General features: G+C 60.9%; 54 protein-coding genes, 2 tRNA genes and 1 riboswitch (2 of these 57 running past the window's edge). Of the genes, 25 read left to right on the forward strand and 31 right to left on the reverse strand.

Annotated features, from left to right (window positions below; genetic code table 11):
* The 3 genes from zapE to DKB71_RS28255 form a co-directional block, all read right to left on the reverse strand.
* Positions 1 to 363 carry the 5' portion of a cell division protein ZapE gene (gene zapE, locus DKB71_RS28245; RefSeq protein WP_274074198.1) on the reverse strand. The gene continues 732 nt to the left of window position 1, outside the view, so the window shows 363 of its 1,095 coding nt (coding positions 1-363); the start codon lies at positions 361 to 363; its stop codon lies off the left edge, out of view.
* Positions 364 to 453: 90 nt separating this feature from the next.
* The gene (locus DKB71_RS28250; RefSeq protein ID WP_323606961.1) at positions 454 to 1,809 is read right to left on the reverse strand and encodes a tryptophan--tRNA ligase; all 1,356 of its coding nucleotides are present in this window, start codon (positions 1,807 to 1,809) and stop codon (positions 454 to 456) included.
* 24 nt (positions 1,810 to 1,833) lie between these two features.
* Positions 1,834 to 2,463, reverse strand: coding sequence for an alpha/beta hydrolase (locus DKB71_RS28255; RefSeq protein WP_274074375.1), 630 nt, complete (start codon positions 2,461 to 2,463; stop codon positions 1,834 to 1,836).
* Between the two features lie 144 nt (positions 2,464 to 2,607).
* Here DKB71_RS28255 and DKB71_RS28260 point away from each other — a divergent pair, with 144 nt between their 5' ends.
* Entirely contained in the window at positions 2,608 to 3,042 is a 435-nt protein-coding gene (locus DKB71_RS28260; protein WP_008060245.1) for a YhcB family protein, read from the forward strand.
* A gap of 164 nt (positions 3,043 to 3,206) precedes the next feature.
* Here the strand turns inward: DKB71_RS28260 and DKB71_RS28265 are convergent, their stop codons facing one another.
* The 7 genes from DKB71_RS28265 to DKB71_RS28295 form a co-directional block, all read right to left on the reverse strand.
* Complete coding sequence (locus tag DKB71_RS28265; protein WP_323627060.1) at positions 3,207 to 3,941, reverse strand: OmpA family protein; 735 nt, start codon at positions 3,939 to 3,941, stop codon at positions 3,207 to 3,209.
* A gap of 103 nt (positions 3,942 to 4,044) precedes the next feature.
* Positions 4,045 to 4,689 (reverse strand): MBL fold metallo-hydrolase, encoded by a 645-nt coding sequence (locus DKB71_RS28270; protein WP_046818992.1) that lies wholly within the window; start codon positions 4,687 to 4,689, stop codon positions 4,045 to 4,047.
* Between the two features lie 76 nt (positions 4,690 to 4,765).
* Positions 4,766 to 7,504 (reverse strand): LuxR C-terminal-related transcriptional regulator, encoded by a 2,739-nt coding sequence (locus DKB71_RS28275; protein ID WP_408598816.1) that lies wholly within the window; start codon positions 7,502 to 7,504, stop codon positions 4,766 to 4,768.
* 292 nt (positions 7,505 to 7,796) lie between these two features.
* The gene (locus tag DKB71_RS28280; protein ID WP_274074192.1) at positions 7,797 to 9,161 is read right to left on the reverse strand and encodes a DUF1329 domain-containing protein; all 1,365 of its coding nucleotides are present in this window, start codon (positions 9,159 to 9,161) and stop codon (positions 7,797 to 7,799) included.
* Between the two features lie 30 nt (positions 9,162 to 9,191).
* Complete coding sequence (locus tag DKB71_RS28285; RefSeq protein ID WP_408598819.1) at positions 9,192 to 11,111, reverse strand: DUF1302 domain-containing protein; 1,920 nt, start codon at positions 11,109 to 11,111, stop codon at positions 9,192 to 9,194.
* 337 nt (positions 11,112 to 11,448) lie between these two features.
* Positions 11,449 to 13,131 carry a fatty acid--CoA ligase gene (locus DKB71_RS28290; RefSeq protein WP_323606970.1) on the reverse strand — a complete coding sequence of 561 codons (1,683 nt, stop codon included), beginning with the start codon at positions 13,129 to 13,131 and terminating at the stop codon, positions 11,449 to 11,451.
* A 152-nt stretch (positions 13,132 to 13,283) separates the two neighbouring features.
* Positions 13,284 to 13,913: a LysE family translocator gene (locus DKB71_RS28295; RefSeq protein ID WP_274074189.1), complete on the reverse strand. Its 630-nt coding sequence runs from the start codon at positions 13,911 to 13,913 to the stop codon at positions 13,284 to 13,286.
* A 91-nt stretch (positions 13,914 to 14,004) separates the two neighbouring features.
* Here DKB71_RS28295 and DKB71_RS28300 point away from each other — a divergent pair, with 91 nt between their 5' ends.
* The 3 genes from DKB71_RS28300 (at position 14,005) to DKB71_RS28310 (ending at position 16,840) form a co-directional block, all read left to right on the forward strand.
* Positions 14,005 to 14,970 carry a 2-hydroxyacid dehydrogenase gene (locus DKB71_RS28300; RefSeq protein WP_323627067.1) on the forward strand — a complete coding sequence of 322 codons (966 nt, stop codon included), beginning with the start codon at positions 14,005 to 14,007 and terminating at the stop codon, positions 14,968 to 14,970.
* A gap of 33 nt (positions 14,971 to 15,003) precedes the next feature.
* Positions 15,004 to 16,002: a class I SAM-dependent methyltransferase gene (locus DKB71_RS28305; protein WP_323606975.1), complete on the forward strand. Its 999-nt coding sequence runs from the start codon at positions 15,004 to 15,006 to the stop codon at positions 16,000 to 16,002.
* A gap of 40 nt (positions 16,003 to 16,042) precedes the next feature.
* Positions 16,043 to 16,165: riboswitch (yybP-ykoY riboswitch) on the forward strand.
* A 90-nt stretch (positions 16,166 to 16,255) separates the two neighbouring features.
* Positions 16,256 to 16,840, forward strand: a complete 585-nt coding sequence (locus DKB71_RS28310) for a TMEM165/GDT1 family protein (RefSeq protein WP_008016665.1) — start codon at positions 16,256 to 16,258, stop codon at positions 16,838 to 16,840.
* 123 nt (positions 16,841 to 16,963) lie between these two features.
* Here DKB71_RS28310 and DKB71_RS28315 read toward each other — a convergent pair whose 3' ends face one another.
* From DKB71_RS28315 to DKB71_RS28330, 4 genes are all read right to left on the reverse strand, one after another.
* A complete protein-coding gene (locus DKB71_RS28315) occupies positions 16,964 to 17,782 on the reverse strand; it encodes a M48 family metallopeptidase (RefSeq protein ID WP_323627069.1) in 819 nt (272 codons plus the stop codon).
* A 113-nt stretch (positions 17,783 to 17,895) separates the two neighbouring features.
* The gene (locus DKB71_RS28320) at positions 17,896 to 18,519 is read right to left on the reverse strand and encodes an SOS response-associated peptidase (protein ID WP_046818982.1); all 624 of its coding nucleotides are present in this window, start codon (positions 18,517 to 18,519) and stop codon (positions 17,896 to 17,898) included.
* A 35-nt stretch (positions 18,520 to 18,554) separates the two neighbouring features.
* A complete protein-coding gene (locus DKB71_RS28325; protein ID WP_274074185.1) occupies positions 18,555 to 18,815 on the reverse strand; it encodes a putative signal transducing protein in 261 nt (86 codons plus the stop codon).
* A gap of 9 nt (positions 18,816 to 18,824) precedes the next feature.
* Positions 18,825 to 19,007, reverse strand: a complete 183-nt coding sequence (locus tag DKB71_RS28330) for a CPXCG motif-containing cysteine-rich protein (protein WP_274074184.1) — start codon at positions 19,005 to 19,007, stop codon at positions 18,825 to 18,827.
* Between the two features lie 140 nt (positions 19,008 to 19,147).
* Here DKB71_RS28330 and DKB71_RS28335 point away from each other — a divergent pair, with 140 nt between their 5' ends.
* Complete coding sequence (locus DKB71_RS28335; RefSeq protein ID WP_408598824.1) at positions 19,148 to 20,314, forward strand: 1-acyl-sn-glycerol-3-phosphate acyltransferase; 1,167 nt, start codon at positions 19,148 to 19,150, stop codon at positions 20,312 to 20,314.
* Between the two features lie 85 nt (positions 20,315 to 20,399).
* On the opposite strand, the gene DKB71_RS28340 is transcribed toward DKB71_RS28335, so the two are convergent.
* Both DKB71_RS28340 and DKB71_RS28345 read right to left on the reverse strand, forming a co-directional pair.
* Positions 20,400 to 20,678, reverse strand: a complete 279-nt coding sequence (locus DKB71_RS28340) for a hypothetical protein (RefSeq protein ID WP_323606981.1) — start codon at positions 20,676 to 20,678, stop codon at positions 20,400 to 20,402.
* A 177-nt stretch (positions 20,679 to 20,855) separates the two neighbouring features.
* Entirely contained in the window at positions 20,856 to 21,440 is a 585-nt protein-coding gene (locus tag DKB71_RS28345; RefSeq protein WP_056726255.1) for a YajG family lipoprotein, read from the reverse strand.
* Positions 21,441 to 21,639: 199 nt separating this feature from the next.
* Between DKB71_RS28345 and DKB71_RS28350 the strand changes: the two genes are divergently transcribed.
* Together DKB71_RS28350 and mqo are read left to right on the forward strand one after the other, a co-directional pair.
* Positions 21,640 to 21,873, forward strand: coding sequence for a hypothetical protein (locus tag DKB71_RS28350; protein WP_274074181.1), 234 nt, complete (start codon positions 21,640 to 21,642; stop codon positions 21,871 to 21,873).
* 740 nt (positions 21,874 to 22,613) lie between these two features.
* A complete protein-coding gene (gene mqo, locus DKB71_RS28355; protein WP_323606983.1) occupies positions 22,614 to 24,122 on the forward strand; it encodes a malate dehydrogenase (quinone) in 1,509 nt (502 codons plus the stop codon).
* 165 nt (positions 24,123 to 24,287) lie between these two features.
* Here the strand turns inward: mqo and DKB71_RS28360 are convergent, their stop codons facing one another.
* The 4 genes from DKB71_RS28360 to DKB71_RS28375 form a co-directional block, all read right to left on the reverse strand.
* Positions 24,288 to 24,575: a PA4642 family protein gene (locus DKB71_RS28360; RefSeq protein ID WP_274074179.1), complete on the reverse strand. Its 288-nt coding sequence runs from the start codon at positions 24,573 to 24,575 to the stop codon at positions 24,288 to 24,290.
* A 63-nt stretch (positions 24,576 to 24,638) separates the two neighbouring features.
* Positions 24,639 to 25,124, reverse strand: a complete 486-nt coding sequence (locus DKB71_RS28365; RefSeq protein WP_408598827.1) for a hypothetical protein — start codon at positions 25,122 to 25,124, stop codon at positions 24,639 to 24,641.
* A 169-nt stretch (positions 25,125 to 25,293) separates the two neighbouring features.
* Entirely contained in the window at positions 25,294 to 25,767 is a 474-nt protein-coding gene (locus tag DKB71_RS28370) for a WbuC family cupin fold metalloprotein (protein ID WP_323606986.1), read from the reverse strand.
* A 3-nt stretch (positions 25,768 to 25,770) separates the two neighbouring features.
* The gene (locus DKB71_RS28375) at positions 25,771 to 26,328 is read right to left on the reverse strand and encodes a hypoxanthine-guanine phosphoribosyltransferase (protein WP_274074176.1); all 558 of its coding nucleotides are present in this window, start codon (positions 26,326 to 26,328) and stop codon (positions 25,771 to 25,773) included.
* 176 nt (positions 26,329 to 26,504) lie between these two features.
* Between DKB71_RS28375 and upp the strand changes: the two genes are divergently transcribed.
* Both upp and DKB71_RS28385 read left to right on the forward strand, forming a co-directional pair.
* The gene (upp, locus tag DKB71_RS28380) at positions 26,505 to 27,143 is read left to right on the forward strand and encodes a uracil phosphoribosyltransferase (RefSeq protein WP_008060213.1); all 639 of its coding nucleotides are present in this window, start codon (positions 26,505 to 26,507) and stop codon (positions 27,141 to 27,143) included.
* 2 nt (positions 27,144 to 27,145) lie between these two features.
* Positions 27,146 to 28,420: a uracil-xanthine permease family protein gene (locus tag DKB71_RS28385; RefSeq protein ID WP_274074175.1), complete on the forward strand. Its 1,275-nt coding sequence runs from the start codon at positions 27,146 to 27,148 to the stop codon at positions 28,418 to 28,420.
* 72 nt (positions 28,421 to 28,492) lie between these two features.
* Here DKB71_RS28385 and hemH read toward each other — a convergent pair whose 3' ends face one another.
* Both hemH and DKB71_RS28395 read right to left on the reverse strand, forming a co-directional pair.
* Complete coding sequence (gene hemH / locus DKB71_RS28390) at positions 28,493 to 29,518, reverse strand: ferrochelatase (protein WP_408598830.1); 1,026 nt, start codon at positions 29,516 to 29,518, stop codon at positions 28,493 to 28,495.
* Positions 29,519 to 29,531: 13 nt separating this feature from the next.
* Positions 29,532 to 30,434: a TIGR01777 family oxidoreductase gene (locus DKB71_RS28395; RefSeq protein ID WP_408598832.1), complete on the reverse strand. Its 903-nt coding sequence runs from the start codon at positions 30,432 to 30,434 to the stop codon at positions 29,532 to 29,534.
* Between the two features lie 198 nt (positions 30,435 to 30,632).
* On the opposite strand from DKB71_RS28395, the gene DKB71_RS28400 reads away from it, so the two are divergent.
* From DKB71_RS28400 to DKB71_RS28425, 6 genes are all read left to right on the forward strand, one after another.
* Positions 30,633 to 31,619 (forward strand): NAD(P)/FAD-dependent oxidoreductase, encoded by a 987-nt coding sequence (locus DKB71_RS28400; RefSeq protein WP_274074172.1) that lies wholly within the window; start codon positions 30,633 to 30,635, stop codon positions 31,617 to 31,619.
* A 204-nt stretch (positions 31,620 to 31,823) separates the two neighbouring features.
* Positions 31,824 to 32,783, forward strand: a complete 960-nt coding sequence (locus DKB71_RS28405; RefSeq protein WP_408598834.1) for a YbgA family protein — start codon at positions 31,824 to 31,826, stop codon at positions 32,781 to 32,783.
* Positions 32,783 to 33,724 (forward strand): MerR family transcriptional regulator, encoded by a 942-nt coding sequence (locus DKB71_RS28410; RefSeq protein WP_274074170.1) that lies wholly within the window; start codon positions 32,783 to 32,785, stop codon positions 33,722 to 33,724. The genes DKB71_RS28405 and DKB71_RS28410 overlap by 1 nt, the downstream gene beginning before the upstream one ends.
* A 31-nt stretch (positions 33,725 to 33,755) precedes the next feature.
* Positions 33,756 to 35,201, forward strand: coding sequence for a deoxyribodipyrimidine photo-lyase (phrB, locus tag DKB71_RS28415; protein WP_408598837.1), 1,446 nt, complete (start codon positions 33,756 to 33,758; stop codon positions 35,199 to 35,201).
* A 72-nt stretch (positions 35,202 to 35,273) separates the two neighbouring features.
* On the forward strand, positions 35,274 to 36,038 hold the full coding sequence (locus tag DKB71_RS28420) for an SDR family oxidoreductase (protein WP_274074168.1): 765 nt from the start codon (positions 35,274 to 35,276) through the stop codon (positions 36,036 to 36,038).
* An 85-nt stretch (positions 36,039 to 36,123) separates the two neighbouring features.
* Positions 36,124 to 36,429, forward strand: a complete 306-nt coding sequence (locus DKB71_RS28425) for a YkgJ family cysteine cluster protein (RefSeq protein WP_274074167.1) — start codon at positions 36,124 to 36,126, stop codon at positions 36,427 to 36,429.
* Positions 36,430 to 36,553: 124 nt separating this feature from the next.
* Here DKB71_RS28425 and DKB71_RS28430 read toward each other — a convergent pair whose 3' ends face one another.
* From DKB71_RS28430 to hemA, 6 genes are all read right to left on the reverse strand, one after another.
* Positions 36,554 to 37,072, reverse strand: a complete 519-nt coding sequence (locus tag DKB71_RS28430; protein WP_274074166.1) for an acyloxyacyl hydrolase — start codon at positions 37,070 to 37,072, stop codon at positions 36,554 to 36,556.
* Positions 37,073 to 37,191: 119 nt separating this feature from the next.
* Complete coding sequence (gene murI / locus DKB71_RS28435) at positions 37,192 to 37,983, reverse strand: glutamate racemase (protein ID WP_323606996.1); 792 nt, start codon at positions 37,981 to 37,983, stop codon at positions 37,192 to 37,194.
* Positions 37,976 to 38,731, reverse strand: coding sequence for a molybdopterin-synthase adenylyltransferase MoeB (locus DKB71_RS28440; RefSeq protein ID WP_408598840.1), 756 nt, complete (start codon positions 38,729 to 38,731; stop codon positions 37,976 to 37,978). The genes murI and DKB71_RS28440 overlap by 8 nt, the downstream gene beginning before the upstream one ends.
* Positions 38,725 to 39,555 (reverse strand): peptide chain release factor N(5)-glutamine methyltransferase, encoded by an 831-nt coding sequence (gene prmC, locus DKB71_RS28445; protein WP_408598842.1) that lies wholly within the window; start codon positions 39,553 to 39,555, stop codon positions 38,725 to 38,727. The genes DKB71_RS28440 and prmC overlap by 7 nt, the downstream gene beginning before the upstream one ends.
* Complete coding sequence (prfA, locus tag DKB71_RS28450; protein WP_020799741.1) at positions 39,556 to 40,638, reverse strand: peptide chain release factor 1; 1,083 nt, start codon at positions 40,636 to 40,638, stop codon at positions 39,556 to 39,558.
* The gene (hemA, locus tag DKB71_RS28455) at positions 40,635 to 41,924 is read right to left on the reverse strand and encodes a glutamyl-tRNA reductase (protein ID WP_274074162.1); all 1,290 of its coding nucleotides are present in this window, start codon (positions 41,922 to 41,924) and stop codon (positions 40,635 to 40,637) included. Before hemA ends, prfA begins: the two co-directional genes overlap by 4 nt.
* A gap of 301 nt (positions 41,925 to 42,225) precedes the next feature.
* Between hemA and DKB71_RS28460 the strand changes: the two genes are divergently transcribed.
* From DKB71_RS28460 to ychF, 8 genes are all read left to right on the forward strand, one after another.
* Entirely contained in the window at positions 42,226 to 43,950 is a 1,725-nt protein-coding gene (locus tag DKB71_RS28460) for a tetratricopeptide repeat protein (RefSeq protein ID WP_274074161.1), read from the forward strand.
* Positions 43,951 to 43,954: 4 nt separating this feature from the next.
* Positions 43,955 to 44,572 carry a lipoprotein insertase outer membrane protein LolB gene (gene lolB, locus DKB71_RS28465; RefSeq protein WP_274074160.1) on the forward strand — a complete coding sequence of 206 codons (618 nt, stop codon included), beginning with the start codon at positions 43,955 to 43,957 and terminating at the stop codon, positions 44,570 to 44,572.
* 1 nt (position 44,573) lies between these two features.
* Positions 44,574 to 45,425, forward strand: a complete 852-nt coding sequence (ispE, locus tag DKB71_RS28470) for a 4-(cytidine 5'-diphospho)-2-C-methyl-D-erythritol kinase (protein ID WP_408598846.1) — start codon at positions 44,574 to 44,576, stop codon at positions 45,423 to 45,425.
* A 36-nt stretch (positions 45,426 to 45,461) separates the two neighbouring features.
* A tRNA-Gln gene (locus DKB71_RS28475) sits at positions 45,462 to 45,536 on the forward strand.
* Positions 45,537 to 45,581: 45 nt separating this feature from the next.
* The gene (locus DKB71_RS28480; protein WP_003171603.1) at positions 45,582 to 46,523 is read left to right on the forward strand and encodes a ribose-phosphate pyrophosphokinase; all 942 of its coding nucleotides are present in this window, start codon (positions 45,582 to 45,584) and stop codon (positions 46,521 to 46,523) included.
* Positions 46,524 to 46,665: 142 nt separating this feature from the next.
* Positions 46,666 to 47,268 (forward strand): 50S ribosomal protein L25/general stress protein Ctc, encoded by a 603-nt coding sequence (locus DKB71_RS28485; RefSeq protein ID WP_274074158.1) that lies wholly within the window; start codon positions 46,666 to 46,668, stop codon positions 47,266 to 47,268.
* A gap of 170 nt (positions 47,269 to 47,438) precedes the next feature.
* Positions 47,439 to 48,023: an aminoacyl-tRNA hydrolase gene (gene pth / locus DKB71_RS28490; RefSeq protein WP_008037207.1), complete on the forward strand. Its 585-nt coding sequence runs from the start codon at positions 47,439 to 47,441 to the stop codon at positions 48,021 to 48,023.
* Between the two features lie 22 nt (positions 48,024 to 48,045).
* Complete coding sequence (gene ychF, locus DKB71_RS28495; RefSeq protein ID WP_274074157.1) at positions 48,046 to 49,146, forward strand: redox-regulated ATPase YchF; 1,101 nt, start codon at positions 48,046 to 48,048, stop codon at positions 49,144 to 49,146.
* A gap of 65 nt (positions 49,147 to 49,211) precedes the next feature.
* On the opposite strand, the gene DKB71_RS28500 is transcribed toward ychF, so the two are convergent.
* Together DKB71_RS28500 and DKB71_RS28505 are read right to left on the reverse strand one after the other, a co-directional pair.
* Entirely contained in the window at positions 49,212 to 51,413 is a 2,202-nt protein-coding gene (locus DKB71_RS28500) for an OsmC domain/YcaO domain-containing protein (protein WP_408601169.1), read from the reverse strand.
* A gap of 100 nt (positions 51,414 to 51,513) precedes the next feature.
* On the reverse strand, positions 51,514 to 52,731 hold the full coding sequence (locus DKB71_RS28505) for an MFS transporter (protein ID WP_274074155.1): 1,218 nt from the start codon (positions 52,729 to 52,731) through the stop codon (positions 51,514 to 51,516).
* 242 nt (positions 52,732 to 52,973) lie between these two features.
* Between DKB71_RS28505 and DKB71_RS28510 the strand changes: the two genes are divergently transcribed.
* A tRNA-Met gene (locus DKB71_RS28510) sits at positions 52,974 to 53,050 on the forward strand.
* A 170-nt stretch (positions 53,051 to 53,220) separates the two neighbouring features.
* On the opposite strand, the gene DKB71_RS28515 is transcribed toward DKB71_RS28510, so the two are convergent.
* On the reverse strand, positions 53,221 to 54,330 hold the full coding sequence (locus DKB71_RS28515; protein WP_408598850.1) for a DUF2817 domain-containing protein: 1,110 nt from the start codon (positions 54,328 to 54,330) through the stop codon (positions 53,221 to 53,223).
* A gap of 153 nt (positions 54,331 to 54,483) precedes the next feature.
* Between DKB71_RS28515 and ggt the strand changes: the two genes are divergently transcribed.
* Positions 54,484 to 55,913, forward strand: the 5' portion of a protein-coding gene (gene ggt, locus DKB71_RS28520; RefSeq protein ID WP_408598852.1) for a gamma-glutamyltransferase. It continues 403 nt past the right edge of the window; only the first 1,430 of its 1,833 coding nucleotides appear in the window; it begins with the start codon at positions 54,484 to 54,486; its stop codon lies beyond the right edge, outside the window.

Genomic DNA, 55,913 nt, shown 5'->3' on the forward strand with positions numbered 1-55,913 from the left:
GAAGCGCTTGGCAATGATGGTCAGCGGGTTTTTCTCGCCGCCCAGGGTCTTCATTTCTTCGTGCACGCGCTTCATGAAGCGGTGGAAGTGAGTGCGGGACTTTTCCTTGAACGGCAGCGCTTCGAAGAAGGTGTCGACCAGGTACGTCTTGCCGCGACCCACGCCGCCCCAGAAGTACAGGCCCTTGACCGGTGCCTGATCCTTCTTGCCAAACAGTTTGCCCAGCAGGCCCGGCTTGTTCTGCTCGGCCGCGACCAGATCGTCGTACAGGCGCTGCAGATGGCGCACGGCAGTTTCCTGGGCGGCATCATGGAAGAATTCCGGGCGTTTCAGATCAGCTTGATATCGTTCTAGGGGCGTCATAATTCGTTAGCAAGGCAACAAAAACGGGCCGTCACTGTAGCGATGGCCCGTGGGAATGGCAATCAGCCCTTGGTCGGGCCGAGCCGTTGATTATTCCTGAACGGGCGTCAGCGCGATGCGCAATGCCTCGATCGCCGCATCGCGCGCGGCGCTGTCAGCGAACGCCGGGCTGTCGCCCACGCACTGGCCCTCAAGCCAGACGCTGAAGCCCAGGTCTTCGCTGCGCACGTCCAGTGGCTGGCCCGATTGCAGCTGCTTGGTCACCTGACCGGCGGTTTTACCATCGGCAAAGTGACGCGACAGCAACAGTTGCTCGCCATCGGCCGCCAGCAGACGGAAGCGGAAACTGCCGTCGTCTTCGCGGAAGCTGACAAAACGTGCAGCCTTCGCAGCCTTCTTCTTCGTGGTCGCTGCCACTTGAGCCTGGGCAACGAAGGAGCGCAAGCCCACCGCTTCACGCAACTCGTTGAGGAAAGGAGTCGCGACTGCGCGAGCCTTTTTCGCACCGTGCTGCAGGATGTCTTCAAGGTCCGCCGGACGCTCGATCAGCTGGTTGTAACGCTCGCGGGATTCGCCCAATTCGCTGTCCAGCAGTTGGAACAGGCGATTCTTGGCCTCGCCCCAACCCAGGCCCTGCAGCAGATCGCTGCGGAACTCGTCGGCTTGCGCCGGGGTGGCAAACGCCTGGAACAGGGTGAACAGGTGCGAGTTGTCCGGATCCTTTGCCTCGCCCGGTGCACGGGAGTCGGTGACGATACGGGAAATCGCGTCCTTCATTTCCTTGGCGCTGCTGAACAACGGAATGGTGTTGTCGTAGCTCTTCGACATTTTCCGGCCATCCAGGCCCGGCAGCGTGGCCACGCTTTCCTCGATCAACGCCTCGGGCATGGTGAAGAATTCCTTGCCCTGGCCAAACAGATGGTTGAAGCGCTGGCCGATGTCCCGGGCCATTTCCACGTGCTGGATCTGGTCGCGGCCGACCGGCACCTTGTGCGCGTTGAACATCAGGATGTCCGCGGCCATCAGCACCGGGTAGCTGTACAGGCCCATGGTGATGCCGGCGTCCGGGTCTTCACCAGTCTCGACGTTCTTGTCCACCGAAGCCTTGTAGGCGTGGGCGCGATTGAGCAGGCCCTTGGCGGCCACGCAGGTCAGCAGCCAGGTCAGCTCGGGGATTTCCGGGATGTCGGACTGACGATAGAAGGTCACGCGGTCCACATCCAGGCCACCGGCCAGCCAGGTCGCGGCGATTTCCAGGCGCGAGCGCTGGATGCGCAGCGGGTCATCGCACTTGATCAGGGCGTGGTAGTCGGCCAGGAAATAGAACGAATCGGCATTGCTGTCACGGCTGGCAAGGATCGCCGGGCGGATGGCGCCGGCGTAGTTGCCCAGGTGCGGCGTGCCGGTGGTGGTGATGCCGGTGAGGATACGGGTACGAGTCGTCATGGGTAATCGCTTGTCAGACTGCAATCAATTCGAGAGACGCGGCAGGATCAGATCCTTGAGATCGGTCAGCTTGCCATGAAAAAAGTGTCCGCATTCTGCCACTTTCAGCAGCTCATGGGGACGTTCAAGCTGGTCGGACCATTGGTAAACCAGCTGTGGATCGATCACTTCATCGGTTTCCGGCTGGATCAGGGTCAGTTCGCCGTGTTGCGGCAGTGGGTCCTGAGCACCCAGGCGCATGACCGCCGGTGCGACCATGAACAGATGCTTGAGCTGCTCGCCCTGCGCTTCCAGGCGGCCGCCGAGACTTGCTGCAACAAATCCGCCGAAGGAAAACCCGAACAGGGTCAACGGCAATTCCGGGTGTTTGGCGCGAAACCATTCGGCGACAGATTGGGCATCGTCGACTTCACCGGTGCCCATATCGTGAGAGCCTTCGCTGGCACCGACGCCACGGTAATTGAAACGCAAGGTGATCAAACCGGCATCGCGCGCAGTGCGCTGCAGGGTCGAGACCACTTTATTGAGCATGGTGCCGCCCTGCACAGGGTTCGGATGGCAGATAAGCGCCAGGCCGCGCGGCTGCTCATTGTCCAGGTACAGTGCTTCCAGTTGGCCGACCGGGCCATCAATCACTACAGGGGTTTCACGCATAAGCAAGGAAGGAACTCCGTGACCTCGAATCGGGTCGACTCGTCTAGCAAATTGTCTGCAACTGTCTATTGCGAGCGAATCGCGGTATACAGCGCAGGTTCGAGCCGTTAACGTAAAGCAAAGCCGTTTATAGAGGAAGGACTCGTGGAACACTCGCTCTTAGTTTGGTTGTTGCCGACTCTTGCCCTGGTTGTGGGTGTCGCCATTGGTTTCCTGATCGCTCGCCTGGCGCCCAATGCCGCGCCTAGCAGCACGCAACGTCAGCTGGACGATATTCAGGAACGTTTCGACAGTTATCAGAACGAGGTGGTGACCCACTTCAACAGCACTGCGACATTGGTCAAGAAACTGACTGCGAGCTATCAGGAAGTGCAGGATCATCTCGCCGAGGGTGCCAACCGCCTGGCCCTGGACGAGCAGACCCGTCAACGCTTGCTGGCCTCCCTGCACGCCGACGCGACGCAGGCCCCACGGGAACGCCTGACGCCGCCGCGCAATCAGGAACCGCCGCGCGACTACGCACCCAAAGCCCCGAACGCGCCGGGCATGCTCGATGAGCATTACGGCCTGAAGAAGTAATCAGGTTACAGGTGTGAAAAAGCCCCTGTAGGAGCTGTCGAGTGCAACGAGGCTGCGATCTTTTGATTTTCAGAAGCAAGATCAAAAGATCGCAGCCTGCGGCAGCTCCTACAAAAAAACCGCCCGACCTGTGAAGATCGGGCGGTTTTTTTTACGCCTGACGCTTATGGGTACTGCTGAACGTTGCCTTGCTGCTGGGCACCATACTGCTGGCCTGGAATCGCCTTCAGGTTGACCTCTACCCGGCGGTTCTGCGCCCGGCCATTGACGTCACCGTTGCTGGCGACCGGGTTATCCGGGCCGGCGCCACGGGCGCTCAGGTTGGCACCGCTGACGCCTTGCGAGGTCAGGTAGGTCGCCACGCTCTGGGCGCGACGCTGGGACAGGTCCATGTTGTGCTGGCGGGCGCCGGTGCTATCGGTGTAGCCGACGATTTCGATCTGGTTCTGGTTGAACTCTTTCAGCGAGCCAGCCAGGTTGTTCAGCGGCTGATAGAAGCTCGGTGCAATATTCGCCGAATCGGTGGCGAACGTGATGTTGCCTGGCATGATCAGCTTGATCTGGTCGCCTTGACGCTGCACTTCGACACCGGTGTTGGCCATGCTGGCACGCAGCTTTTTCTCCTGCTGGTCGGCGTAGTAGCCGTAACCGGCAGCGGAAGCACCCACGACGGCAGCACCAATCAGCGCGCCCTTGCCACGGTTGTCGTGGTTGATGGCAGCACCGGCCAGTGCGCCTGCGAGAGCTCCGAGGCCACCGTACTTGGCGGTTTTGCTCATGCCCGTGGAGCCGCTATCGGCCTGGCCCTGGCCTTGGCCGTCGTAAGGGTTGGGCGATGCGCAACCGGCCAACAGTGCCACGGCAGTAGCGACAATAATCAAACGAGGCGTGGTGAACATGTAGAGCTCCTACTTTTTTGCATTCTGTGGTGCAACGGACTCAGCATCGGACCCTTGCGGGCGTTGGATCATTTCGACCCGTGAAAATTCCACTTGTTACAAATCAGGCCCGAACAAAAGGGTTCTCGCGCATTTCATCGCCCAACCGGGTGTCCGGACCATGCCCGGCCACCACGGTCGCTCCTTCGTCGAGGGTATACAGGCGCTGCTTGATCGAACGCACGATGGTCGCCTGATCGCCTCCCCACAAATCCGTGCGCCCTACCCCGCGGCGGAACAAGGTGTCCCCGGCAATCAGCAGCTTCGCGTCGGCAAACCAGAAACTCATGGAGCCCGGCGTATGACCCGGTGTGTGCAAGGCCACGCCACAGCCACAGGCCAGCTCTTCATCGTCGGCCAGCCAGCGGTCCGGCGACGGTACCGGCGTGTAGGGCACACCGAACATCTGGCATTGCATCTCCAGGTTGTCCCAGAGAAATTGGTCTTCCTTGTGCAAATGCAGGGTGGCGCCGGTTTTTTCCTTCAACTGGCCGGAGGCCAGGAAGTGATCGAGGTGCGCATGGGTGTGAATGATGCTGACCACCTTCAGGCCCAGGGCATCGAGCCGCGCGAGGATCAGTTCGTGATTGCCACCCGGATCGACCACGATGGCCTTTTTGGTGATCGGGTCGCCGATGATCGTGCAGTTGCACTGCAAGGGACCGACGGGGAAGGTTTCGCGGATCAGCGCAGGTTTGGCAGCGTCCATGGGTGTTCCTGGAAAAAATGGATGGCATATTCTGGCACAGGCGTGCCCGATTGCGGGACGTGAGGGGCGGCTGACGCTACACCAGCACCCCCAACTCCTTCGCCCGCGCCACGGCCTGTGTCCGCCGCTCTACCCCCAGCTTGCTGTTGATATGGCTGGCATGGGTTTTCACCGTGTGCAGGGAAATGAACAGCTGGTCGCTGATCTCCTGATTCGAGCAGCCTTGGGCAATCAGGCGCAGGACGGCCATTTCCCGGGTGCTGAGTTGTTCCGAGGCGGGAGTGGGTTCCGGTGTCGGGCGAGAGGCCACGGCTGGAAGTTTTTCTGAGAGGTCCCGGGAAACCGTGGTCGGCGTGCAGAGTAGAAGTTGTCCGCGCAGCCAGTCCGGGTGCTCGGCCAATAGCCCTTCGAAGGGTTGCAACACGCCCCCGGCGGCGGCATCCAAGGCCTGGACCAGCGCCTTGCGGGCCTCGGGCTCGCGTCCGCTGCCCAGCAACAACGAAACCTTTTGCGTCAGCGCCATTGCGCTGAGCATCTGCCGACCGGTTTGCTGGCCATTTTCCAGCAGCGTATTCAAGCGCCCTTCGGCCAGCATCGGCTGGTTCTGGATGACCTCCAGCAAGGCTTGCTGCAGTTCGATGTGCAGCGGCAGTTGCGGATGGAATTCCGGGGGTGCGGCCGGCTGCTCACCGTTGTAGGTCTGGCCCAATCGGGTCAACCAGGCTTGCGCCAGGTCGGTACGCCCCTGGGCCAGCCAGAGTTCGCATTTGACCAGGGTAATCATCGCCAGGTAGTAGATCGGCGGCACGTCCCAGATGTGCATCAGCCGTTCCGCTTCGGCGAGTTCGGCAAAGGCCTTGGCGAACTCGCCGCTGCTGCCCTCAAGCCGGGCGATCACGCAATGACCAATCAGCACGCTGATGTCGCGACAGGCACGGGCCTCGCTCAAGCCGGCCTGCAAGCGCAACCGCGCTGCCTGTGGCTGCAGGCGCACGGCCAACAGAAAACCCTCGTACAGCGTCAGTCGGGCGCGTACTGCGAAGAGCCTCTGCGCAGGCAAGCCCTGCAGGCGTTGCAGCCCTTGGCGGACTTCATCCAGCGAACGCAGCACTTCACCCCGCGCCTGCAATACTCGAGCGCGGTCGTAGTGCGCCAACGCCTCGAACAGCGGGTTGCCCACCCGTTGGGCCAGCTCCAGGGACTCGCGGTTCAAATTCCTCGCACGCCACATATCGCCATCGGCAATGGCCAGGTTGGACAGGGTCGAGAGGCACACCAATCGCTGGCCATAACGCTTGCACGGCAGGCTCTCCAGCGCTTCGGTGCAATAGCGTATCGTCAGTTCGCGGTTACCGCGCCCGCGCGCGATGATCCCGCTCAAGGCCAGCCATTGCGCCAGCATCGACTTTTGCGCGGTGGCCGATGGTGCCGGCAGGAAGCGGCTCAGGTGGCTGGCCAGTTCCTCGGCGGCGTCCAGCTGGCAGGCCAGCCCCAACGCCCAGCTGTAGAGCACGATCAAGCGCGGGGTGCTGATCAGCAGGCTATCGGGCAGGTCCATTTTCCAGCGCAGCAACATGCCGACGTTCTGTTCGGCCAGCAGTTGTTCTTCGGAAAGGTTCTGCACCAGGTTGGCCGCAACGTCCAAATGTCCTGCCCGCAACGCCTGCTCGACCGCCTCATCGAGCAGGCCCTGGGCATTGAACCAGCGACAGGCGCGCAGGTGCAGGCTCGCGGCCGGCACCATCGACTGCGCGCCGGGCCGGGTGCGCAGCAGATCGGAAAACAGATGGTGGTAACGATACCAGTGGCCGTGCTCGTCCAGCGGCACCAGGAACACCTGGTGGGCGGCCAGGAAGCTGAGGATCGCGGCGCTGTCATGGGCGTCGCGCACGGCGTCGCATAGCTCACTGCAAAAGCGTTCCTGCGGGGCGGTGTCGTAGAGGAAGGCTTGTACTTCGGCCGGCAGGCAATCGATCACCTCTTCGAGCAGGTAGTCGCGGATCAGCCCTTCCCCGCCGTGCAGCGCCTGGGGCAACGCGCCTTGGGTGCCCGCCTCGGAGGCGGCGAGCAACCAGAAGCGCAACCCGGCTACCCAGCCTTCGCTGCGCTGGATCAGGTTTTCCAGCGCCTCGCCACGCAAGGAACTGCTGTGCCGATCGAGCAGGCTCAAGGCTTCATCGTGGGTCAGGCGCAGGTCCTGCTCATGCAGCTCCAGCAGCTGGCGCGACAGGCGCAATCGCGCCAGGTGCCAGTCTGGACGCTGGCGGCTGGTGACCATCACCAGCAAGCCATCGGGTAGGTGATTGAGGAAAAACTGCAGGCAGCGATCGAGTACGGGGCCCTGGGCCAGGTGATAGTCATCGAGCACCAGCAGTAGCGGAGTCGCTGTCGACAGGTGCACGGCCAGTTCGTCGAGCAGCCCGTCCAGCCATTCTTCGAAGGCGAACGGCTGATGCCGCTGGCGCATTTTCAACAAGCCGAGGGACTGCCTGCCCAATTGCGGAAAAAAGTCCTGCAGGCCTTCGAGCAATCGCTCGAGGAATCGACCGGGGTCGCTGTCTCGCGGGCTCAACCCCAGCCACAGACTTTGCCAATGAGCTGGTAGCGCCTGACAGAACTCCACCGCCAACGAACTCTTGCCGAACCCGGCCGGTGCGCTGACCAGCAGCAACCTGCCACCCAAGCCTGCGCTCAAGCGCTCGCACAGGCGTGGGCGCAACACATGGCCGTCGGGCAATGGCGGTCGGAAAAAGCGCCCGTCCAGCGCGGCGACAGCGACGCTTGCAGGACCGGGTGGTGGGGACAGATCAGTCATGGCCGGCTCTTGTTTGAATTGCGGGTGGCGGCGTTGCAGATGTCCGCAGACTAGCGGTAAACGATGAGGGAATGAAGGTTATTGCTACAAATGGCTACAAAAACTCTAAACACTGTAGGAGCGAGCTTGCTCCGGGCGGCGTTCCGACGAGTAACCAGAGAGCGCCGCGGGCTGCCTGGTTTCAAGCGTTATCGTTGACGACCATCGCGAGCAAGCTCGCTCCTACAGAAAAAAAACGCCCCGAACCAGTCGGGGCGTTTTTCCAGAGGATGCGGCCTCAGGTCATTGCACGTTAGCGAACACCATCCTGGCGCAACGCCGCCGGGGTGAAGTCGCTGGTGGTGGCGGTGAAGCCGAAGTCATACGCCGACTTCTCTTCGTTCTTCATGCCCAGCGCCAGGTAGCGACCCGATTGCAGGTCGTACAGGGTTTCCAGGGCGTACCACGGCACTTGCTTGTCGTAGTAGTTCTCGGCATGCGCCTCGGCAACGCGCCACAGTTGGTTGCGGCCGTCGTAGTGGTCGATCACTGCGGCCTGCCAGGTGTCTTCGTCGATGTAGAAGTCACGCTTGGCGTAGATGTGACGCTGGCCTTCCTTCAGGGTTGCAACCACATGCCAGACCCGGCGCAGCTCGTAGCGAGCCAGGTCCTGGTTGATATGGCCGGCCTTGATGATGTCGGTGTACTTGAGCTTCGGATCGTCGAGCTTGTAGGCGTCGGAGGCGATGTACATCTCTTTCTTGCCTTCGAGTTTCCAGTCGTAACGATCCGGCGCACCGTTGTACATGTCCAGGTTGTCGGAGGTACGCAAGCCATCGGCAGCGGTACCCGGCCCGTCATAGGACACTTGTGGCGCACGACGCACACGACGCTGGCCGGCGTTGTAGACCCATGCCGAACGCGGCTCCTTGACCTGGTCGAGGGTTTCGTGAACCAGCAGCACACCACCGGCCAGACGCGCCGGCGCGGTCACTTTCTGCTTGAAGTAGAACAGGATGTTGCCCGGGTTCGCCGGATCGTAATCCTTCATCTTGTCACGGAACACGAACTGGTCCTGGAAGTACACCAGGCTGAACGAGCCGTTCGGCTGTGGCGTGGCCTGGGTGACCAGACGGGTCACGCTGCCGCCGCGATAGCGGGTGATGTGGTTCCAGATCACTTCGACGCCGCTTTTCGGAATCGGGAACGGTATGGCGGTTTCGAAGTTCTCCAGTCCGTTACCACCGGACACCAGGTTGGTCTTGGTGGCGTTGCGCTTGATGGCGGCGAACACGTCATCCGGCACGGTTGCACCGCGATGGGAGGTGTAGACCGGCATCTTGAAGGTTTCCGGGTAGCGCTTGAACATCGCGTACTGACCCGGGGCGAGCTTGTCCTTGTACTGGTCGACGTTCTGCGCCGTGATGGTGAACAGCGGTTTTTCGCTGGCGTACGGATTGGACAGGAAACCTTTGCTGTCAACAGTACCGGCGTTCTTCGGCATGGGCTTCCAGGCCGGGATCGAACCGTCGGCATTACCGGCCATTTCGGCGCCCATCGGGGTCAGGCTCTTGCCCAGCTTGTCCGCTTCGGCCGCCGGGACCGCTGCCATGACACCGGTCGCCAGCAGCGAAAGCCCCAGGACACCGGCGTGGAACAGACTCTTGGTTATTTTCATGTGTATGTGCTCGTCCTGAAAATAGAGTGCTTAGAAGTTCACGCCGAAGCTGAGCGCAACGAAGTCGCGGTCATCCACGGTGGTGTACTTGCCGTCGAAGAAGTTGGTGTACGCCAGGCTTGCGGTGTAGGTGTTCTGGTACTCGGCATCGACGCCCAGGCTGACCGCTTTGCGACCTTCCTCGAAGTTGCCGCCAGGACCAGGCGAGTAACCTTCCACGTCGTGGGACCAGGCCACGTTCGGCTTGAGGTTCACACCGGCGAATACGTCGTTGTATTCCCAGATGGCACGACCGCGGTAACCCCAGGAGTTGGCCGTGGTGAAGCCGTCGTTTTCGCAGTAGCGACTGACGTTGTTTTGCGGACCGCCTGCCAAGGTACCGCTGTTCAAGGTCACGCACTGGTTGTTTGGCAATGGGCCAGGGCCATAGCTCGGGTCACGGCCGTAACGTGCCTTGGAATTGCTTTCCAGGCCGCCAACGTGGGTCCAGCCGACTTCACCCACCAGGGTCAGACGCTCGGCGCCCATCACCTGGTCGAAGAAGTGGGTCAGGGTCGTTTGCAGCTGGGTCACTTCCTTGCGGCGATAACCTTGTTGATCCTGCCCTGGGGTGCCCTGGAGCACGGACACGTTAGGGTTCAGCGGCGTCAGGCCGGAGAAGAGGATGTCGGTGGTGTTGAGCTGGACCGGAGCGTTCGGACGGTAGCTGAGTTCACCACTCCACGCGGTGCCTGTCGGCAGGGTGGTGGAGAAGCTCAAGCCGTACAGGCGGATATCTTCAGGGTATTCGACGTAGTAGCTGGAGTTGCCCGCCACAACCAACGGCAGCAGCTGTGCAGTCGCAGCACCTGCGAGCTGGGGCGGAAGACCGGCGCCAACCAGTGCGCCACCCAGAGCCTGCGGGCTGTAGGCGCTCGCCGGCGCGCCATGGCCGCTGAAAATCGGCGCACGGCTGTGGTAATTCATGAAATAAGCACCGAACTCAGTGTCCAGCGGATCGAACATGTACTTAAAGGAAACACCGAACTGGCCGCTGTCGCGGGCATCGCGATCTGGACCGCGACGAACGATGACGCCTTCGTCCGGGTTACCCCAAGTCACGCCCCTGGCAGCCAGAACGTTGAGAGCAGGTGTAGCAGCGGGGCCCAATGCGCTGCGAAGGCTTTGTTGGGTGCGCAGTACCGCCAGGTTATTGTCGCAACCATCGGCGATCACGTCCGGTTGCGAGAAGAAGGTGCCGCAGTTGTCGGCGACCGTCTGGTCCCATTCGATCTGGTAGAAGGCTTCGGTGGAGAGGTTCTCGGTCAGGCTCTGGGACACGTAGAACATGTTGACCGGAATTAGGCCTTCCTTGATCTCGGCACCGGGACGACGGAATGCGGACACATCGATCGGGTTGATCGAGTTGATGCCGCCGCCGATGAAGGTACTTTCACCCCAGCTCACCACTTGCTTGCCCAGACGTACCGAACCTGGCTGATCGGCAATGGCGTAGTTGTGGTAGACGAAGGCGTCGAGGATCTGGCCGCCAGATGACTTGGCGCCTTCCTTGCGATTGTCGTCGCTGATGTCCTTGAACGGGCGGCTCTCGTCCTTGAGCTCGAAGTCGTACCAGTATTTGCCACGGACGAAAATGCCGGTGTCGCCATACTTCAACTCAAGGTCATGGATACCCTTGAAGATTTTCGAGAAGGTTTCACCGCTTTTGAAGTTCAGGTGACCGTCATCGGAAGTCTGGGACAGGCCGCGGCCGCCGTTGTTGACGCCGATGAGGTTTTTGTTGGCGCTTTCAGTAGACCAACTCGCGCCGATCGACAGGGAAGAGTCGAACTGACCTTCGATTTCACCGATGTTGAAACTGACGCCGAATGCAGGCCCGGCGAGCGTAGAGGCAAGGCTGACGGCCAGAGGTAGTTTAGCCCGGCGCCAGAACTGGTTTACTGATGTCATCGACGCTACTCCATGTGCATTTTATTGTTATGGCAAATAGCACTTCTAAAAACGCTTGGATAACAGGGAGCCATGGCTTCCCAAAGTCATTCCAAAGTTGCATCGCCCCGGTTTGTGCGTTTGCTCCGTTCTTAAAAATCCTTGAGCGGACTATAGCCAGCAGGTAGTACTGCTTGATCCCTCTAAAGTGTGATTTGAGCCTGCCGACCACTCTGGAACAGTCCTTTGCCAAGCCGACAGGTGTCGGCACGGCAAGAATGGCTGAAAATACGGATTTGACAAGCCAAGCGCTTGCTTGGTGGGGCTGGCGTGCCCTTTCGGGCACGCCAAGGGACGCTTAAAGCGTCGAGAGGAAGGTGCTGTTGTTGGCCTGCCATTCGGTGATGTCGACGCGAATTCGCTTCTTGTCGAGCTTGCCGACACTGGTCTTGGGAATTTCAGTAACAAGGGCGATCTGACTCGGGATGGCCCACTTGCTCAGGTGCCCCAATTCCACGAACGGCTTGAGGTGCTCCTTGAGTTCCCGGGCACCGATGGCATGGCCCTCGCGCAGCACCAGCAAGGCAAACGGCCGCTCGCCCCACTGCGGATCGGCAATCCCCACCACTGCTACTTCGCGTACCGCCGCGTGGCGACTGATCAGGTCTTCGAGGTCCAGGGAGGAGATCCACTCACCGCCGGTCTTGATCACGTCCTTGATCCGGTCGCGAATGTCGATCACCCCCATGCTGTCCAGGGTCGCCACGTCCCCGGTGTGCAGCCAGCCACCGGCCCAGAGTTCGGCGCCCTTCTGTGGCTCGTTGAAATAGCCCTCGGTCAGCCATGGCGCGCGCAACACCAGTTCGCCCTGGGTTTCGCCGTCGGCCGGCAGGAAGTTGCCTTCGGTGTCGACGATCGCCGCCTCCACCAACGGCCCTGGCACGCCGGCCTTGATCCGGTAGGTGGTGCGTTCGTCCTCGGAACCAGCCATCAGTTCGTCATTGAGGTGCGCGCAGGACACCAGCGGCCCGGTCTCCGACATGCCGTAGGCGGCGGTCAACTGGATGCCCTTGGCTTTCGCGGCATCGTACAGCGCACGGTTGAGCGCGCTGCCACCGATGACGATTTTCCAACCGCCGAAGTCGATGTCCTGGGCCGCCTTGGCGTTGAGGACCATTTGCAGGATGGTCGGCACGCAGTGCGAGAAAGTGACCTTTTCCTTGCGCCACAGCTCCACCAGGTACTCCGGATCGTAGCGCCCCGGATACACCTGCTTGAGCCCGAGCATGGTCGCCACATAGGGCAGGCCCCAGGCATGCACGTGGAACATCGGCGTGATGGGCATGTACACGTCGCTGGTACCCAACAGGCGCACGCTGTCGATCGAACCCATGATCGTCGAGACACCCATGGTGTGCAGAACCAGTTGGCGATGGGTGAAGTACACGCCCTTGGGGTTGCCGGTGGTGCCCGTGGTGTAGAACGTGGTCGCCACCGAGTTTTCGTCGAAGTCCTGGAAGTCGTACTGCGGGCTTGCCGCGGCCAGCAATTGCTCGTACTCACCGATGAGGTTCGGCAGGTCGGCGGTCTTTTCCGGCAGGTCGGTCAGGAGCAGGGTTTTCTCGACCGTGGTCAGGTTCCCGGCGATCGCGTTGTACAGGCCGACGAATTCGCTGTTGACCAGGACAAAGCGGTCTTCGGCGTGATTCATGGTGTAGAGGATCTGCTCCGGCGACAGGCGCACGTTGATGGTGTGGATCACCGCACCGATCATCGGAATGGCAAACATGCATTCCAGGTATCGGTGGCTGTCCCAATCCATCACCGCCACGGTATCCCCGGGCTTGACCCCGGCGGCCGTCAGCACATTGGCCAGGCGTGCGACCCGTTCGATCAGGGTCGGATAGCTATAGCGCAACTGATCGCGGTACACGATCTCGCGGGTTTTCTCATAACGCGCGCCGGACATCAGCAGCCGTTTGATCAGCAGCGGAAACTGGTAAGCGCCTTCGGCTGGGGGGATAACGCGAGTCTGCAACATAAGAATCCCTTTTCTGACTGCTCGGTCGTGGCTGTAGAGTTAGCACTGTAGTGCCCCTGATCGCCAGCCAAATCAGCCAAAGGGATGATTTGCAGAGCCGCACGGATGCTAGCGTTGCGCCAGCATCCATGGGTCATTGTGAACGGTTACGCTCAATGCATTTCGGTAAACGCCAGTTTCACGCCAATGGCGATCAACACCGCGCCCATGGTCCGGTCGAACCAATGCCCCATGCGGGCGAAACCGGCGCGCACGCGCTGCTGGCTGAACAGCATGGCCACCAGGCAGAACCAGATCGCCGTTGCCACCGCCAGGTAGACCCCGTAACCGGCCTGCACGGCCAGCGGTGTGTGCGGATTGATCACCACGGTGAACAGTGACAGGAAAAACAGCGTGGCTTTCGGGTTCAGGCCATTGGTCACGAACCCCGAAGTGAAGGCGCCGCGCGCGGTGCGCTCGCCGGCTTCCTGGTGCAGATCGTCGGTCACGGCCTTGGCCGGTTGCGCCCGCAGCGCCTTGAAGCCGATGTACAGCAGGTAAGCGGCGGCGGCCCATTTCAAGGCGTTGAACAGCACGATCGACTGGGACACGATCAACCCGATACCCAGCAGCGAGTAGCCAACGTGGAGGAAAATCGCCGTACCGACGCCAAGCGCGGTCCAGGTGCCGGCGCGACGACCATGGGTCACGCTTTCCCGTACCACTACGGCAAAGTCCGGGCCGGGGCTGGCCACGGCCAGCAGGTGAATCAGCGCAACGGTCAAGAACTCGGTCCAGTACATTGGGGCTCCTTAAGGTCAAGCGTAACTATTTATTTCATCTGGTAGGCTCGGCAGATTACGCCTTCAGTTCATTGCACAAAAGGTACAGTTGATGACGAACATTCACCGCGCTGTTTTCCTCGACCACCCATCCCTGGACCTGGGCGATCTCGATCTCAGCCCGCTGCGCGAAGCTTTCAGCGAACTGCAGTTGTTCAACCAGACCCTGCCCGACCAAGTGATCGAGCACCTCAAGGGCGCCAGCGTCGCCATCACCAACAAGATCCAGATCAACGCGGCCGCCATCGCTGCCAGCCCCGAGCTGAAACTGATCCTGATCGCCGCCACCGGCACCAACAACGTCGACCTCGCGGCCGCCCGCGCCCACGGGATCACCGTGTGCAACTGCCAGGGGTACGGCACGCCATCGGTGGCGCAACACACGATCATGCTGCTGCTCAACCTGGCCACGCGCCTGGCCGACTACCAGAAAGCCGTCGGTGAAGGGCGCTGGCAACAGGCCAAACAGTTCTGCCTGCTGGATTATCCAATCGTCGAACTGCAAGGCAAAACCCTCGGCCTGCTCGGTCACGGCGAATTGGGCGGCGCCGTCGCGCGCCTGGCCGAGGCGTTTGGCATGCGCGTGCTGCTGGGCCAGATCCCCGGGCGCCCTGCCCGACCAGACCGCCTGCCGCTGGATCAACTGCTGCCGCAAATCGACGCACTGACCCTGCACTGCCCGCTCAACGAACACACCCGTCACCTCATCGGCGCCCGTGAACTGGCGTCGATGAAACCCGGCGCGTTCGTGGTCAACACCGCCCGCGGCGGCCTGATCGACGAGCAGGCACTGGCCGATGCCTTGCGCAACGGCCACCTGGGCGGTGCCGCCACCGACGTGCTGAGCGTTGAGCCGCCGGTCAACGGCAATCCCCTGCTGGCCCAGGACATCCCACGCCTGATCGTCACCCCGCACAACGCCTGGGGCAGTCGCGAAGCGCGGCAACGAATTGTTGGCCAATTGACCGAAAACGCCCAGGGCTACATCAGCGGTAAGGCGCTGCGGGTCGTCAGTTGATAAACTGCGGCACTTTTTTTCACAGGAGCAGTTATGGATCCGCGCAGTGAAGTACTGCTTCGTCAGGCTGAATTATTCCAGGGCTCGGTGTTGTTGGCCGGCCTGCCCGCCGACGACTTGCTGGGCCGCCTGCCCGACGCCCACGGCTGGAGTTGGCACGCCGGCGATCAGGCCGCGCTGGATGCGCGCTTTGCCGAGCGCAGCCATTTTGGTGTTGACGCGCCTGAGCGCGCGTTCGATAGCGCCGTGGTGTTTCTGCCCAAGTCCAAGGACCTGACCGATTACATCCTCAACGCCCTCGCCTCTCGGCTGGCCGGCCGCGAGTTGTACCTGGTCGGTGAGAAAAAAAGCGGCATCGAAGGCGCCGCCAAGCAGTTGAACCCGTTTGGCAAGCCACGCAAGCTCGACAGCGCGCGGCATTGCCAGCTGTGGCTGGTCACCGTAGCCAACGCGCCAGAGGCCAAACCCCTGGAAAGCCTGGCCCAGACCTATGAATTGCCGTTGGCCGAAGGCCCGTTGAAGGTCATCAGCCTGCCGGGCGTGTTCAGCCACGGCCGACTGGATCGCGGCAGTGCGCTGTTGCTGGAACACCTGGATAAACTGCCCAGCGGCCACTTGCTGGACTTCGGTTGCGGCGCCGGGGTGTTGGGCGCGGCGGTGAAACGCCGTTATCCGCACAACCAGGTCACCTTGCTCGATGTCGATGCCTTTGCCGCTGCCAGCAGTCGCCTGACCCTGGCGGCCAATGGTCTGGAAGCGGAGGTCATTACCGGTGACGGTATCGACGCGGCACCTATGGGTTTGAGCGCAATCCTGAGCAACCCACCCTTCCATGTCGGTGTGCATACCGATTACTACGCCACGGAAAACCTGTTGCGAAAAGCAGCCAAACATCTGAAAAATGGTGGCGAACTACGGCTCGTAGCCAACAGTTTCCTGAAGTACCAACCGCTGATCGAAGAGCACCTCGGGGTCTGCGCGATCAAGGCCGAAGGACAGGGTTTTCGCATCTACCGGGCAAAACGCGGATAGAAATTTGCACTTGCCTAATGGATTTTGCCTAGGCAGAATCCGCTCCGTCCTAGGGGAGTAGTCTCCCACGAGCGCCATGCTCGTCCGGCATGCGTCAACATACTTGGTCCTCAGGCCATGGCGCATGCGACCCAAGCATCCACATCAGATGGATCGCAGGGTTTGACAAGACCTATGACACGAACACCTTACCCGGGGCGGGAAGGCTGTACGTGTCATAGCCGTGTCGACCCGCCCCTTAGGAAAACCCCTGATGCTGGATTCACTACTGGTACCCACCGCAATCGTTGCCTTGGCCGAAATCGGCGACAAGACGCAACTGCTCGCGCTCATTCTCGCTGCCCGCTTTCGCAAACCCTGGCCGATCATCGCCGGCATCGTCGCCGCGACCCTGGCCAACCATGCGGCAGCCGGTGCGGTAGGCGCCTGGGTGGGCAGTTTCTTCTCGGATACGATGCTGCACTGGATCCTCGCGGCGAGCTTCGCCGCCACCGCCCTGTGGACCCTGGTGCCGGACAAGATGGACGATGACGAAGCCAGCACTGCGCGCAAGTTCGGACCGTTCCTGACCACGTTGATCGCGTTCTTCCTTGCGGAAATCGGCGACAAGACCCAGATCGCGACCGTGATGCTCGCCGCGCAATACCCGGAGCTGTGGCTGGTGATCATCGGCACCACCCTGGGCATGCTGATTGCCAACGTGCCGGTGGTTCTGGCGGGTAATTTTGCGGCGGACAAACTGCCATTGACGTTGATCCGTCGACTGGCGGCATCGGCGTTTTTCATCCTGGCGATTGTCGCGGTGTACAAGGCGATGCAGAGCAGCGGGTGGGTTTGACGCAGTAGGTCGATACACCGCGTTATCGTTCTTCGCGAGCAAGCCCGCTCCCACAGGGGAGCGCATTCCAACTGTGGGAGCGGGCTTGCTCGCGAAGGCGCCAGCAGCCTCACCGCATCTTTATCAGGATTTCTTGGCCTGCTCATAAAGCGGCATGACTTTCGGAATCGCCGCCTGCAACGATGCAATCCGGCTCGAGGACGCAGGGTGAGTGCTCATGAACTCCGGCGGCGAACCTTCCGACGCCTTGGCCATCTTGTTCCACAAGGTGATCGCGGCGTTCGGGTTGTAGCCGGCACGGGCGGCCAGTTCGAGACCGATCAGGTCCGCCTCGTTTTCATTGGCCCGGCTGTTCGGCAAGGTCATGCCGTAGTTGGCCACGGTATCCGCCAGCGCCAGGCTGTCCTGACCCAGGCCGAACAAGGCACCAGCGCCCTGCTTGGCCATTTCGATGCCATAGGCCTTGGACATCGCTTCACGACCGTGCTCGCGCAGGGCGTGGGCGATTTCGTGGCCGAGGATGGCGGCGATTTCGTCGTCGGTCAGCTTAAGGCTGTCCATCAGGCCGGTGTAGAAAATGATCTTGCCGCCAGGCCCGCAGTTGGCGTTGAGTTCATCGCTCTTGATCAGATTGACTTCCCATTTCCACTGGGCCGAATCCGGGCGGAAGACCGGCGCCTGGGCAATCAGTCGATCGGAAATCACCTGGATGCGCTTGGCATCGCTACTGGTCTTGTCCAGCACGCCCTGGCCGCTCGCCTCACCCACCGTCTTTTGATAGGACTGGGCGTACATCTGATTGACCTCATCCGTGGACAGCATGCTGAACATGTATTGCTTGCGTTCGACACCGACGGCGCCACCGCTGGTGGTGTTGACCGACTGACAGCCGGCGAGCAGCAGCGCTGCGCCCAGTGCACCTACAACGAAAATCTTGCTCATCGAAAAACTCCATGAAAACTGCCGCCTATCCTAGGCGTGGAAATGTATCGACGCCAGATACACAGGAGATAAGACGCCTTTTTCAGGCAAAGCTCTCACCAACACAGGAAAAATTAACCCGGAGTAAGACACTCCGGCCCATTGAGCTTCGGGTCATTGACCATGTTGGCCAGCACCCGCTCGCGCAACGCCGCGGGCTCGCTGGCGAGCAGGGCTTGCAGGGCATGCAGCGGCGTCTCGGGGTCGAGCCACGCGGCCTGCCCCGCCTCATCGAGAATCAACGGCCGGCGCTGGCTGGCCGCCGGTTGCGTGATCACCGCCGTGCTCAGCCACACCTGCTCCTGCACCGGGTACGCCTCCCAGATGGCGGCGAAAAACAGCGACGAACCCTCACCGGGCGTCAGCCAGTACGGACGCTTGCGCGTGGTGCCGCGCCATTCGTAGAAACCGTTGGCCGGCAGCAGGCAACGGCGCTGACGCAGGGCCTCGCGAAACATGGGTTGCTCGGCAACGGTTTCGGCCCGGGCATGGGCCGGGGTGCGGGACAGGTCGGTCAGCCATGGTGGTGTCAGGCCCCAGCGGGCACGGGCCAGTTCACGCTGGCCGTCCTGGCCTGCGCGCAGCATCAACACCGAATCGTTGGGGGAAATGTTCCACTGGGCCTGTTGATCGGCCGGAAAACCTGGCAGGGTCGCGAAGTCGCGATTCCAGCGAAACAGGGCATAACGTCCACACATGGGGTAGCACGACTCTTGATCAAACGAACGCCAGCCTAACAGACCAGCGTGCCGGGAAAGCTCTCCGGTTCATCGCCGGACAGCGGCAGCGCAGCATTGTACGCGGTGATCAGCTCACGGGCGTATTCGGCCTGGTCATTCTCCACCGCCAGGCCCAGCAGGCCGAAGATCGGCAATTCCCCCGTGGCGCCCACCAGGTCGCGGCCCACCAGATGCGCCTCGACGCCCTCGCTGGCGAGCATGCCTTGCAGCAACTCGCCTTCCATCAGGTTTTCCGGTTCGTAGATGCGCTGCATGGGTGCCCCTCACTCGTTTTCGCTGAAGACTTCCAGAAACCAGTCCTCTCCATGAACCTGCAACACGAACGTGATCGGCCGACAACAGACCTGGCAGTCCTCGATATAGGTCTGATCGCCAGCGGACAAGTCCACAGTCGTCTCGACTGTTTCACCACAATACGGGCATTCATACTGCGCAGTTTCCAGCATCGCGGTCTCCCAGGTGACTTGTGCGTATAATCGCCGGTCTATTTGCAGGGCTATTTTTGTCTGGACTACTTTTTCAGACCGTACCCTGCTGGTTTTCGATCAAAACCTTTACTTACCCTAGCCGTTTCTAACAAGAGAGCATGATGGGCGAATTCGATGCCATCCGACCTTACGACGATAGCGAAGTCCCAGCGGTGCTGGCGCGACTGCTCGGCGACAAGGCGTTTCTAGATATCCTCACCCACTTCCGCTTCCCGCGTTTCGCCGGCGCCTTGGGCTGGGCGCTCAAACCTCTTATAGCTCATCGGCTGCGCCGCGAGTTCGCTGGCATCACCTCGGTGGCCACTTTGCAGGACAAGGTCGAGTACTACGTCGACCACACCATCGAGCGAGCCACGGACGGTGTGACGTACACCGGCGTGGAGCAGTTCAAGTCCGGCAGCGCCTATCTGTTCATCGCCAACCACCGTGACATCGTGATGGACCCGGCCTTCGTCAATTACGCCGTGTACCACGCCGGCCTGCCGACCCCGCGCATCGCCATCGGCGACAATCTGCTGCAGAAGCCCTTTGTCAGCGACCTGATGCGCCTGAACAAGAGCTTTATCGTGCACCGCTCGATCACCGGTCGGCGCGAGAAGATGGCGGCGTACCAACTGCTGTCGGCGTACATCAACCATTCGATCCGCAACGATTGCGCCTCGATCTGGATCGCCCAGGCCGAAGGCCGGGCCAAGGACGGCGACGACCGCACCGAGTCGGCGATCCTCAAGATGTTCCACATGAGCCGCAAGGACGAGCCGTTCGGTGAAGTCATCCGCTCGCTGAACCTGACCCCCGTGTCGATCAGCTACGAGTACGATCCATGCGACCAGGCCAAGGCCCGCGAACTCTACATCCGCGCCACCACCGGCAGCTACACCAAGGCTCCGGGCGAGGATGACGTGAGCATCGCCAAGGGCATCACCGGCTACAAGGGTCGGGTGCACGTGAACTTTGCGGCGCCCATCACTGAGCTGTTCGAAGACACCAAGCAATTGGCGGTCGAGATGGACAAGCAGATCCTCGGCGGTTACCGCCTGTTCCCGGTGCACTACCTGGCCTACGCCCAATGGCAGGATGCCGACCCGCAACTGCAGGTGCCAAGGGCCAGCGAGATATTCCCGGCCGAGGAACTGGCCAAGGCCCAGGAACAATGGCAGCAACGTCTGGACGCCTGCCCCGAGGAGCATCGCCCGTTCCTGGTGCTGCAATATGCGACGCCGGTGCGCAATCAGTATCGGGTCAAGGCTGGATTGCCGCTTTAACGGCGGATACGACAACGGCGCCCTCGGGCGCCGTTTTTTATTGCTTTGACCTGTAGGAGCTGCCGCAGGCTGCGATCTTTTGCTTCTAGACCTGTGTGCTGATCCACGACACCAGCAACGCCAGCCCCATGCAGGCAAAGCCGAAGCGGTAGAAAAACCGGTTCATGCGCAGGGTGGCCCAATCCAGCGTCGGCTCCTGGTTTGGACTGCTCTGGCGCTGCGACTGCAGACTGGCCATCGCGCGCTGTTCGCGGCGGCGGGTGGCGTGCAGCAACCAACTGCCCGGAAAGGCCAGCAGCAAGGCCAACAGATTGATCAATTTGGCGGGATGGGCGGTAAACAGCGTCATCAAATGCAGCGACATCACAAACCTCAAACGTAACCGGGGCGGCAGGCACCGGACAGGTGACCGCGGGCGAATTCTACCGAAAGCCTGGGCGCCTGCCCCTGCCTTTGCGACAAATAACGAATCAAATGACCAATGGCCATGAAAAAGCCCGGGACCATTGCTGGCGCCGGGCTTTCGGCATCAGGCGAACCTTTACTCGCCGAGCACCTGACCCACGGTCGGGTCCTTGAACAAGCGGGTCAAGGCATCGCTCAACACGTCGCTGACCAGCTTGGTGTTGGTTTCCTGGTTCGGCGCCATGCCGAAACGCTGGTCCAGGGAGGCGCCATAACGGCCGCTGTAGCGACGGTTGGCATTTTGCACATCGGAGCGGAAGGTCGCGCCAATGGTTGCCTCGGTCACGTACATGCCTTCTTTGGGCGACTGGTACTTCAACTCGGCCAGGGTCACGGTGATCTGTGGCGCGTTCGCCGCATTGGCGGTCGGGGTGAAGCCCAGCAAACGCACGGCCGCTTCGGCCTGCGCCTGCAGTTTCGGCAGGATCTGCGCGCCCTGCACGGTAATCGCGCTGGTTTCCGGGTACAGGCCGCCACGGGTACCCAGGGTAGGCGACGGACGTCCGTCGACCACGCGCACCACCACCGGCTGGCCGTGGCCGACCGGCGCCAGTTGCGCCGTCAGCTTGGGTTCCGGGTTCAGTTGTTGCGGGCTGTGGGCGCAGCCGACCAACGTCAAGCTGGTCACAGTGATCAAACCGAACAACAGGCGTTGCAACATACTCTTCTCTCCAGAATCAGGCACTAACAGGCCCGCAGTATAGCGGTGCGCCGCTGCAGCGAACCAGCGCAACCATTGAGGAAAGTTCTGACAAATCTTTCAGAATCGGCTGCCTGTCACGCATCTGTCATCGCCCATACACTTGCGCGTCACGGCTCACTGCCATTCTCCACCGCAGTCACCCACAAGGTACTTCGCCATGCGCTTTCTCGTTTCGCTGTTCGCCCCACGCCCACGGCACCGCAGCTTTGCCCTGCTCGACAGCAACGGCCATTGCCAGGCATTCAAGCAGTGCAGCCTACAGCCCATGGGCGATGGTTGGGTCGAAATCGAGGAAATTCGCCTCAACTGGCTGCAGCAACCCCTGCCCGCCAGTGCCCGCGTCAGCCAGCATCCACCTCGCTCACGGGTGCAACAGTTGCTGGCGACCTGACCAGACGCCTAATAAAAGTCATTAAACACGACCAATTCCCTGCGTTTCTTCGCTACAATCTCCCCCCGATTATAAGGACGTCTCCTGATCGGGCCTCGCAGCATCGTCAATGCTTCGGTTTTGGCACCCCGCACCGCCCACAGAGAGCCGCCCACACAGATCGAGTGAAGCTGGCGCGCTTGCTGTTCCTCAAGCACAACCACCGCTTTTCGCGAATCTGCAGAGCTGTCATTACGCTCGGTCACTGAGCTGTTTGCCCGTATTGCCCGCCATGAATGTCCTGGCGGCAGACGTTCCGGGCACGGTGCCAGGCTGGGACAGCCCTTTTTTGAGGTTCACGTCTTCAAAAGAGCGTGAAAAAAACGGGTTTTCACAACTTCACAAGAGTGTGGCGAGCAAATGAATAGTTTTGCGTCTGAATATGCACCATTAGCGTCCAGTACAGCCCAACGACACAGGACCGAGTACACCTCGAATACCGGAGCCTGAAGCCTGTCCGCTACGGATTTGGTTGCACAAGCGGATGTATCGACCATAAGTCGAATTGCCAGTCGCCCGTTGAAATGAGTTCATAGGACTCTTAGTAGACCCGGCCGGTAGCATCCGTCGAAGTTGCGAAAAATTGCGAAGATTCGGACATGGCGATACTGCCATGAGTTTGAGGGGCATCACTGACTCGCCCCGGAACGCCTGGCAGCCATGCCGACAATTTGGTGCTGCAGATTTTGGAGACGCGTTAAATGGCGCATAACGAAGCAGTCGACGTAGTACTGGTTGGGGCCGGCATCATGAGTGCCACCCTTGCAGTACTGCTCAAAGAGCTCGACCCCGCGATCAAGCTGGAAGTCGTCGAGCTGATGGATTCCGGTGCCGCGGAGAGTTCCAACCCGTGGAACAACGCCGGTACCGGTCACGCCGGCCTGTGCGAGCTGAACTACACGCCGCAGGCTGCCGATGGCACCGTCGACATCAAGAAAGCCGTGCACATCAACACCCAGTTCGAGGTGTCGAAGCAGTTCTGGTCGTACCTGACCAAGAAAGGCACGTTCGGCTCGTGCAAATCGTTTATCAGCCCGGTGCCACACCTGAGTTTCGTGCAGGGCGAGAGCGGCGTGTCCTTCCTCAAGGAACGCTTCAACGTGCTGCATAAGCACCACGCCTTCGCCGACATGGAATACACCGAAGACAAGGCGACAATGGCAGAGTGGATGCCATTGATGATGCCTGGGCGCGACCCTGGCGAAACCCTCGCCGCCACCCGCGTGATCAACGGTACCGACGTCAACTTCGGCGCCCTGACCAACCAGTTGCTCAAGCACCTGACCAGCGCCCCCGATGCCCAGGTCAAGTACTGCAAGCGCGTGACCGGCCTCAAGCGCAACAACGGCGGCTGGACTGTCAGCATCAAGGACGTCAACAGCGGCAACAGCCGTGAAGTCGACGCCAAGTTCGTCTTCCTCGGCGCAGGCGGCGCGGCATTGCCGCTGCTGCAGGCTTCGGGCATCGAAGAGAGCAAAGGCTTCGGCGGTTTCCCGATCAGTGGCCAATGGCTGCGCTGCGACAACCCGGAAGTGGTCAAGCACCACCAGGCCAAGGTCTACAGCCAGGCGGCCGTAGGCTCGCCACCGATGTCCGTACCGCACCTGGACACCCGTGTCGTCGATGGCAAGAAATCCCTGCTGTTCGGACCTTACGCCGGCTTCACCACCAAGTTCCTCAAGCACGGCTCCTTCATGGACCTGCCGCTGTCGGTTCGCGCCGGCAACATCGGCCCGATGCTGGCGGTGGCAAAAAACAACATGGACCTGACCAAGTACCTGGTCAGCGAAGTGATGCAGTCGATGGAGCAGCGCCTGGAGTCCCTGCGCCGCTTCTACCCTGAAGCGAAAGCCGAAGACTGGCGCCTGGAAGTGGCCGGCCAACGGGTACAGATCATCAAGAAAGACCCGAAAAAAGGCGGCGTCCTGCAATTCGGTACCGAACTGGTCGCGGCCAAGGACGGTTCCCTTGCCGCCCTGCTCGGTGCCTCGCCAGGTGCCTCGGTAACGGTTTCGATCATGCTCGAGCTGATCGAAAAATGCTTCCCGGGCAAAGCCAAGGGTGAGTGGGCTGCCAAATTGGCAGAGATCTTCCCGGCCCGCGAGAAAGTCCTGGAAACCGACGCTGCGCTGTATCGCAAGATCAACTCGCAGAACAACGTTGCCCTGGAACTGGTTGAAGAAAGCAGCGAGACCCCAAGCTTCGCTTGATTCGGCCGCATAAAAAACGCCCCGTCCATCCATGATGGCGGGGCGTTTTTTTGTGCCTTTTTGTAGGAGCTGGCTTGCCAGCGAAAGGAGACGCCGCGGTATGCCAGAGACACCGCCTTCGCCGGCAAGCCGGCTCCTACAAGGGGCCCGATGTTTTACAGACGGTCAGCCGCGAGCCTTGTTGATCAACTCGATGTATTCCGGCGCATTGCGCTGATCCTGGATCAAGGCAACGAAATCATTGCCGTGCTCATCCTTGCCGTTCACGTCATAACCTGCCTCGACGAAGAACGTCAGGAAACGCTCGAAGTCGTCGATCCGCAGGCCACGATAGGCCTTGATCAGCTTGTGCAGGGACGGGGAAGTCGCGTCGACCGGCTCGAAATCGAGGAACAACTTGATCTGCTCATCGCCGATCTCGTCACCAATCACTTGTTTCTTATCTTTACGCATTGCCGACTCCAGCTCGCAGACATTTCACGGGGCGGGCAGTTTACCCCTGCGCGGGCGCCGGGCTCAACGCGGACGAACAGCCCCGGTGTGCAGATCGGCCCAGATGTGGCCGTTGGCGTAGCTGAGAAACTGGCAATACACCGTGTCGTTGCGCAACAAGTCGATCACCACCCGGTACTGGGCCAGCGGGTAATAAAGCGTCAGGGTCTTGCTCTTGTCGTCGTACAGCGGCTTCTTCAGGCTTTTGCTTTCGCCATCGAAATTGACCAGTACCTGATTGATGGTCGCGCCCTTGTTCAAGGGTTTGCCCTTGAGGCGAATCATCAGCGGCGAGGTGACAGGGATCGGCTGCTGGCTGGACTGGCGCTGATTGCCGACCACCACCGAATATTCGGTGACTTGCAGCAGTTGTTGCTGCTCGGGTTCGGCATCACGCAGGGTCAGGTCGTCCGGCGGCAGGAATTGACTGTGCATTGGCGCCGGGGCGGCGGCCAGGGGCAGGCTGAAGGTCAGCAACAGGGCGGCACAGCAGCGGATCAAACGGCTCATGACAGGCTCCGGAATCGGGGCCATGCACTCTAGCATGGGCGGATGAACGTGAGTCTGTGAACACAACCCCCTGTGGGAGCGGGCTTGCTCGCGAAGACGGCGTGTCAGTCGACATCAACGCAGCTAACACACCGCTTTCGCGAGCAAGCTCGCTCCTACAGTTGGAGAATCAATCGAATTGCGCGCGCATCCAGGCCTGATACTCGGCAACACCGGGTTCGCCTTCACGCGGCGCCCAGTGCGCCAGCTCACCTTCGCCCACCGGACGATAGGGACCCGCCTTGCACTCGAACATCAGGCTGTCGGCTTCGAGCACCACCAGGCCATGGAACACACCGGTCGGCAAATCCACGCCAACGCAGTCGCCGCCGGCCTGCAGGATCTGCTTTTTCACCACTGCGCCAGCCTCGTCGAAAATCAACAGCCCAAGCCGTCCCTTAAGGACCAGCAAGGTCTCGGCCTTGTTTTCGCCCAGGTGGCGGTGCGGCGGAATATAGGTGCTCGGTTGCAGACCCACCGCCATCCGGTGGCAGGCGTCTTCCATCTGGTGGAAGTTGTGATGCTGGCGCCCACGGGGATTGGCCACGGCTTTCTCGGCCAATTCAGTGAACAGCGTTTGATCAAGAAAGCTCGGTGTGGCCATCGCTTACATTCCTTTAACGGCAAAAATCCCGTTGGCGTTACGCCAGTAGCCTTTGTAGTCCATGCCGTAGCCAAAGATGTAACGGTCGATGCACGGCAAACCGACGAAATCGGCCTTCAGGTCCGGACGAGCCTTGCGGTCGTGGTCCTTGTCGATCAGCACGGCGGTGTGCACTTTACGCGCGCCGGCGTGCTTGCAGAAGTCGATGATAGCGCCGAGGGTATGACCTTCGTCGAGGATGTCGTCGATGATCAGCACATCACGGTCGATGAACGAAATTTCCGGCTTGGCTTTCCAGAACAGCTCGCCGCCGCTGGTTTCGTTGCGATAGCGGGTGGCGTGCAGGTAGGACGCTTCCAGGGGGAATTGCAGGTGGGTGAGCAGTTTGCCGGCGAAAATCAGGCCGCCGTTCATCACGCAGAACACCACCGGGTTGCTGTCCGCCAGTTGATCGTTGATGTGTGCACCGACGCGGGCGATGGCTGCCTCGACTTCAGCTTCGGTGTACAGGCAGTCAGCCTCTCGCATGATTTGACGGATATGCTCGAGATCAGCGGACATGGCGCTCTCCTGGGGGGTGGTATCGGGGGGACTAAGTGCGGAAAAGCGGGCAAAGGTACGCATCCTGCGAGGCCAGATCAAGCGTTTGTGGACTAACGTACTTTATGTCTATAGGACATCACCCTCGGATAGATTAATCTAGGCCGGTTTTTTTGCCCGCCGCCGGAGCCTTTCCCATGCCCATCCTCGAGATCCGCCACCCGCTGATCCGCCACAAACTCGGCCTGATGCGCCGCGCAGACATCAGCACCAAGAATTTCCGCGAGCTCGCTCAGGAAGTCGGTGCCCTGCTGACCTATGAAGCCACCAAAGACCTGCCGCTGGAAACCTACGATATCGAAGGTTGGTGCGGCACCGTGTCGGTGGAGAAAATCGCCGGCAAGAAGATCACCGTCGTACCGATCCTGCGCGCCGGTATCGGCATGCTCGAAGGCGTGCTGAGCCTGATCCCGGGCGCCAAGGTCAGCGCCGTGGGCGTGGCCCGCAACGAGGAAACCCTCGAAGCCCACACCTACCTCGAGAAACTGGTGCCGGAAATCGACGAACGCCTGGCCATGATCATCGACCCGATGCTCGCCACCGGCGGCTCGATGGTTGCCACCATCGACCTGTTGAAAAAGGCCGGCTGCAAGGACATCCGCGCCATGGTGCTGGTTGCTGCACCCGAAGGTATCGCCGTGGTCGAGAAAGCTCACCCGGACGTGATCATCTACACCGCTTCGATCGACCAGAAACTCAACGAACACGGTTACATCATCCCGGGCCTGGGCGATGCTGGCGACAAGATCTTCGGCACCAAGCAGAAGGACGCGTAAGCATGCAACAAGAGTTCAACGATCCGCTCTGGCGCACGGTGCTGTCTGGCGCCCAGATGCTGTTCGTGGCCTTCGGCGCCCTGGTGTTGATGCCGCTGATCACGGGGCTCGACCCCAATGTGGCACTGTTTACCGCAGGCCTGGGGACAATTCTGTTCCAGGTCGTCACCGGGCGCCAGGTACCGGTGTTCCTGGCGTCGAGCTTCGCCTTCATCACCCCGATCATTCTCGCCAAGGGCCAGTTCGGCCTCGCCGCGACCATGGGCGGCGTGATGGCGGCCGGTTTTGTCTATACCTTCCTCGGCCTGGCCGTGAAAATCAAAGGCACCGGCTTCATCGACCGCCTGTTGCCGCCGGTGGTGATTGGCCCGGTGATCATTTCCATTGGCCTGGCCATGGCGCCGATTGCCGCCAACATGGCGATGGGCAAGGCCGGTGACGGCAGTGAACTGATTCATTACCAGACGGCAATGCTGATCTCGATGCCGGCGTTGCTGACCACCCTGATCGTCGCGGTGTTCGGCAAAGGCATTTTCCGCCTGGTGCCGATCATCTCCGGCGTGCTGGTGGGCTTTGGCATGGCGTTCTACTTTGGCGTGGTCGATACCGCGAAGATTGCGGCGGCCCCCTGGTTCGCCATTCCGCACTTCACCGCTCCGGAATTCAACTGGCAGGCGATCCTGTTCATCGTTCCGGTGGCCCTGGCCCCGGCCATCGAGCATATCGGCGGCGTGATCGCCGTGGGTAGCGTGACCGGTCGCGACTACCTGAAGAAGCCTGGCCTGCACCGCACCCTGCTGGGCGATGGCATTGCCACCACTGCCGCGGGCCTGTTCGGCGGTCCACCCAACACCACGTACGCCGAAGTCACCGGCGCGGTGATGCTGACCAAGAACTACAACCCGAAAATCATGACCTGGGCAGCGATCTTCGCCATCAGCCTGGCGTTCATCGGCAAATTCGGTGCGCTGCTGCAAAGCATTCCGGTGCCGGTGATGGGCGGGATTCTCTGCCTGTTGTTCGGCTCGATCGCGGCCGTGGGGATGAACACGCTGATTCGCCACAAGATCGACCTGGGCGAAGCGCGCAACCTGGTGATCGTCTCGGTGACCCTGGTGTTCGGTATTGGTGGCGTACTGGTCGGTACGGGCACAGGCCCGGACGACTTCGGCCTCAAAGGTATCGCGCTGTGCGCGGTGGTGGCGATTGCGCTGAACCTGATCCTGCCGGGCAATGACAGCTGGAAGCACAAGAAGGCGGATGAGCCGCTGATCTAAGGCAGCCTTGAGGACGCCATCGCGGGCAAGCCACGCTCCTACAAGAGCGTGGCTTGCTGGCGATGGATGCTTTTAAAGCACCAACGGTGCCCGCTCGCACAACGTACTCAACGCCTTCGCCCATTGCGGGTCATCGTTGAGGCACGGCACCAGCACCAACTCCTCTCCCCCCGCTTCGCGGAACTGCTCCAGCCCGCGATCGCCGATTTCTTCCAGGGTCTCGATGCAATCGGCGACGAAGGCCGGACACATCACCAGCAGCCTCTTCACCCCGCTTTTGCCGAGCTCATCCAGGCGCGCTTCGGTATAGGGCTCGATCCATTTGGCTCGCCCCAGGCGCGACTGGAACGACACCGACCATTTGCCATCCGGCAACCCCAGGCGCTTGGCGAACTCGGATGCCGTGCGCAGGCATTGGGCGCGGTAGCAGGTCATCAATACTGCTGGCGAAGCGTTCAGGCAGCAATTCTCGCCTCGCAAGCAATGGTGACCGGTAGGGTCGATCTTGGTCAGGTGCCGCTCCGGTAAACCGTGGAAACTCAACAGCAGGTGATCGTAATCCTGCAGCAAATACGGCTTGGCGCTGGCCACCAGCGCATCGAGGTATTCCGGTTGATCGTAGAACGGCTGGAGCACCGACAGTTGCACGTCGAGGTTTTTCTCACGCAGCACGCGCTTGGCTTCCTCGATCACCGTGGTGGTGGTGCTGTCGGCGAACTGTGGATAAAGCGGTGCCAGGGTGATCCGCTTATGCCCTTGGGCTGCCAGGCGCACCAGTGCCGACTCGATCGACGGCTCACCGTAACGCATCGCCAACTCCACCGGGCCATGGTGCCACTGCGTAGTCATTGCCTGTTGCAGGCGACGGCTGAGCACCACCAGCGGCGAACCCTCGTCCCACCAGATCGACGCGTAGGCATGCGCCGACTGCTCGGGACGCTTGATCAGGATCAGCGACACCAGCAAGCGCCGCAGCGGCCATGGCAGGTCGATGACGTACGGGTCCATCAGAAACTGATTGAGGTAGCGGCGCACGTCCGCCACCGAAGTGGAGGCCGGTGAGCCCAGGTTGACCAGAAGCAACGGGTGATCGGTCATGCAACGTCCTATTTCAAAGGCGGCTGGATAAATCGTCCAGGGCCGCGCGCAAATCAGTGAACTGGAAAGTGAAACCCGCTTCCAGCAAGCGAGCCGGTACGGCCTTCTGGCCGCCCAGCAAAAGCAATGACAACTCGCCCAGGCACACCTTCAACGCCAGGGTTGGCAAGGGCATGAACGACGGGCGATTCAGCACGCTGCCCAATGTCTTGGCAAACTCGCGATTGCGCACCGGGTTGGGCGCACAGGCATTATAAGGACCACTGGCGCTTTGCCGATGCAGAAGAAAATCAATCAGGGCGATTTGGTCGTTGATATGAATCCACGGCATCCACTGCCGGCCGCTGCCGATAGGCCCGCCCAGCCCCAGTTTGAAGGGCAGCAACAGGCGCGACAAAAAGCCGCCGTCCGCCGACAACACCAGCCCGGTGCGAATGAAGATCACGCGAATGCCCAAACCCTCGGCACGCTGGGCGGTTTCCTCCCAGGCGATGCATAACTGGCTGGCGAAGTCATCGATGACCGGCGGCGAATCCTCGCTCAGTTCACGCTCCCCCCCATCGCCGTACCAGCCGACCGCGGACCCCGAAATCAATACCTGAGGTTTCTGTTCACGGCTTTCGAGCCAGGCGAGCAGGGTTTCAGTCAGGGTGATGCGGCTACTCCACAACAGGGCCTTGCGCTTGTGGGTCCACGGGCGATCGGCAATCGGCGCGCCGGCCAGATTGACGATGGCGTCCACCGGCTCTTGCCCGAGCTCTTCAAGCCGTGCGATACCACGCACCTGGGCACCGCAGATTTTCGCGACTTTTGCAGGGCTCCGACTCCAGACGGTAAGGCGGTGCCCCTGGTTCAACCAGTGTCGGCAGAGCTGACGTCCTATCAAACCAGTACCGCCGGTCAGCAATATGTGCATGACTTCTTCCTCGCGTGGCGTTTTACCCTGATCACTAGTCTATTTTTATAAGCAAGGGATCTTTTGGTATCGGGCAGGCTCTGTGTTTAACAATAGGCCAAGCTGTCAGAACGAGAACGCTGAAAGTTATACCAAAAAACAATATTGTACAGGTTTCAACCCCGGCGTAGTCTGTACAGACAGGTAAACGAGGCCCTTATGACTGTACCTATCGCAATCATCGGCACCGGCATTGCCGGACTCTCAGCCGCTCAAGCCCTGACCGACCTGGGGCATGTCGTGCAACTTTTCGATAAAAGCCGCGGCAGTGGCGGACGCATGTCGAGCAAGCGCAGCGATGCGGGTGCCCTGGACATGGGCGCGCAATATTTCACCGCCCGCGACCGCCGTTTTGTCACCGAAGTCCAGCGCTGGCAAGCCAATGGCTGGGTCGCGGAATGGACGCCGCAGCTGTATACCTACCATGGCGGCCGGCTCGATCTGTCACCGGACGAACAGACGCGCTGGGTCGGCACCCCGCGCATGAGCGCCATCACCCGTGCCCTGCTGGGCGACCTGGAAGTGCATTTCGCCTGCCGGATCACCGAGGTGTATCGCGGCGAAGAACACTGGCATCTGCAGGATGCCGAAGGTTTCACCCACGGCCCGTTCAGTCACGTGATCATCGCCACTCCGGCACCCCAGGCCACCGCGCTGCTGGCCTCCGCGCCGAAGCTCGCGGGCGCCGCCGCCGGTGTAAAAATGGACCCTACCTGGGCCGTTGCCCTGGCCTTCGAGACACCGCTGGAAACGCCCATCGAGGGCTGCTTCGTGCAAGACAGTCCGCTTGACTGGCTGGCTCGCAACCGCAGCAAACCGGGGCGCGACAACACCCTCGACACCTGGGTGCTGCACGCCACCAGTGCCTGGAGCCGCCAGCATATCGACCTGCCGAAAGAAGCGGTGATCGAGCAATTACATGGCGCGTTCGCCGAGCTGTTGCACGACGCCATGCCCGCGCCCAGCTTCAGCCTGGCCCACCGCTGGCTCTACGCCCGCCCCGCCAGCAGTCATGAATGGGCCACCCTGGCCGATGCCGACCTGGGCCTGTATGCGTGTGGCGACTGGTGCCTGTCCGGCCGCGTGGAAGGTGCATGGCTCAGCGGCCAGGAAGCCGCCCGCCGCCTGCATGCACACTTGCAATAACGCAACACCGCGACACTGGCTTGCCAGCGATGAACGATAACGTGGTGTGCTGAACACCGCCGTACCTGGATCGCTGGCAACGTCGCTGAGACAAGCCACGCAAAAACCTGTACAAGAAATTTGACTTGTACACCTTTGAATCTATGATGAACCTATGTTGTACAGCCTTTTAGCTCTGTACAGGTTTAGATTCCGAGGTACTCGATGTCCCTGCCCCCCGCCAAACCAAAAATTGCCATCAGCGCCTGCCTGATGGGTTTTGACGTGCGCTACAACGGCGGCCACAAGGCATCACAGCTGTGCCGCCAGGTCCTCGGCGAATACTTCGATTTTGTCCCCATCTGCCCGGAAGTCGCCATCGGCCTGGGCATTCCACGCCAGCCCATCCGGCTGGTGGGCGATGCTCAGGCCCCCCAGGCCGTCGGCACGGTCGATCGCGACCTCGATGTCACCCAGCCGCTGGCGGACTATGGCCGCCATATGGCGGCGGAGCTAGGCGATATCTGCGGTTACATCTTCATGCAGCAATCCCCTTCCTGCGGCCTGGAGCGGGTCAAGGTCTACCACGCCAACGGCGCCCCGGTGACTGGCGGTGGCCGGGGCATCTACGCCCGGGCGTTCTGCGCCCTGCAAGCGGATCTGCCGGTGGAAGAGGACGGTCGGCTCAACGACCCGGTGCTGCGCGAAAACTTTCTCACCCGCGTATTCGCCTACAGCGCCTGGCAACAATTGTTACAGGAAGGCCTGAGCCGCCGCGGCCTGACAACATTTCACTCACGCTACAAATACCTGCTGATGGCCCACAACCCAACGCAATACAAAATCCTCGGCAATCTGCTGGGCAACATGGGCCAGACCGACCCGCAGGAACTCGGGCCGCGCTACTTCAGCCAGCTGATGGCCGCCCTGAAGAAATGTGCCACCCGCCGCACCCACACCAATGTGTTGCATCACCTGAGCGGTTACCTGAAAAAAACCCTCAGCGCCGAGGACAAGCAGGAAATGCAACACCTCATCGGTCAATACCGCCAAGGCATCGTGCCGCTGGTGGTGCCGCTGACGTTGCTCAAGCATCACTTTCGCCAACACCCGGACCCGTACATCGACCAGCAGGTGTACCTGCAACCCCATCCGGAAAATCTCAGCTTGCGAAACGCCATCTGATGAAACCCCTACTCGACAGCAGCGCCAGCGAAGACCTCGGTGCCGACTTCAAGAAGGCCCTGGACGAAGGCTGGCTGCCGATCCGCGAAGTCGCCCGGCAGACCGGGGTGAATGCCGTGACGCTGCGAGCCTGGGAACGTCGCTATGGCTTGATCGTGCCGCAACGCACACCCAAGGGGCACCGGCTGTTCTCGGCTGAACATGTACAGCGCATTTTGGCGATACTCACCTGGATCAACCGCGGCGTGGCCGTCAGCCAGGTCAAGCAATTGCTCGACACCCCGCAGGCCTTCAGCGGGTTCGTTGAAAACGATTGGCAGGTGTTGCGCCATACCTTGCTGCACGCCGTCTCGCAGCTGAGCGAACGGACCCTGGACGACACCGTCAACCAGGCCATGGCGCTCTACCCGCCACGCACCCTGTGCGAGCAGTTGCTCCTGCCCCTGCTGGCGGAACTTGAACAGCGCTGGCAAGGGCAGTTCGGCACGCAGATGGAACGGGTATTTTTTTACTCCTGGTTGCGTAGCAAGTTTGGCGCGCGCATCTACCATGACAATCGTCAGTTACACAGCGCGCCACTGCTGTTGATCAACCACTCGGACCTGCCACTTGAACCTCACCTGTGGCTCACCGCGTGGTTGATCAGCAGCGCCGATTGCCCGGTGCAAGTGTTTGACTGGCCACTCCCGGCCAGCGAACTGGCAATGGCTGTCGATTTACTGCAACCACGGGGCGTCTTGCTGTATTCCAGCAAAGCGATAAACCTTTCACAGGTGGTGAAACTTTTAAACGGCGCCAGTTGCCCAAAAATGATCGCCGGACCCACGGTGTGCATTCACAACACCGAGTTGTCCGCAATAACGTCAGGGATCGCTGATCTGTACCTGGCCGACAATCCGTTGGCAGCGCACCAGGTACTGGTTCAATGCGGGCTCGTTTAATGGCATTCCAACGGTTCGAGCGGACACCCACATGCAATTGATCTGGCTGCGCAGCGACCTGCGCGTGCATGACAACACCGCCCTCGCGGCCGCGGCAACCCGTGGCCCGACTGTGGCGGTGTTTTTGCTGAGTCCGGAGCAATGGCGTGAACATGACGACGCCGCCTGCAAAGTGGACTTCTGGCTGCGCAACCTGCAGGCGTTGAGTCGTGTGTTGGGCCAGTTGAACATTCCCCTGCTGATCCGCAATGCTCCCCGCTGGGATGACGCTCCGACCGTGCTGCTCGAGCTGTGCCGGCAATTGCAGATCGACACGGTGCATCTCAACGAGGAATACGGCATCCATGAAACCCGTCGCGATGCCGCGGTGGCCCGGGCCCTGAATACCGAAGGCATCGAGGTCCGCCGCTACCTCGATCAGTTGCTGTTCAAGCCCGGCAGTGTGCTGAGCAAAACCGGTACTTACTTTCAGGTCTTCAGTCAGTTCCGCAAGGTCTGTCATGAACGGCTGCGTCACTCGCTGCCGGGCCTGGTACCTGCACCGGTGGCGCAAGCGCCGCTGAATATAGCCAGCGACGCCATCGCGACGCAGGTCGAAGGCTTCGACGTGCCCCCTGACCGCCTGCGCGCCCTGTGGCCGGCCGGTGAAGACGAAGCCAGGCGCCGTCTCGACAGCTTTGCCGAGGTGCAGATCGACTACTACCAGAGCGAGCGCGACTTCCCGGCAAAACCCGGCACCAGCCAACTCTCGACCTATCTGGCCGCCGGGGTGATTTCGCCCCGCCAGTGCCTGCATACCGCGCTGCAAAGTAATCAAGGCGAGCTCGAAAGCGGCAAGGTCGGCGCCGTCACCTGGATCAATGAACTGCTGTGGCGCGAGTTCTACAAACACATTCTGGTGGGCTACCCACGGGTCTCTCGTCACCGTGCCTTTCGCCCGGAAACCGAGGCCTTGGCGTGGCGCAATGCTCCCGAGGAGCTCGCCGCCTGGCAGCAAGGCCGTACCGGCTTTCCGATCATCGACGCGGCCATGCGCCAATTGCTGGAAACCGGCTGGATGCACAATCGCCTGCGTATGGTGGTGGCGATGTTCCTGACCAAGAACCTGTTGATCGACTGGCGCGAGGGCGAACGTTTTTTCATGCGCCACCTGATCGATGGCGACCTGGCAGCGAACAACGGGGGCTGGCAGTGGAGTTCGTCCACCGGCACCGACTCGGCGCCTTACTTCCGGATTTTCAACCCGCTGAGCCAGTCGCTAAAATTCGACGCCGAGGGCCGGTTCATCAAGCACTGGCTACCCCAGTTGTCGGAGCTCGATAACAAGGCTGTGCACAACCCGGCGCAACTTGGCGGACTGTTCGGTGTGACCGGTTATCCTGCTCCGATCGTCGACTTGAACACCTCCCGTGCTCGCGCCTTGGCCGCGTTCAAGAACCTGCCGTCGCGGCAAACTGCCGGGAGCCACCATGAATAGCCGAATGCTGCGCCAATACGAACATCTACCGGTATGGGGCCGGGCGATTGCCTGGCTGCAAAGGAGAACGGGATGAGCCTTACACCTCCACGTCGATACTGGTTGACCGGTGCGAGCAGCGGCATTGGCGCCGCGCTGGCCGAAGAAATACTCAAGACCGGCGCCCACCTGGCCGTCAGCTCCCGCTCGCTGGCGCCGCTGAGAGTCCTTTCCCTGCGCTATCCCGGGCAGGTATTGGTGGTGGCTGGCGACTTGACCAACAGCCAGACGGTACGTGAAATCGGCGAGCAGATTGCCCAGGACTGGGGATATCTGGACACCGTGATCCTCAACGCCGGCACCTGCGAATACGTGGATGCCAAGCAGTTCGACGCCTCGATCATCGAGCATGTGGTGCGCACCAACCTGCTCGCCAGCAGCTACTGCATCGAAGCGGCGCTGCCACTGCTGCGCGCTGGCACGGCGCCGCACCTGGTAGGCCTGGCCAGTTCGGTGACTTACCTGCCACTGCCCCGCGCAGAGGCCTATGGCGCCTCGAAAGCCGGGATGCGTCACCTGTTCGAATCCCTGCGCATTGACCTGGCACCGGAAGGGATCGAAGTCACGGTGGTCAGCCCCGGCTTCGTCGAGACCTCACTGACATCGAAAAACGCCTGGCCAACGGGGAAAGCTGCCCAGCACATTTTCCACGAAATGAAGAACCGGCCTGTGGATATCCCGTTGCCGGGAACGCTCATGGCAACCCTCTGGCCGCTGTCGAAAACGACCGACCGGACCCGGTTGGCGATTGGCAAACGCATGGTACGCAGCAGCCCGCCGATCATGGATCAGTTGTGATCAACAAACTTGCAGTGCACGCCAGCCACTGAGCGTCCGTCAGAGCTTTCACACGGCGCCGGCTGACTGCCTTACACTGCGCGCCATGAAAACCATCCCTCACACACAAATCGCCACGCCGACGGTGACCTGCTCGACCTGCGCAGCCTGCTGCTGCCAGCTCGAAGTCATGCTGATCACCGATACCGGCGTGCCCGAGCGATTCATCGACACCGATGATTGGGGTGGGGAAGTCATGCTGCGCCTGGATGACGGCTGGTGCGCCGCGCTGGATCGCAACACGATGATGTGCACCATCTACGAAAAACGCCCGCTGATCTGCCGGGAGTTCGAGATGGGGGCACCGGAATGCATCGAGGAACGCCAAGGCATTTCGACGGCGTATCGCTGAAACTCAAATCACCGCAAATCCAATGTGGGAGCGGGCTTGCTCGCGAAGGCAATTTAACATTCAACATACATGTTGAATGACAGTCCGCTTTCGCGAGCAAGCCCGCTCCCACATTTACCGAGTGTTACAACGGCATCGTGTAATGCAGCGCGTAACTTTCTACGCCTTGGTTGGGACTGGCGATCCCGGCATTGGAATAGTGCGTGGCGCGAACTCCGACTTCATGCCCGCCAGCAAAGCGCAGGCCGACACCTAAACGGTCTTCGAACTGAAACGCGCTGCCCAGGTCGTTGTTTTCCACTTCGGTAGTGGCGAACACCGCCACGCCTACCCCGAGTTCCACATAGGGTTTAACGCTCTCACCGGCGAACTCATAAACAAACACTGGGGAGAACGAAAGGCTGTGGTTGCTGGATTTCTCGTCGCCATCCCAATAGGTGTAGGCGCCGCTCCAGTAACCGGTCAAACGACCGACGTCGCTTTGCCACCAGCTCTTGTCCCAATCGAATTGCATGCCCAGCCGATAAGTCATGGTCGACTCGGGGGTCTGGCCGATCCCGAACTCCACGCCTGCCGCCTGTGCAGTGAAACTGTGCCCCATCAGTGCAGCCGCAATCGCGGCCAAGCAAAATAGTCGCTTCATAGAAACATCCTTTTCCGAACGATTACGTTTGGTGTTTTTTTTGCTCTACGTACACAGCTATAGAAGTCGACGGTTATTCAGAAGTTCCACCCCGATTGTGCCCCTGCCCCACAACTTGTTTACCCTTCGAAGCTTCGCACAACCCCAGCGTTATTCCACAAGATTGGCAATATATTTGTGAAATGAACAGGATCGGCACTGGTCCAGAACTGCGCAGCACGCGCAGGCCCGGCGGCGAGTAGTTCGCGCTCGGCCAGCAGGCGTTGAAGCTGGCGCGCGACCGCCGCGCCGGTGTCGATCAGGCTGATGTCATCGGGGATCATCTGCTTGAGCAGCGGCTTGAGAAACGGGTAATGGGTGCAGCCCAGGATGATGGTGTCGGCGCCTTCGGCAAGCAGCGGCTCGACGTAACCCTGCAGCAACTGACGCAGGGTGGGGCTGTGCAGATCGCCTTGTTCGATCAAATCGACCAACCCGGGGCAGGGCTGGGTGATCACTCGAACGTCGGTGGCGAATCGGTCGAGCAGCGCGGCAAACTTGGCGCTCTGCAGGGTGCCCGTGGTGGCCAGCACGCCGACCACGCCGCTGCGGGTCGCGGCGGCCGCCGGCTTGACGGCAGGCTCCATGCCGACGATGGGCCACTGCGGGTAATCGCGACGCAGGTCGGCGACCCCCGCGACCGTCGCGGTGTTACAGGCCAATACCAGGGCCTTGGCGCCCTGGCCTTGAAAAAACTCGGCCATGACGCTGCAACGCTGGCGGATGAATTCCGGGGTTTTCTCGCCGTAGGGAATGTTCCCACAGTCGCCGAAGTACAACAGGGATTCGTCAGGCAACAAACGCTGGATCTCGGCCAGCACCGAAAGCCCACCGACGCCGGAGTCGAACACGCCGATCGGCGCCTCACGCATGCTTGGGCCCACAGACGCTGCATCCCGGATCACGCTTGACCCGCAACTCGCGGAAGCGCGTCCCCAAGGCGTCGATCAGCAACAGGCGCCCCACCAGCGGCTCGCCAAAGCCGGCCAGCAACTTCAGCGCTTCGAGGGCTTGCAGGCTGCCGACCAGCCCCACCAGCGGACCGACCACCCCGGCCTCGCTGCAGGTCAATTCGGCTTCGCTGCCGTGCCCATATAAACAGTGGTAGCACGGGCTTTCTGCCCGACGCGGGTCGAACACCGACAATTGCCCTTCCAGGCGAATCGCCGCACCGCTGACCAGCGGCTTGCCGGCGCTCACGCAAGCGGCGTTGACCGCTTCACGGGTGGAAAAATTATCGGAGCAGTCGAGGACCACATCCACACCGGCCACGACCGCCGCCAGCGAGTCTTCATCCAGCGCCGCGCGGTGGGCGACCAGGGTGATCTGCGGGTTGATGGCCGTCAGGCGCTTGATCGCCGAGTCGACCTTGCTCATGCCGACGCTGTCGGTGTCGTGAATGATCTGGCGTTGCAGGTTGGTCAGGTCGACCGTATCGAAGTCCGCCAGATGCAACTCACCCACGCCGGCCGCCGCCAGGTACAACGCCACCGGCGCGCCAAGCCCGCCGAGGCCGACGATCAGCACGCGGCTTTCCTTGAGCCGCAACTGACCGTCGATATCAATGTGCTGCAACAGAATCTGCCGGCTGTAACGCAGCAATTCCTGATCATTCAGCATGGCAGGCGCCCCAGGCTTATGCGTTGATGACCGCCCAGGTCGGTGCGGCTGTGGACCTGTTCGAAACCATGGGTCAGCAGCAGATCGCGCACCGCCTCGGCCTGATCGTAACCGTGCTCGAGCATCAGCCAGCCGCCCGCGTCCAGATGGTCCGGCGCCTGGGCAATGATCAAGCGCAAATCGTCGAGCCCGTCGACACCGGCCACCAGGGCGCTGGCCGGTTCGAAACGCACGTCGCCTTCCACCAGGTGCGGATCGGCGGACGCGATATAGGGCGGATTGCTGATGATCAGTTGAAAACGTTGACCTTGCAGGGCGCTGAACCAATGACTGCTCAGCACCGTGGCATTGCTCAGGTGCAAGCGCTGGCGATTGCGCTCGGCCAGGGCCACGGCTTCCAGCACACGATCCACAGCGGTGACCTTCCATGCCGGACGTTCGCTGGCCAGGGCCAGGGCAATCGCGCCGCTGCCAGTGCCCAGATCGAGAACTTTGGCGGGCGTGGCGGGCAACAGTTCCAGCGCGGCTTCCACCAGCAACTCAGTGTCCGGGCGCGGAATCAGGGTGTGCGGTGCGACTTCCAGGTCGAGTTTCCAGAAACCTTGCTGGCCAAGAATGTAGGCCACCGGCTCACCGCTGCGGCGACGCTGCAAATAGTCGGCGAAGGTCAACGCCGCTTCGCTCGGCACGATGCGTTCCGGCCAGGTGTGCAGGAAGCTGCGGGATTTGCCCAGCGCCGCCGCCAGCAACAACTCGGCATCCAGGCGCGCCGTGGGCGAGTCGGGCAGATCGGCCGCGCGCAACAGACTGGCAATGATCGTCATTTACTCACCTATGGCGGCCAGTTGATCGGCCTGGTACTCGGCCAGCAACGGCTCGATCACTGCATCGACGCCCCCGGCGAGGATTTCGTCGAGGGAATACAGGGTCAGGTTGACCCGGTGGTCGGTGACCCGGCCCTGGGCGAAGTTGTAGGTGCGGATGCGTTCCGAGCGATCCCCCGAACCCACCAGCAACTTACGCTCGCTGGCGATGGCATTCGCGGCGGCGCTGGTTTGCTGGTCGTTTAGCTTGGCCGACAGCCAGGACATCGCCCGCGCACGGTTCTTGTGCTGCGAACGTTCTTCCTGGCACTCGACCACGATGCCGGACGGCAAGTGGGTGATGCGAATCGCCGAATCGGTCTTGTTCACGTGCTGACCGCCCGCACCGGAGGAACGGTAGGTATCGATGCGCAAGTCCGCCGGGTTGATCTCGATCGCTTCCTGTTCGTCCGGCTCGGGCAACACCGCCACGGTGCAGGCCGAGGTGTGGATGCGGCCTTGGGACTCGGTCGCCGGCACGCGTTGCACGCGGTGGGCGCCGGACTCGAACTTCAGCTTGCCGTAGACGTTGTCGCCCTCGACTCGCGCGATGACTTCCTTGTAGCCGCCGTGTTCACCCTCGTTTTCCGAGAGGATCTCCACCCGCCAGCCGCGTCGCTCGGCGTAACGCGAATACATGCGGAACAGGTCGCCAGAGAAAATCGCCGCTTCGTCACCGCCGGTGCCCGCGCGGATTTCGAGGAACACGTTGCGCCCGTCGTTCGGGTCCTTGGGCAGCAGCATGCGTTGCAGATTGGCTTCCAGCTCGACCAGGCGTTCCTTGGCCTCGCGGACTTCTTCCACGGCCATTTCGCGCATGTCCGGGTCGCTGTCCTTGAGCAAGGCCTGGGCGCCTTCGAGGTCGCCCTGCACTTTAAGCAGCTGTTTATAGGTTTCGACGATCGGCTCGACTTCCGCGTACTCCTTGGAATAGGCGCGGAACTTGTTCTGATCGGAAATGACCTCGCCATCGCCAAGCAAGGCGGTCAATTCCTCGAAACGGTCCTGGAGGATGTCCAGCTTATTGAGCAGTGACGCTTTCATTGCGGTTTCTTATCCGAAAAGCTATCCGATGAGCCCTCACCGAGGGCAAAGAGTTCCTGGGCCATCGCCAGCGCATCGAGGCGACCTTCGGCAGAGAGCTTTTTCAACTGCACGCTCGGTGCGTGCAAGAGTTTATTGGTCAAGCCGCGCGCCAATTGCACCAGCACCTCTTCGGCGCTGCTGCCGTTGGCCAGCAGGCGCTGGGCCTTTTGCAATTCTTCGTCGCGCAGGCGTTCGCTCTGTTGACGATAGGCCTTGAGCACGTCGACCGCCGCCAGTTCGCGCAGGCGTACCATGAAATCTTCGGCGCCGACCGAGACCATCTCTTCCGCGGCCTGGGCTGCCCCCTGGCGACTCTTGAGGTTCTCGGCGACCACTTCGTGGAGATCGTCGACGCTATACAGGTAGACGTCGTCCAATTCGCCGACTTCCGGCTCGATATCACGCGGTACGGCGATATCGACCATGAAGATAGGCTTGTGCTTGCGCAGCTTCAGGGCGCTTTCGACAGCGCCCTTGCCAAGGATCGGCAACTGGCTGGCGGTGGAACTGATGACGATGTCGCTGCGCACCAGCTCCGCCGGGATGTCCGACAGCAGCACCGCATGGGCGCCGAACTGCTCGGCCAGGATGCTCGCGCGCTCCAGTGTACGGTTGGCGACCACGATACGCTTTACGCCCAGGTCATGCAGGTGACGGGCGACCAGGGTGATGGTCTCGCCGGCGCCGATCAGCAAGGCCTGGCTGCGTTGCAGGTCACTGAAAATCTGTTTGGCCAGGCTGACCGCGGCAAACGCCACGGACACCGGGTTCTCGCCAATGGCGGTGTCGGTGCGCACTTGCTTGGCCGCATTGAACGTGGCCTGGAACAGGCGCCCGAGCAACGGCCCGATGGTCCCGGCCTCCCGCGCGACGGCGTAGGCGGATTTCATCTGGCCGAGGATCTGCGGTTCGCCCAACACCAGCGAATCGAGCCCGGAGGCGACCCGCATCATGTGACGAACTGCCGCATCGTCTTCGTGCACATAAGCGCTCGCGCGCAGCTCATCGAGGCTCAAATGATGATATTCGGCCAGCCAGCGCAGCACGGTATCGGCCGACAGGTGATCCTGTTCTATATAGAGTTCACTGCGATTGCAGGTGGAGAGGATCGCAGCTTCGCGGCTGTCGGTGAGTCGGCAGAGCTGCTGCAAGGCCTCAACCAGCTGCTCAGGGGTAAAGGCCACGCGCTCGCGGACGTCTACTGAAGCAGTCTTGTGGTTAATACCGAGTGCAAGGAAGGCCATTCAAGGTCGCTGGTGGTGACGTGAAGCCGGCAATTGTCCTACTTCGACACATGGAGAACAACTACTCGATATCTATTGACCTGGTAGGCAGCGCCGCGGACTGCGAGCGATTCTCGTTTAGTGTAGGGGCTGGCTTGCCAGCGAAGGCGTCCTGACGCCTTGCGTTGGCCTTCCGGGCGTCTTCGCTGGCAAGCCAGCTCCTACAACGACCTGTGTCCACGGGAAAATGCCTGCCCGGTTATGTTTGGCCGAAGGCTTGTGTCATGATGATCCGACCGCAGGTTAGTCGTCCTCTTCCTATATGAATAGATCTTCCGCGTTGCTCCTTGCCCTTGTCTTTCTCAGCGGCTGCCAGGCCCTGGCCCCCGCGTCGACGGACGACCCGTCGCCGGTCGAAGACACCACGGTGGCCCCTGAAAAGCCCAAGGTCTACAGCTCGTTCAGCGAAGACACCGTCTTCAGCCTGTTGAGCGCGGAACTGGCTGGCCAGCGCAATCGTTTCGACATCGCCCTGGACAACTACGTGACCCAGGCCATCAACACCCAGGATCCGGGCATTTCCGAGCGGGCCTTCCGCATTGCCGAGTACCTGGGCGCCGACCAGGCCGCCCTGGATACGGCACTGATCTGGGCGAAAAACGCGCCGGACGACCTTGAGGCCCAGCGAGCCGCCGCCGTGCAACTGGCGCGCGCCGGGCGCTATGACGACTCCATGGTCTATATGGAGAAGGTGCTGCAGGGCAAGGGCGATACCCATTTCGACTTCCTCGCGCTGTCCGCGGCCGATACCGACCAGGACACGCGCAACGGCCTGATGAAAAGTTTCGACCGCTTGTTGCAGCGCCACCCGAACAACGGCCAGCTGATTTTCGGCAAGGCCTTGCTGCTGCAACAGGATGGCGACACAAAAGGCGCGCTGACCCTGTTGGAAGACAATCCACCGGACGACGGCGAAATCGCCCCGATCCTGCTGCGTGCGCGCCTGCTGCAATCCCTGGATCGCGGTGACGAAGCCTTGCCGCTGCTGCAAAAAAGCATCAGGAAATACCCGGACGACAAGCGCCTGCGCCTGACCTACGCGCGCATGCTGGTCGAACAGGACCGCATGGATGACGCCAAGGCCGAGTTCTCCAGCCTGGTGCAGCAATACCCGGATGACGACGACCTGCGTTATTCGCTGGCGCTGGTGTGCCTTGAGGCCAAGGCCTGGGACGAGGCCAAGGGCTACCTGGAAGACCTGATCGCCCGTGACAGCCACGTCGACTCGGCGCACCTGAACCTGGGGCGCATCGCCGAAGAACGCAACGATCCACAAGGTGCGCTGATCGAGTACGCCAAGGTCGGGCCGGGTAACGACTACCTGCCAGCGCAACTGCGCCAGGCCGATATCCTGATGGGCAACGGCAGGACCGCCGAAGCGCAAAAACGCCTCGCTGCCCAACGCGACGAGCAACCGGACTACGTGATCCAGTTGTATCTGATCGAAGCCGAAACCCTGTCGGCCAACAAACAGGGGGACAAGGCCTGGAAAGTCCTGGAACAGGCGCTGCAACAATACCCGGATGACCTGAATCTGCTGTACACCCGGGCCATGCAGGCGGAAAAACGCAATGACCTGGCGCAGATGGAAAAAGACCTGCGCCTGATCATCAAGCGCGACCCGGACAACGCCATGGCATTGAACGCCCTCGGCTATACCCTGTCTGACCGCACGACGCGCTACGCCGAAGCCAAGGCGCTGATCGAGCAAGCGCACCAGATCAGTCCGGAAGACCCGGCGGTGCTCGACAGCCTCGGCTGGGTGAATTACCGCATGGGCAATCTCGACGAAGCCGAGCGCCTGCTGCGCCAGGCCCTGGAGCGTTTCCCCGACCAGGAAGTCGCCGCTCACCTGGGCGAAGTCCTGTGGGCCAATGGCAAGCAAACCGAAGCCCGGCAAATCTGGGGCAAATTCCTCAAGGAACAACCCGACAGCCCTACCCTGCGCAGTACCATCAAGCGCCTGACCGGATCAGAGACTCTTTAAGATTATGTTTTTGCGCCACTTCATCGTTTTCAGTTTCATTGCCCTGCTCGCCGGTTGTGCGGGCTTCGGTGCCCGCGAATCGGTCGAGGGCCACGGAGACCCCGCCCAATGGCGCCAGCACAAACAGCAGCTGGCGAGCCTTGATGGCTGGCAGATCGACGGCAAGATCGGCATTCGCGCGCCGAAAGATTCCGGCAGCGGCACGCTGTTCTGGCTGCAACGCCAGGATTACTACGACATTCGCCTCTCCGGCCCCCTGGGTCGCGGGGCGGCGCGCCTGACCGGACGCCCGGGCAAGGTTTCCCTGGAAGTCGCCAACCAGGGTCGCTACGAAGCGGCGTCCCCGGATGCCCTGCTCGAAGAGCAGCTTGGCTGGAAGCTGCCGGTTTCCAACCTGGCCTGGTGGGTCCGCGGACTGCCGGCGCCGGACAGCAAAAGCCGCTTGACCCTCGATGGCAATAGCCGCCTGGCCAGTCTCGAACAGGACGGCTGGCAGGTCGAATACACGGCCTACACCGAGCAAAACGGCTACTGGCTGCCTGAGCGGATCAAACTGCACGGCACCGACCTGGATGTCACGCTGGTGATCAAGACTTGGCAACCGCGCAAGTTGGGGCAATGAAATGCCAGCCAAGCAACTGACCCTGCCCTCCCCGGCCAAGCTCAATTTGATGCTGCACATTCTGGGTCGCCGTGAAGACGGTTACCACGAATTGCAGACGCTGTTTCAGTTTCTCGACTACGGTGACGAAATCACCTTCGCCGTGCGCGACGACGGCGTCATTCGCCTGCACACCGAGTTCGAAGGCGTCCCTCACGACAGCAACCTGATCGTCAAGGCGGCGAAAAAACTCCAGGAACAATCCGGCTGCTCGCTCGGCATGGATATCTGGATCGACAAGGTCCTGCCCATGGGCGGCGGCATCGGCGGCGGCAGTTCGAATGCCGCCACCACCCTGCTCGGCCTCAATCATCTGTGGCAATTGGGTTGGGATGAAGATCGACTGGCTGCACTGGGCCTGACGCTGGGCGCTGACGTCCCGGTTTTCGTGCGCGGGCATGCGGCGTTCGCCGAGGGCGTGGGGGAAAAACTGACCCCTGTCGACCCGGAAGAACCCTGGTATCTCGTGCTCGTACCGCAAGTCTCTGTAAGTACGGCAGAAATTTTTTCAGATCCGTTGTTGACACGTAACACGCCGCCCATTAAAGTGCGCCCCGTTCCCAAGGGAAACAGTCGAAATGACTGCTTGCCGGTGGTAGCAAGGCGTTATCCAGAGGTACGTAACGCATTGAATTTGTTAGGTAAATTTACCGAAGCAAAACTCACCGGAACTGGAAGTTGTGTGTTTGGGGGCTTCCCAAGCAAAGCTGAAGCTGATAAAGTCTCGGCCCTTCTTACAGAGACCCTTACAGGGTTTGTAGCAAAAGGAAGCAACATTTCGATGTTGCACCGCAAGCTGCAAGGTCTGCTCTAAAAGAACCGATTACTGGGTAATCGTTGCAACAGATACAGGGGCGTCGCCAAGCGGTAAGGCAGCAGGTTTTGATCCTGCCATGCGTTGGTTCGAATCCAGCCGCCCCTGCCATTTTCAATACTCATCCAGGTTACCCTCAGCCTCTAGGTACTGCGCGTGTCCAAGATGATGGTCTTTACGGGGAATGCCAACCCCGATCTGGCTCGGCGTGTCGTACGTCAGCTGCATATCCCTCTCGGTGACATCTCTGTCGGTAAATTTTCCGACGGCGAAATTACAGCCGAGATCAATGAAAACGTCCGCGGTAAAGATGTCTTCATTATTCAGCCGACTTGCGCTCCGACCAACGATAACCTGATGGAACTGGTAGTGATGGCTGATGCCTTCCGCCGCTCCTCGGCTACTCGTATCACTGCTGTTATTCCTTACTTTGGTTATGCCCGTCAGGATCGCCGTCCGCGTTCCGCACGTGTGGCTATCAGCGCGAAAGTCGTTGCTGACATGCTTACCGTAGTCGGCATCGACCGTGTTCTCACGGTTGATCTGCATGCTGACCAAATCCAGGGTTTCTTCGATATTCCGGTAGATAACATCTACGGCTCCCCGGTTCTGGTGGATGACATCGAAGATCAGCGCTTCGAAAACCTGATGATCGTGTCCCCGGACATTGGTGGCGTCGTGCGTGCACGTGCCGTTGCCAAATCCCTGGGCGTGGATCTCGGGATCATCGACAAACGCCGTGAGAAAGCCAATCACTCTGAAGTGATGCATATCATCGGTGATGTCGAAGGGCGTACCTGTATTCTGGTCGATGACATGGTCGATACCGCCGGCACCCTGTGCCACGCGGCCAAGGCCTTGAAAGAGCATGGCGCTGCCAAGGTTTTCGCCTACTGCACGCACCCTGTGCTGTCGGGTCGGGCGATCGAAAACATTGAAAATTCCGTGCTGGACGAGCTGGTGGTGACCAACACCATCCCGCTGTCCGCTGCAGCACAAGCCTGTGCGCGTATCCGTCAACTGGATATCGCACCGGTTGTTGCCGAGGCGGTCCGCCGCATCAGCAACGAAGAATCGATCAGCGCGATGTTCCGCTAAGGGCCCTGCCCTTCTCGAAATGTCTCGTTGACGAAAAGCGCCCCGCCCCGGCATTCCTGTCGGGGCGGGGCTTTTTTGCCCATATCGCCTTTAGCGCTGGTCGCAAACGCTGGGGCGAGTGTGGTTATTTTGGAGATACAACATGAACGATTTTACTCTGAATGCTGAAGTGCGTTCCGACCTGGGGAAAGGTGCGAGCCGCCGCCTGCGTCGTCTCGCAAGCCTGGTTCCAGCTGTAGTTTACGGTGGCGAAAAAGCCCCTGAATCCATCAGCATGCTGGCCAAAGAAGTTGCCAAACTGCTCGAAAACGAAGCGGCTTACAGCCACATCATCGAGCTGAACGTTGGTGGCACCAAGCAAAACGTAATCATCAAGGCTCTGCAGCGTCACCCGGCCAAAGGCCACGTGATGCACGCTGACTTCGTACGCGTTGTAGCTGGCCAGAAACTGACCGCTATCGTGCCTGTACACTTCGTTGGCGAAGAAGCTCCGACCAAGAAAGGCGGCGAAATTTCGCACGTTGTTTCGGAAATCGAAGTGACCTGCCTGCCGAAAGACCTGCCTGAATTCATCGAAGTCGACCTGGCTAACGCCGAAATCGGTTCGATCATTCACCTGTCCGACCTCAAAGCTCCTAAAGGCGTTGAGTTCGTTGCTCTGGCACACGGTGATGACAAGGCTGTTGCCAACGTCCACGCTCCACGTGTTGCTCCAGAAGCTACCGAAGAAGGCGCTGCAGAGTAATTCACTCTGTGATGCCGGAGTGATCAAGTAACATCGCGGACTGGAACGTAGCGAGAAAGCGGGCGAGAACGCGGAGTTTACATCATGGTAAATGAGCAATTTTCGTCCACTTTCGCCGCTCTCCCGGATTGCGGCGATGTTATCCACCACTCCAAGGAAGGGCCCCTATCGTGACTGCCATCAAACTGATCGTTGGCCTGGGTAATCCAGGCGCTGAATACGAACAGACCCGGCATAACGCAGGGGCCCTTTTTGTTGAGCGCATCGCGAACGCACAAGGTGTGAACCTTGTGGCGGACCGCAAATATTTCGGCCTGACCGGGCGCTATTCGCATCAGGGTCAGGACGTTCGTCTGCTGATTCCCACCACGTACATGAACCGCAGCGGCCAGGCCGTGGCGGCCCTTGCCGGATTCTTCCGCATCAAGCCTGAAGAAATCCTCGTGGCGCATGACGAACTCGACCTGCCACCCGGCGTTGCCAAGCTCAAGCAGGGCGGCGGCCATGGCGGTCACAACGGGTTGCGCGACATCATTGCGCAACTGGGCAATCAGAATACTTTCTACCGCCTGCGACTTGGCATCGGCCACCCGGGCGTCGCCAGTATGGTTTCAAATTTCGTCCTGGGTCGTGCGCCACGCGCCGAACAGGAAAAACTCGATGCCAGCATCGACTTTGCCCTCGGCGTGCTGCCGGATATCCTCGCCGGTGAATGGAACCGCGCGATGAAAAACCTGCACAGCCAGAAGGCCTGACTCTTATCCGAGGGGAAACACCATGGGATTCAATTGCGGCATCGTCGGCCTGCCTAACGTCGGCAAGTCCACCCTGTTCAACGCCCTGACCAAATCCGGTATCGCGGCCGAGAACTTCCCCTTCTGCACCATCGAACCGAACAGCGGTATCGTGCCGATGCCGGATCCACGCCTGCAAGCCCTGGCGGAAATCGTCAATCCAAAGCGCATCCTGCCGACCACCATGGAATTCGTCGACATCGCAGGCCTGGTGGCCGGCGCGTCGAAAGGTGAAGGCCTGGGCAACAAGTTCCTGGCCAACATCCGTGAAACCGATGCCATCGCCCACGTGGTCCGCTGCTTCGAAGACGAGAACGTGATTCACGTCTCCAACAGCGTCGACCCGAAACGCGACATCGAAATCATCGACCTGGAACTGATCTTCGCCGACCTCGACAGTTGCGAGAAACAACTGCAGAAAGTCGCGCGTAATGCCAAGGGCGGCGACAAGGACGCAGTGGTCCAGAAAGGCCTGCTGGAGCAACTGATCGCTCACTTCACCGAAGGCAAGCCAGCGCGCAGCCTGATGAAGAACATGAGCACCGACGAAAAAGCGGTGATCAAGGGCTTCCACCTGCTGACCACCAAGCCGGTAATGTACATCGCCAACGTCGCTGAAGACGGTTTCGAGAACAACCCGCACCTGGACGTGGTCAGGGCCATCGCCGAAGAAGAAGGCGCCATGGTCGTTCCGGTCTGCAACAAGATCGAAGCGGAAATCGCCGAGCTCGATGACGGCGAAGAGAAAGACATGTTCCTCGAAGCCCTGGGCCTCGAAGAGCCTGGCCTGAACCGCGTGATCCGCGCCGGCTACGAAATGCTGCACCTGCAGACCTACTTCACCGCCGGTGTCGAAGAAGTCCGCGCCTGGACCGTACGCGTTGGTGCCACCGCACCACAAGCCGCTGGCGTGATCCACACCGACTTCGAAAAAGGCTTCATCCGCGCCGAAGTGATCGCCTACAACGACTTCATCCAGTACAAGGGCGAAGCCGGTACCAAGGAAGCCGGTAAATGGCGCCTGGAAGGCAAGGATTACATCGTCAAGGACGGCGACGTGATGCACTTCCGTTTCAACGTCTGACGTTCGCAGCCTTCAACAAAAAAAGCACCCTCGGGTGCTTTTTTTGTGAGCGCTATGAAAGTGGATCAGTTCGCCACTTTCGCGCGGGCCGAGTGCAGTTTCTTGTAGCTGTCGATCAGGCGCAGGTGTCGGTCGAGACCCTCCAGCTTCATGCTGGTCGGCGTCAAGCCGAAGAAGCGCACGCTGCCGTTCACGGAGCCGATCGCGGCGTCCATGCGCTCGTTGCCGAACATACGGCGGAAGTTGGCCTCGTAATCGACCAGCTCCAGGTCCTCGTCCAGTTCCATTTCCAGCACCACATTCACGGCCTGATAGAACAAGCCGCGCTCGACGGTGTTGTCGTTGTACTGCAGGAACATTTCCACCGCCTCTTTCGCCTCTTCAAACTTCTGCAAGGCGAGATAGATCAGCAACTTCAACTCCAGGATCGTCAACTGACCCCAGGCGGTGTTGTCGTCGAACTCGATGCCGATCAAGGTGGTGATGTCGGTGTAGTCGTCCAGCTCGCTGTCTTCCAGACGCTTGACCAGCGACTTCAGGCCGGCCTTGTCGAGGCTGTGCAGATTGAGGATGTCCTCGCGGAAGAACAGCGCCTTGTTGGTGTTGTCCCAGATCAGGTCGTCCACCGGATAAATTTCCGAGTAGTCCGGCACCAGGATGCGGCAGGCCGTTGCACCGATGTGCTCATACACCGCCATGTACACTTCCTTGCCCATGCCTTCGAGAATGCCGAACAAGGTCGCGGCTTCCTCGGCATTGGAGTCTTCACCCTGGCCGGAGAAGTCCCACTCGACGAATTCGTAGTCCGACTGGGCACTGAAGAAGCGCCACGACACCACGCCGCTGGAATCGATGAAGTGCTCGACGAAGTTGTTCGGCTCGGTCACCGCATGGCCTTCAAAGGTCGGCAGTGGCAGGTCATTGAGGCCTTCGAAGCTGCGGCCCTGCAACAATTCCGTCAGGCTGCGCTCCAGCGCCACTTCCAGGCTCGGGTGCGCGCCGAACGAGGCGAACACACCGCCGGTGCGCGGGTTCATCAAGGTGACGCACATCACCGGGAACTCGCCGCCCAGAGACGCATCCTTGACCAACACAGGGAACCCCTGCTCTTCCAGCGCCTGGATACCCGCGAGAATCCCAGGGTACTTCGCCAGCACTTCGGCGGGCACATCCGGCAGGGCGAATTCGCCCTCGATGATTTCGCGCTTCACCGCGCGCTCGAAGATTTCCGACAGGCACTGTACCTGCGCTTCGGCCAGCGTATTGCCGGCGCTCATGCCGTTGCTCAGGTACAGGTTTTCGATCAGGTTGGAAGGGAAATACACCACCTCGCCGTCCGACTGGCGCACGTACGGCAGCGAACAGATGCCACGCTCTTCGTTGCCCGAGTTGGTGTCGAACAGATGCGAGCCACGCAACTCGCCATCGCGGTTGAAGATCCGCAGGCAGTACTCGTCGAGAATCTCCGCCGGCAGTTCGTCTTTAGGGCCAGGCTGGAACCAGCGTTCATTCGGGTAATGCACAAACGCCGCGTTGGCGATGTCTTCTCCCCAGAACTGATCGTTATAGAAAAAGTTGCAGTTCAGCCGCTCGATGAACTCGCCCAGAGCCGACGCCAGCGCGCCTTCCTTGGTGGCGCCCTTGCCGTTGGTGAAACACATCGGCGAGTGCGCATCGCGGATATGCAGCGACCACACATTGGGCACGATATTGCGCCACGAGGCGATTTCGATCTTCATGCCCAAGCCGGCGAGAATGCCCGACATGTTGGCAATGGTCTGCTCCAGCGGCAGGTCCTTGCCGACAATGTAGGTGCCCGCATCCGAACCTGAAGTGGAAGCCGGCATCAGCAATGCCTGGGCGTCGGCATCGAGGTTTTCCACCTCTTCAATGACAAATTCAGGCCCGGCCTGCACCACTTTTTTCACGGTGCAACGGTCGATGGAACGCAGGATGCCCTGGCGGTCCTTGTCGGAGATATCAGCCGGCAACTCGACCTGGATCTTGAAGATCTGGTTGTAGCGATTTTCCGGGTCGACAATGTTGTTCTGCGACAGGCGGATGTTATCGGTGGGAATGTTGCGGGTGTCGCAGTACAACTTCACGAAGTACGCCGCACACAACGCCGACGAAGCCAGGAAGTAGTCGAACGGACCGGGTGCCGAACCATCGCCCTTGTAGCGGATAGGTTGATCGGCCACCACGGTGAAGTCATCGAACTTGGCTTCAAGTCGAAGGTTGTCGAGAAAATTGACCTTGATTTCCATGCGGGGTACCAGAATAACGAGCAAACGAATGGTCGCCATTATCCGGCTTTTCAGCCGGAAGTCTCGTGCAAGCTCGAGCTTCCGGCCATGTGGTGGGTGATCAGGCCTTTTTGGTACGCGGCAGGAAAATCGCTAATACGCCCAATAACGGCAGGAACGAACACAGGTAGTACACGTATTCGATGCCGTGGATGTCCGCCAGGTGCCCCAGCAGCGCCGCGCCAATCCCGCCGAAACCGAACATCAGGCCGAAGAACACCCCGGCAATCATCCCGACATTGCCCGGCACCAGTTCCTGGGCATACACCACGATGGCCGAGAAGGCCGAGGCGAGGATGAAGCCGATGACCACGCTGAGGACGGTGGTCCAGAACAGGTCCACATGGGGCAGCAGCAAGGTAAAGGGGGCAACGCCAAGGATCGAGAACCAGATCACCGCCTTGCGCCCGATCTTGTCGCCGATGGGCCCGCCAAAGAAGGTCCCCGCGGCCACCGCGCCGAGAAACAGGAACAGGTGCAGTTGCGAACTGGCCACCGACAGGTCGAACTTCTCGATCAGGTAGAACGTGAAGTAACTGGTGAGGCTGGACATGTAGAAGTACTTGGAGAACACCAGCAGCCCGAGCACCACCAGCGCGCTGGTCACCCGGCCCTTGGACAGGCCGTGGGTCGCTGCCTGGCCCTGCTTGAGCTTGAACAGGTTCAAGTGGTTGGCGTACCAGCGGCTGATCCGGTAAAGCACGAACAGCGCAAACACCGCGAACAGGCCGAACCAGGCCACATGCCCTTGCCCGTAAGGAATGATGATCGCCGCCGCCAGCAACGGACCGAACGCCGAGCCCGCGTTGCCGCCGACCTGGAAGGTCGATTGCGCCAGGCCGAATCGCCCTCCCGAGGCCAGTCGTGCCACGCGAGAAGCTTCCGGGTGGAAGGTCGAGGAGCCAATGCCGATCAAGCCCGCCGCCAGCAGGATCAGCGGGAAGCTGCCGACCACCGACATCATCACGATGCCGATCAAGGTGCAGACCGTACCGGCCGGCAACAGCCAGGGCTTGGGATGGCGGTCGGTGTGGTAGCCAACCCAGGGTTGCAGCAGTGATGCGGTCAGTTGAAACGTCAGGGTGATCAGGCCTACCTGGGTGAACGTCAGGCCATAGTTGGCCTTGAGCATCGGGTAGATCGACGGCAGCACCGATTGAATCAGGTCGTTGATCAGGTGCGCCAGCGCCACTGCGCCAATGATGCGCATGACCAACGGACTGCTTTGTGAAGACGCGGGCGCCGCCGCAGTGGCGGACTGAACGTTGCTGATAGCCATGAAATTTCCGAAAAACAGAGGGATGCACACGGGCAGGTGCATCAATGTGCCATTTTTCGCTGCGGCAGCGCCATCCCCTTAGCCTGCTAACGACCTCGCAATTTCGCAGATTTCGGCTTGATCGATGCCCTCCTCCGCTCCGGTTTTTCGGCTCGGGAAGATAAGCGGTTGAAAGTGTAGAGAAATATTTTAAATTTACGCTTGACGCATCTCCATTACCGGTGAATAATGCGCGCCATCTTGGCTACATAGCTCAGTTGGTTAGAGCATAGCATTCATAATGCTGGGGTCCGGGGTTCAAGTCCCTGTGTAGCCACCAAGTGCTAAAAACGGCTTACCGAAAGGTAGGCCGTTTTTTTTTGCCTCGCGAAAATGGCTGCACCCTTGTAGGAGCGAGCTTGCTCGCGATGGTCTCAAGGGCACCGCGCTTAATCAGTCAGCACGCGTCATCGTTGACGACCATCGCGAGCAAGCTCGCTCCTACAGGCCTCAGGCCCGAAGCGTCGGCAAGGCGGTCAATCCCCGCTCCCAGATCTGCCAGGTCCGCAACCAGACCATGGCCTGCCAATCGCTGTCGGCGGGATAGAACTGTTCAAGCAGGTTCAACTTGATCTCTCGCCCTACTCCACCGTGGACATCACCGTGCAGGTGCAGCCAATGGTCATCGCGCAGATGCCGATGAACCTCCGGCCCCGGATAAGTCCCGCACTCGATGACGAAGGGCATCAACCGCACCTGCGGTAGTGCATCGATCAAGGCTTGCGAGGTGTAGCCGGTGGCCGTCGCCGCCACACCGGTTTCGCTGAGGGTGTCGGCACCGGTGTGCAGGGTGTAGAGCCATGGACCATAAATCGCCTGCGCATCGGCCAATGCCGGATACGGCGCCTGGGTGATCGTCAGCAACATCGGATGACCATACTCCCCGGCACCGGTGTGCAAGTCGAAACACAGGGCGACGTCCGCATGGGCCACGTGCTTTTGCAGGATCTGCTGCAAGGTGCGGTTCGACCAGCTGGGGGCTACCCCGCCATAGAACAGGCCATCCGCATGCGCATGCTGGCCACCCTCGACTATCGACATGACCGCAGGCCAGCCATGCAGGCGGATCTGCTCGTCGAGCAAGGCATCGGCGCGGTCACGCTCGGGCCCGCGCAGCTGGCTGCAGGCGTAAATCTCATGCAGGGCGTCATAGGCCTGGTTATCCGGTAACGCAGCCGCGAAATCCAGGTGATTGCGGTTCAGGTCGATGTTGTCTTCGTTGACCCTGCGCAGCCACGCCATGCCCCAGGGATTGATCGCATGAACCATCACCACCGCGACATCGGCCGGCAATGTGCGCTTGCCGAGCTCCTGCAGCCACTTGATCTGGCACCCCGAGCCATAGAAGCCCTCGACCCCGTGCGTGCCGCTCAGCGCGATCAGCAGGCGCTTGGCGCCAGGATCGCCGAGTACCGCCACATCGGTGCCCAGCGCCTCGCCTGAAGGCCCCTTGAGGGGATGGGGATACTCAGTCAGCGTCGCGCCGGCCGCGGTGGCCGCCGCCAGGAATTGTTCGCGTTGGGATCGGTAGCTTGGCTGGATGGGAAACTCGCTCTGCATGTCTGCCTCTTGTGGGTCTTCTGGCCTCATCGCTGGCAACGACCCTACCTAAAATCCGTCGATTGATGAAGGGCAAGCGCGCCTTCTGGTTTGCGTCACTGCGAGGTCGCCGATACAGTCGCCGATACATTTATCCAACGGACGGAGTGCCCCATGTTCTCAGCCTCCCACACGAGTCGCGTTCGCCTGTCAGCCCTCACGCTGATCATTACCGCATTGACCCTTGGCGCCTGCCACAACACGTCGGCCCCGACGCTGCCGGCTGCACCGGAAAGCGCGTCCGGTTATCGCACCGACCTGCAGACTCGACATGCCTCCCGGCACATGGCGGCCGCGGCCAACCCCTTGGCGGCCGAAGCCGGGCGGGAGATGCTGCGTCGGGGCGGCTCGGCCATCGATGCCGCCATTGCGATGCAAGCGGTACTGACACTGGTCGAGCCGCAGTCCTCAGGGATAGGCGGCGGCGCGTTGATCGTGCTCTGGGACGGCCAATCCGTGCGCACTTACGACGGGCGCGAAACCGCACCGGCCGGCGCCAGCGAAAAACTGTTCCTGCAGGCCGATGGCCAACCGATGACGTTCACCCAGGCGGTGATCGGAGGGCGCTCGGTGGGCACCCCGGGGGTGTTGCGAGCCTTGGAGCTGGCCCATCAAAAACACGGTCGCCTGCCATGGGCGCAGCTGTTCGAACCCGCCATCACGCTCGCGGAGCAAGGCTTTGTCATATCGCCCCGCCTGCACCGGCTGATCGCCGCGGATTCATCCCTGAGGCGCTCTGCGGAGATGTCAGCGTATTTCCTCAATGCCGATGGCAGCCCGAAAGCCGCCGGCACGCTGTTGAAAAATCCACCCTTGGCCGCCGTGTTGCAACGCATCGCCAAGGAAGGGCCGGATGCCTTCTACAAAGGGCCCGTTGCGCAAGAGATCGTGGCCAAGGTCCAGGGGCACGCCAACCCTGGCAGCCTGTCGCTGAGCGACCTGGCCAACTACAGCGCCAAGGAGCGCGCGCCCCTTTGTACCGACTACAAACGCTGGCAGGTCTGTGGCATGCCGCCGCCGTCGTCGGGCGGGATTGCCATGGCGCAGATCCTCGGCACCCTGCAGGCCCTGGAAACGCGCGACAAGCGCTGGGCCCTGGCGCCCATGCAACCGGTGAAAACCAACACCACCGCCGGCTTTGAACCGCCCGCCGAGGCCGTGCACCTGATCAGCGAAGCCGAGCGCCTGGCCTATGCCGATCGCGCGCAGTACGTGGCCGACTCGGACTTCGTGCCGGTGCCCGTCAAGGGCCTGATCGACCCGGCTTACCTGGCCAGCCGGGCTGCACTGATCGGCGAGCACAGCATGGGCATGGCCAAACCGGGCACGCCGCCGGGCATCCAGGTCGCTTTCGCGCCAGACCGCTCGCCCTTGCGCATCTCCACCTCGCAAGTGGTGGCGGTCGATGACGCAGGCGGCGCGGTGTCCATGACCACCACCATCGAATCCGCCTTCGGCTCGCACCTGATGGTCCAGGGTTTCCTGCTCAACAACGAGATGACCGACTTCTCGTTCATTCCCGAGGAGAACGGACAGAAAGTCGC

The organism is Pseudomonas sp. PLMAX (assembly GCF_046042685.1).
Classification (GTDB): domain Bacteria; phylum Pseudomonadota; class Gammaproteobacteria; order Pseudomonadales; family Pseudomonadaceae; genus Aquipseudomonas; species Aquipseudomonas putida_AE.

Coding starts and splice junctions, on each gene's coding strand:
- DKB71_RS28485 (WP_274074158.1), top strand. CDS start 46,666: ATGAACGATTTTACTCTGAATGCTGAAGTGCGTTCCGACCTGGGGAAA.
- DKB71_RS28315 (WP_323627069.1), bottom strand. CDS start 17,782: ATGAGCAAGATTTTCGTTGTAGGTGCACTGGGCGCAGCGCTGCTGCTC.
- prfA (WP_020799741.1), bottom strand. CDS start 40,638: ATGAAAGCGTCACTGCTCAATAAGCTGGACATCCTCCAGGACCGTTTC.
- phrB (WP_408598837.1), top strand. CDS start 33,756: ATGCAATTGATCTGGCTGCGCAGCGACCTGCGCGTGCATGACAACACC.
- DKB71_RS28270 (WP_046818992.1), bottom strand. CDS start 4,689: ATGGACGCTGCCAAACCTGCGCTGATCCGCGAAACCTTCCCCGTCGGT.
- murI (WP_323606996.1), bottom strand. CDS start 37,983: ATGCGTGAGGCGCCGATCGGCGTGTTCGACTCCGGCGTCGGTGGGCTT.
- DKB71_RS28460 (WP_274074161.1), top strand. CDS start 42,226: ATGAATAGATCTTCCGCGTTGCTCCTTGCCCTTGTCTTTCTCAGCGGC.
- DKB71_RS28405 (WP_408598834.1), top strand. CDS start 31,824: ATGTCCCTGCCCCCCGCCAAACCAAAAATTGCCATCAGCGCCTGCCTG.
- lolB (WP_274074160.1), top strand. CDS start 43,955: ATGTTTTTGCGCCACTTCATCGTTTTCAGTTTCATTGCCCTGCTCGCC.
- DKB71_RS28425 (WP_274074167.1), top strand. CDS start 36,124: ATGAAAACCATCCCTCACACACAAATCGCCACGCCGACGGTGACCTGC.
- DKB71_RS28515 (WP_408598850.1), bottom strand. CDS start 54,330: ATGCAGAGCGAGTTTCCCATCCAGCCAAGCTACCGATCCCAACGCGAA.
- DKB71_RS28255 (WP_274074375.1), bottom strand. CDS start 2,463: ATGCGTGAAACCCCTGTAGTGATTGATGGCCCGGTCGGCCAACTGGAA.
- DKB71_RS28370 (WP_323606986.1), bottom strand. CDS start 25,767: ATGGCCACACCGAGCTTTCTTGATCAAACGCTGTTCACTGAATTGGCC.
- DKB71_RS28280 (WP_274074192.1), bottom strand. CDS start 9,161: ATGAAAATAACCAAGAGTCTGTTCCACGCCGGTGTCCTGGGGCTTTCG.
- DKB71_RS28305 (WP_323606975.1), top strand. CDS start 15,004: ATGGATCCGCGCAGTGAAGTACTGCTTCGTCAGGCTGAATTATTCCAG.
- ispE (WP_408598846.1), top strand. CDS start 44,574: ATGCCAGCCAAGCAACTGACCCTGCCCTCCCCGGCCAAGCTCAATTTG.
- ychF (WP_274074157.1), top strand. CDS start 48,046: ATGGGATTCAATTGCGGCATCGTCGGCCTGCCTAACGTCGGCAAGTCC.
- DKB71_RS28345 (WP_056726255.1), bottom strand. CDS start 21,440: ATGTTGCAACGCCTGTTGTTCGGTTTGATCACTGTGACCAGCTTGACG.
- DKB71_RS28265 (WP_323627060.1), bottom strand. CDS start 3,941: ATGTTCACCACGCCTCGTTTGATTATTGTCGCTACTGCCGTGGCACTG.
- hemH (WP_408598830.1), bottom strand. CDS start 29,518: ATGACCGATCACCCGTTGCTTCTGGTCAACCTGGGCTCACCGGCCTCC.
- DKB71_RS28330 (WP_274074184.1), bottom strand. CDS start 19,007: ATGCTGGAAACTGCGCAGTATGAATGCCCGTATTGTGGTGAAACAGTC.
- DKB71_RS28310 (WP_008016665.1), top strand. CDS start 16,256: ATGCTGGATTCACTACTGGTACCCACCGCAATCGTTGCCTTGGCCGAA.
- DKB71_RS28340 (WP_323606981.1), bottom strand. CDS start 20,678: ATGTCGCTGCATTTGATGACGCTGTTTACCGCCCATCCCGCCAAATTG.
- DKB71_RS28385 (WP_274074175.1), top strand. CDS start 27,146: ATGCAACAAGAGTTCAACGATCCGCTCTGGCGCACGGTGCTGTCTGGC.
- DKB71_RS28275 (WP_408598816.1), bottom strand. CDS start 7,504: ATGACTGATCTGTCCCCACCACCCGGTCCTGCAAGCGTCGCTGTCGCC.
- DKB71_RS28360 (WP_274074179.1), bottom strand. CDS start 24,575: ATGCGTAAAGATAAGAAACAAGTGATTGGTGACGAGATCGGCGATGAG.
- DKB71_RS28285 (WP_408598819.1), bottom strand. CDS start 11,111: ATGACATCAGTAAACCAGTTCTGGCGCCGGGCTAAACTACCTCTGGCC.
- mqo (WP_323606983.1), top strand. CDS start 22,614: ATGGCGCATAACGAAGCAGTCGACGTAGTACTGGTTGGGGCCGGCATC.
- DKB71_RS28400 (WP_274074172.1), top strand. CDS start 30,633: ATGACTGTACCTATCGCAATCATCGGCACCGGCATTGCCGGACTCTCA.
- DKB71_RS28505 (WP_274074155.1), bottom strand. CDS start 52,731: ATGGCTATCAGCAACGTTCAGTCCGCCACTGCGGCGGCGCCCGCGTCT.
- DKB71_RS28440 (WP_408598840.1), bottom strand. CDS start 38,731: ATGCTGAATGATCAGGAATTGCTGCGTTACAGCCGGCAGATTCTGTTG.
- DKB71_RS28395 (WP_408598832.1), bottom strand. CDS start 30,434: ATGCACATATTGCTGACCGGCGGTACTGGTTTGATAGGACGTCAGCTC.
- DKB71_RS28375 (WP_274074176.1), bottom strand. CDS start 26,328: ATGTCCGCTGATCTCGAGCATATCCGTCAAATCATGCGAGAGGCTGAC.
- DKB71_RS28430 (WP_274074166.1), bottom strand. CDS start 37,072: ATGAAGCGACTATTTTGCTTGGCCGCGATTGCGGCTGCACTGATGGGG.
- DKB71_RS28350 (WP_274074181.1), top strand. CDS start 21,640: ATGCGCTTTCTCGTTTCGCTGTTCGCCCCACGCCCACGGCACCGCAGC.
- DKB71_RS28500 (WP_408601169.1), bottom strand. CDS start 51,413: ATGGAAATCAAGGTCAATTTTCTCGACAACCTTCGACTTGAAGCCAAG.
- DKB71_RS28420 (WP_274074168.1), top strand. CDS start 35,274: ATGAGCCTTACACCTCCACGTCGATACTGGTTGACCGGTGCGAGCAGC.
- DKB71_RS28300 (WP_323627067.1), top strand. CDS start 14,005: ATGACGAACATTCACCGCGCTGTTTTCCTCGACCACCCATCCCTGGAC.
- upp (WP_008060213.1), top strand. CDS start 26,505: ATGCCCATCCTCGAGATCCGCCACCCGCTGATCCGCCACAAACTCGGC.
- DKB71_RS28290 (WP_323606970.1), bottom strand. CDS start 13,131: ATGTTGCAGACTCGCGTTATCCCCCCAGCCGAAGGCGCTTACCAGTTT.
- DKB71_RS28365 (WP_408598827.1), bottom strand. CDS start 25,124: ATGAGCCGTTTGATCCGCTGCTGTGCCGCCCTGTTGCTGACCTTCAGC.
- DKB71_RS28295 (WP_274074189.1), bottom strand. CDS start 13,913: ATGTACTGGACCGAGTTCTTGACCGTTGCGCTGATTCACCTGCTGGCC.
- DKB71_RS28325 (WP_274074185.1), bottom strand. CDS start 18,815: ATGCAGCGCATCTACGAACCGGAAAACCTGATGGAAGGCGAGTTGCTG.
- DKB71_RS28410 (WP_274074170.1), top strand. CDS start 32,783: ATGAAACCCCTACTCGACAGCAGCGCCAGCGAAGACCTCGGTGCCGAC.
- hemA (WP_274074162.1), bottom strand. CDS start 41,924: ATGGCCTTCCTTGCACTCGGTATTAACCACAAGACTGCTTCAGTAGAC.
- DKB71_RS28250 (WP_323606961.1), bottom strand. CDS start 1,809: ATGACGACTCGTACCCGTATCCTCACCGGCATCACCACCACCGGCACG.
- DKB71_RS28320 (WP_046818982.1), bottom strand. CDS start 18,519: ATGTGTGGACGTTATGCCCTGTTTCGCTGGAATCGCGACTTCGCGACC.
- DKB71_RS28335 (WP_408598824.1), top strand. CDS start 19,148: ATGATGGGCGAATTCGATGCCATCCGACCTTACGACGATAGCGAAGTC.
- prmC (WP_408598842.1), bottom strand. CDS start 39,555: ATGACGATCATTGCCAGTCTGTTGCGCGCGGCCGATCTGCCCGACTCG.